Source organism: Rhodoferax sp. RT4P68, assembly GCF_056521305.1.
The window spans coordinates 225844-281082 of record NZ_JBWMBB010000005.1 but is presented as its reverse complement, the minus strand read 5'-3'; the positions used below and the strand labels follow the sequence as shown (position 1 = coordinate 281082).

At 68.9% G+C, this 55239-nt stretch carries 55 protein-coding genes (2 of these 55 cut by a window edge); 31 read left to right on the top strand and 24 right to left on the bottom strand.

What is annotated here, in order from left to right; genetic code table 11:
• From secD to AC099J_RS13255, 3 genes are all read left to right on the top strand, one after another.
• Positions 1–481, top strand: partial view of a protein translocase subunit SecD gene (gene secD, locus AC099J_RS13265; RefSeq protein ID WP_479615726.1) — the final stretch only. The gene continues 1403 nt to the left of window position 1, outside the view; only the last 481 of its 1884 coding nucleotides appear in the window; its start codon lies off the left edge, out of view; its stop codon occupies positions 479–481.
• Between the two features lie 107 nt (positions 482–588).
• On the top strand, positions 589–1545 hold the full coding sequence (secF, locus tag AC099J_RS13260) for a protein translocase subunit SecF (protein ID WP_479615725.1): 957 nt from the start codon (positions 589–591) through the stop codon (positions 1543–1545).
• 12 nt (positions 1546–1557) lie between these two features.
• Positions 1558–4155 carry a DUF1631 family protein gene (locus AC099J_RS13255; protein WP_479615724.1) on the top strand — a complete coding sequence of 866 codons (2598 nt, stop codon included), beginning with the start codon at positions 1558–1560 and terminating at the stop codon, positions 4153–4155.
• A gap of 7 nt (positions 4156–4162) precedes the next feature.
• Here AC099J_RS13255 and AC099J_RS13250 read toward each other — a convergent pair whose 3' ends face one another.
• The 3 genes from AC099J_RS13250 to AC099J_RS13240 form a co-directional block, all read right to left on the bottom strand.
• The gene (locus AC099J_RS13250) at positions 4163–4657 is read right to left on the bottom strand and encodes a Smg family protein (RefSeq protein ID WP_479615723.1); all 495 of its coding nucleotides are present in this window, start codon (positions 4655–4657) and stop codon (positions 4163–4165) included.
• A 64-nt stretch (positions 4658–4721) separates the two neighbouring features.
• The gene (gene dprA, locus AC099J_RS13245) at positions 4722–5879 is read right to left on the bottom strand and encodes a DNA-processing protein DprA (protein ID WP_479615722.1); all 1158 of its coding nucleotides are present in this window, start codon (positions 5877–5879) and stop codon (positions 4722–4724) included.
• A gap of 34 nt (positions 5880–5913) precedes the next feature.
• Positions 5914–7104: a LysM peptidoglycan-binding domain-containing protein gene (locus tag AC099J_RS13240; RefSeq protein WP_479615721.1), complete on the bottom strand. Its 1191-nt coding sequence runs from the start codon at positions 7102–7104 to the stop codon at positions 5914–5916.
• 198 nt (positions 7105–7302) lie between these two features.
• On the opposite strand from AC099J_RS13240, the gene def reads away from it, so the two are divergent.
• The 6 genes from def to AC099J_RS13210 all read left to right on the top strand — a co-directional run bounded on the left by def (position 7303) and on the right by AC099J_RS13210 (position 11720).
• Positions 7303–7824, top strand: coding sequence for a peptide deformylase (gene def / locus AC099J_RS13235; protein WP_479615720.1), 522 nt, complete (start codon positions 7303–7305; stop codon positions 7822–7824).
• A gap of 18 nt (positions 7825–7842) precedes the next feature.
• Positions 7843–8334, top strand: a complete 492-nt coding sequence (locus AC099J_RS13230; protein ID WP_479615719.1) for a hypothetical protein — start codon at positions 7843–7845, stop codon at positions 8332–8334.
• A 30-nt stretch (positions 8335–8364) separates the two neighbouring features.
• A complete protein-coding gene (gene fmt / locus AC099J_RS13225; protein WP_479615718.1) occupies positions 8365–9327 on the top strand; it encodes a methionyl-tRNA formyltransferase in 963 nt (320 codons plus the stop codon).
• Positions 9327–10067, top strand: a complete 741-nt coding sequence (locus AC099J_RS13220; RefSeq protein WP_479615717.1) for an AzlC family ABC transporter permease — start codon at positions 9327–9329, stop codon at positions 10065–10067. The genes fmt and AC099J_RS13220 overlap by 1 nt, the downstream gene beginning before the upstream one ends.
• A gap of 61 nt (positions 10068–10128) precedes the next feature.
• Positions 10129–10470 (top strand): AzlD domain-containing protein, encoded by a 342-nt coding sequence (locus AC099J_RS13215; protein ID WP_479615716.1) that lies wholly within the window; start codon positions 10129–10131, stop codon positions 10468–10470.
• A gap of 56 nt (positions 10471–10526) precedes the next feature.
• Complete coding sequence (locus tag AC099J_RS13210; RefSeq protein WP_479615715.1) at positions 10527–11720, top strand: phosphoglycerate kinase; 1194 nt, start codon at positions 10527–10529, stop codon at positions 11718–11720.
• 9 nt (positions 11721–11729) lie between these two features.
• On the opposite strand, the gene AC099J_RS13205 is transcribed toward AC099J_RS13210, so the two are convergent.
• Positions 11730–12605 (bottom strand): DUF3014 domain-containing protein, encoded by an 876-nt coding sequence (locus AC099J_RS13205; protein WP_479615714.1) that lies wholly within the window; start codon positions 12603–12605, stop codon positions 11730–11732.
• Positions 12606–12682: 77 nt separating this feature from the next.
• A complete protein-coding gene (locus AC099J_RS13200; RefSeq protein ID WP_479615713.1) occupies positions 12683–13804 on the bottom strand; it encodes a fatty acid desaturase in 1122 nt (373 codons plus the stop codon).
• Positions 13805–13999: 195 nt separating this feature from the next.
• Between AC099J_RS13200 and pyk the strand changes: the two genes are divergently transcribed.
• Positions 14000–15448, top strand: a complete 1449-nt coding sequence (gene pyk, locus AC099J_RS13195; RefSeq protein ID WP_479615712.1) for a pyruvate kinase — start codon at positions 14000–14002, stop codon at positions 15446–15448.
• A 30-nt stretch (positions 15449–15478) separates the two neighbouring features.
• Here the strand turns inward: pyk and AC099J_RS13190 are convergent, their stop codons facing one another.
• Positions 15479–16252 carry a DUF481 domain-containing protein gene (locus tag AC099J_RS13190; RefSeq protein WP_479615711.1) on the bottom strand — a complete coding sequence of 258 codons (774 nt, stop codon included), beginning with the start codon at positions 16250–16252 and terminating at the stop codon, positions 15479–15481.
• Between the two features lie 353 nt (positions 16253–16605).
• Here AC099J_RS13190 and AC099J_RS13185 point away from each other — a divergent pair, with 353 nt between their 5' ends.
• From AC099J_RS13185 to AC099J_RS13165, 5 genes are all read left to right on the top strand, one after another.
• Entirely contained in the window at positions 16606–17493 is an 888-nt protein-coding gene (locus AC099J_RS13185) for a fructose bisphosphate aldolase (RefSeq protein ID WP_479615710.1), read from the top strand.
• Between the two features lie 83 nt (positions 17494–17576).
• Entirely contained in the window at positions 17577–17897 is a 321-nt protein-coding gene (locus AC099J_RS13180; RefSeq protein ID WP_479615709.1) for a type II toxin-antitoxin system VapB family antitoxin, read from the top strand.
• A complete protein-coding gene (gene vapC, locus AC099J_RS13175; RefSeq protein ID WP_479615708.1) occupies positions 17894–18289 on the top strand; it encodes a type II toxin-antitoxin system VapC family toxin in 396 nt (131 codons plus the stop codon). Before AC099J_RS13180 ends, vapC begins: the two co-directional genes overlap by 4 nt.
• Positions 18290–18412: 123 nt before the next feature.
• The gene (locus AC099J_RS13170) at positions 18413–19309 is read left to right on the top strand and encodes a phosphoribosylaminoimidazolesuccinocarboxamide synthase (protein ID WP_479615707.1); all 897 of its coding nucleotides are present in this window, start codon (positions 18413–18415) and stop codon (positions 19307–19309) included.
• A 218-nt stretch (positions 19310–19527) separates the two neighbouring features.
• Entirely contained in the window at positions 19528–21957 is a 2430-nt protein-coding gene (locus AC099J_RS13165; protein WP_479615706.1) for a DUF6351 family protein, read from the top strand.
• Between the two features lie 129 nt (positions 21958–22086).
• On the opposite strand, the gene AC099J_RS13160 is transcribed toward AC099J_RS13165, so the two are convergent.
• Positions 22087–23055, bottom strand: coding sequence for a tetratricopeptide repeat protein (locus AC099J_RS13160; RefSeq protein ID WP_479615705.1), 969 nt, complete (start codon positions 23053–23055; stop codon positions 22087–22089).
• 35 nt (positions 23056–23090) lie between these two features.
• Here AC099J_RS13160 and purE point away from each other — a divergent pair, with 35 nt between their 5' ends.
• From purE to AC099J_RS13140, 4 genes are all read left to right on the top strand, one after another.
• On the top strand, positions 23091–23582 hold the full coding sequence (gene purE / locus AC099J_RS13155) for a 5-(carboxyamino)imidazole ribonucleotide mutase (RefSeq protein WP_479615704.1): 492 nt from the start codon (positions 23091–23093) through the stop codon (positions 23580–23582).
• 104 nt (positions 23583–23686) lie between these two features.
• Entirely contained in the window at positions 23687–24874 is a 1188-nt protein-coding gene (locus tag AC099J_RS13150) for a 5-(carboxyamino)imidazole ribonucleotide synthase (RefSeq protein ID WP_479615918.1), read from the top strand.
• Positions 24874–25917 (top strand): L-threonylcarbamoyladenylate synthase, encoded by a 1044-nt coding sequence (locus tag AC099J_RS13145; protein WP_479615703.1) that lies wholly within the window; start codon positions 24874–24876, stop codon positions 25915–25917. The genes AC099J_RS13150 and AC099J_RS13145 overlap by 1 nt, the downstream gene beginning before the upstream one ends.
• A gap of 55 nt (positions 25918–25972) precedes the next feature.
• Positions 25973–26932 carry an SGNH/GDSL hydrolase family protein gene (locus AC099J_RS13140; RefSeq protein WP_479615702.1) on the top strand — a complete coding sequence of 320 codons (960 nt, stop codon included), beginning with the start codon at positions 25973–25975 and terminating at the stop codon, positions 26930–26932.
• Between the two features lie 72 nt (positions 26933–27004).
• On the opposite strand, the gene AC099J_RS13135 is transcribed toward AC099J_RS13140, so the two are convergent.
• Positions 27005–28168: an SGNH/GDSL hydrolase family protein gene (locus AC099J_RS13135; RefSeq protein ID WP_479615701.1), complete on the bottom strand. Its 1164-nt coding sequence runs from the start codon at positions 28166–28168 to the stop codon at positions 27005–27007.
• A gap of 142 nt (positions 28169–28310) precedes the next feature.
• Positions 28311–29765 (bottom strand): D-alanyl-D-alanine carboxypeptidase/D-alanyl-D-alanine endopeptidase, encoded by a 1455-nt coding sequence (gene dacB, locus AC099J_RS13130; protein WP_479615700.1) that lies wholly within the window; start codon positions 29763–29765, stop codon positions 28311–28313.
• A gap of 74 nt (positions 29766–29839) precedes the next feature.
• Between dacB and tsaB the strand changes: the two genes are divergently transcribed.
• From tsaB to AC099J_RS13115, 3 genes are read left to right on the top strand one after another with little or no spacing between them, the layout of a single operon-like run.
• The gene (gene tsaB, locus AC099J_RS13125) at positions 29840–30562 is read left to right on the top strand and encodes a tRNA (adenosine(37)-N6)-threonylcarbamoyltransferase complex dimerization subunit type 1 TsaB (protein ID WP_479615699.1); all 723 of its coding nucleotides are present in this window, start codon (positions 29840–29842) and stop codon (positions 30560–30562) included.
• Positions 30559–31035 carry a ribosomal protein S18-alanine N-acetyltransferase gene (gene rimI / locus AC099J_RS13120; RefSeq protein WP_479615698.1) on the top strand — a complete coding sequence of 159 codons (477 nt, stop codon included), beginning with the start codon at positions 30559–30561 and terminating at the stop codon, positions 31033–31035. The genes tsaB and rimI overlap by 4 nt, the downstream gene beginning before the upstream one ends.
• Positions 31036–31042: 7 nt before the next feature.
• Positions 31043–32017 (top strand): uracil-DNA glycosylase, encoded by a 975-nt coding sequence (locus AC099J_RS13115; protein ID WP_479615697.1) that lies wholly within the window; start codon positions 31043–31045, stop codon positions 32015–32017.
• A 25-nt stretch (positions 32018–32042) separates the two neighbouring features.
• Here the strand turns inward: AC099J_RS13115 and AC099J_RS13110 are convergent, their stop codons facing one another.
• On the bottom strand, positions 32043–32948 hold the full coding sequence (locus tag AC099J_RS13110) for a DMT family transporter (RefSeq protein WP_479615696.1): 906 nt from the start codon (positions 32946–32948) through the stop codon (positions 32043–32045).
• 68 nt (positions 32949–33016) lie between these two features.
• Between AC099J_RS13110 and pyrF the strand changes: the two genes are divergently transcribed.
• Entirely contained in the window at positions 33017–33859 is an 843-nt protein-coding gene (gene pyrF, locus AC099J_RS13105) for an orotidine-5'-phosphate decarboxylase (RefSeq protein ID WP_479615695.1), read from the top strand.
• 4 nt (positions 33860–33863) lie between these two features.
• On the opposite strand, the gene AC099J_RS13100 is transcribed toward pyrF, so the two are convergent.
• The 5 genes from AC099J_RS13100 to AC099J_RS13080 form a co-directional block, all read right to left on the bottom strand.
• Complete coding sequence (locus tag AC099J_RS13100) at positions 33864–34589, bottom strand: LrgB family protein (RefSeq protein WP_479615694.1); 726 nt, start codon at positions 34587–34589, stop codon at positions 33864–33866.
• 88 nt (positions 34590–34677) lie between these two features.
• The gene (locus AC099J_RS13095; protein WP_479615693.1) at positions 34678–35028 is read right to left on the bottom strand and encodes a CidA/LrgA family protein; all 351 of its coding nucleotides are present in this window, start codon (positions 35026–35028) and stop codon (positions 34678–34680) included.
• A gap of 99 nt (positions 35029–35127) precedes the next feature.
• Positions 35128–36330, bottom strand: a complete 1203-nt coding sequence (locus AC099J_RS13090) for an ATP-binding protein (RefSeq protein ID WP_479615692.1) — start codon at positions 36328–36330, stop codon at positions 35128–35130.
• A 95-nt stretch (positions 36331–36425) separates the two neighbouring features.
• Positions 36426–37913 (bottom strand): FAD-linked oxidase C-terminal domain-containing protein, encoded by a 1488-nt coding sequence (locus tag AC099J_RS13085; protein ID WP_479615691.1) that lies wholly within the window; start codon positions 37911–37913, stop codon positions 36426–36428.
• Between the two features lie 164 nt (positions 37914–38077).
• Positions 38078–38968 (bottom strand): LysR substrate-binding domain-containing protein, encoded by an 891-nt coding sequence (locus tag AC099J_RS13080; RefSeq protein ID WP_479615690.1) that lies wholly within the window; start codon positions 38966–38968, stop codon positions 38078–38080.
• An 87-nt stretch (positions 38969–39055) separates the two neighbouring features.
• Between AC099J_RS13080 and asd the strand changes: the two genes are divergently transcribed.
• Positions 39056–39919: an archaetidylserine decarboxylase gene (asd, locus tag AC099J_RS13075; RefSeq protein ID WP_479615689.1), complete on the top strand. Its 864-nt coding sequence runs from the start codon at positions 39056–39058 to the stop codon at positions 39917–39919.
• Positions 39920–39980: 61 nt separating this feature from the next.
• On the opposite strand, the gene purU is transcribed toward asd, so the two are convergent.
• The 4 genes from purU to AC099J_RS13055 all read right to left on the bottom strand — a co-directional run bounded on the left by purU (position 39981) and on the right by AC099J_RS13055 (position 43425).
• Positions 39981–40832 (bottom strand): formyltetrahydrofolate deformylase, encoded by an 852-nt coding sequence (gene purU, locus AC099J_RS13070; RefSeq protein ID WP_479615688.1) that lies wholly within the window; start codon positions 40830–40832, stop codon positions 39981–39983.
• Between the two features lie 130 nt (positions 40833–40962).
• Positions 40963–41799, bottom strand: a complete 837-nt coding sequence (locus AC099J_RS13065; protein ID WP_479615687.1) for a ChaN family lipoprotein — start codon at positions 41797–41799, stop codon at positions 40963–40965.
• A 53-nt stretch (positions 41800–41852) separates the two neighbouring features.
• Positions 41853–42188 (bottom strand): BTH_I0359 family protein, encoded by a 336-nt coding sequence (locus tag AC099J_RS13060; protein ID WP_479615686.1) that lies wholly within the window; start codon positions 42186–42188, stop codon positions 41853–41855.
• A 118-nt stretch (positions 42189–42306) separates the two neighbouring features.
• Positions 42307–43425, bottom strand: coding sequence for a DUF3108 domain-containing protein (locus AC099J_RS13055; RefSeq protein ID WP_479615685.1), 1119 nt, complete (start codon positions 43423–43425; stop codon positions 42307–42309).
• 110 nt (positions 43426–43535) lie between these two features.
• On the opposite strand from AC099J_RS13055, the gene AC099J_RS13050 reads away from it, so the two are divergent.
• From AC099J_RS13050 to AC099J_RS13020, 7 genes are all read left to right on the top strand, one after another.
• Positions 43536–44489 (top strand): fumarylacetoacetate hydrolase family protein, encoded by a 954-nt coding sequence (locus tag AC099J_RS13050; protein ID WP_479615684.1) that lies wholly within the window; start codon positions 43536–43538, stop codon positions 44487–44489.
• A gap of 126 nt (positions 44490–44615) precedes the next feature.
• The gene (locus AC099J_RS13045) at positions 44616–45101 is read left to right on the top strand and encodes a copper chaperone PCu(A)C (RefSeq protein ID WP_479615683.1); all 486 of its coding nucleotides are present in this window, start codon (positions 44616–44618) and stop codon (positions 45099–45101) included.
• A 96-nt stretch (positions 45102–45197) separates the two neighbouring features.
• Complete coding sequence (locus AC099J_RS13040) at positions 45198–45857, top strand: PhaM family polyhydroxyalkanoate granule multifunctional regulatory protein (protein WP_479615682.1); 660 nt, start codon at positions 45198–45200, stop codon at positions 45855–45857.
• A gap of 163 nt (positions 45858–46020) precedes the next feature.
• Positions 46021–47289 carry an FIST signal transduction protein gene (locus tag AC099J_RS13035; RefSeq protein WP_479615681.1) on the top strand — a complete coding sequence of 423 codons (1269 nt, stop codon included), beginning with the start codon at positions 46021–46023 and terminating at the stop codon, positions 47287–47289.
• A gap of 99 nt (positions 47290–47388) precedes the next feature.
• Positions 47389–48177: a hypothetical protein gene (locus tag AC099J_RS13030; RefSeq protein ID WP_479615680.1), complete on the top strand. Its 789-nt coding sequence runs from the start codon at positions 47389–47391 to the stop codon at positions 48175–48177.
• Positions 48167–50095 carry an MFS transporter gene (locus AC099J_RS13025; protein ID WP_479615679.1) on the top strand — a complete coding sequence of 643 codons (1929 nt, stop codon included), beginning with the start codon at positions 48167–48169 and terminating at the stop codon, positions 50093–50095. The genes AC099J_RS13030 and AC099J_RS13025 overlap by 11 nt, the downstream gene beginning before the upstream one ends.
• Before the next feature lie 133 nt (positions 50096–50228).
• A complete protein-coding gene (locus AC099J_RS13020; protein WP_479615678.1) occupies positions 50229–51344 on the top strand; it encodes a serine endopeptidase in 1116 nt (371 codons plus the stop codon).
• Positions 51345–51351: 7 nt separating this feature from the next.
• Here AC099J_RS13020 and AC099J_RS13015 read toward each other — a convergent pair whose 3' ends face one another.
• The 5 genes in view from AC099J_RS13015 to queA are tightly spaced (at most 36 nt apart) and all read right to left on the bottom strand, a layout consistent with a single transcriptional unit that may run on beyond the window.
• Positions 51352–52500, bottom strand: coding sequence for an AI-2E family transporter (locus AC099J_RS13015; protein ID WP_479615677.1), 1149 nt, complete (start codon positions 52498–52500; stop codon positions 51352–51354).
• 5 nt (positions 52501–52505) lie between these two features.
• The gene (gene tgt, locus AC099J_RS13010) at positions 52506–53678 is read right to left on the bottom strand and encodes a tRNA guanosine(34) transglycosylase Tgt (protein ID WP_479615676.1); all 1173 of its coding nucleotides are present in this window, start codon (positions 53676–53678) and stop codon (positions 52506–52508) included.
• On the bottom strand, positions 53678–54076 hold the full coding sequence (locus AC099J_RS13005) for a PIN domain-containing protein (RefSeq protein ID WP_479615675.1): 399 nt from the start codon (positions 54074–54076) through the stop codon (positions 53678–53680). Before AC099J_RS13005 ends, tgt begins: the two co-directional genes overlap by 1 nt.
• Positions 54073–54288: an AbrB/MazE/SpoVT family DNA-binding domain-containing protein gene (locus tag AC099J_RS13000; RefSeq protein WP_479615674.1), complete on the bottom strand. Its 216-nt coding sequence runs from the start codon at positions 54286–54288 to the stop codon at positions 54073–54075. Before AC099J_RS13000 ends, AC099J_RS13005 begins: the two co-directional genes overlap by 4 nt.
• Positions 54289–54324: 36 nt before the next feature.
• Positions 54325–55239, bottom strand: the 3' portion of a protein-coding gene (queA, locus tag AC099J_RS12995) for a tRNA preQ1(34) S-adenosylmethionine ribosyltransferase-isomerase QueA (RefSeq protein ID WP_479615673.1). 144 nt of this gene lie beyond the right edge of the window; the window shows 915 of its 1059 coding nt (coding positions 145–1059); its start codon lies beyond the right edge, outside the window; the stop codon is at positions 54325–54327.

The window sequence follows — 55239 nt, the reverse complement described above, 5'->3', positions numbered from 1 at the left end:
CGCGCTGTTCGGCGTGTTCTCTTCCATCGCGCTGGCCGTCAACCTGTTGCTCCTGGTCTCTGTGCTGTCCATGTTGCAGGCCACGCTGACGCTGCCGGGCATCGCCGCCATGGCGCTTGCCATCGGCGTGGCGATCGACTCGAATGTGCTGATCAACGAGCGCGTGCGCGAGGAGCTGCGCAACGGCGCCGCGCCGCAGGCGGCGATCCACGCCGGTTACGACCGGGCGTGGGGCACGATTCTGGATTCCAACATCACCACGCTGATCGCCGGCGTCGCGCTGCTGGCCTTCGGTTCGGGGCCCATCCGCGGCTTCGCCGTCGTGCACTGCATCGGCATCGTGACCTCCATGTTCTCGGCCGTGTTCTTCTCGCGCGCGCTGGTCAACCTCTGGTATGGCGGCAAGAAGAAGCTCAAGAGCGTGTCCATCGGCACCGTCTGGCGCCCCAAGACCGACACCATGGCCATGACGGCCGAATAAGCGACCGAGGTCGTCCAAAGTACGCCATGGAATTCTTGCTTCCGGCATCACATGCGCTGCGCGCAGATGTGAGCCTTCTCTGAAAACTCCGCCTAAGGATTGAGATCATGGAGTTTTTCCGCATCCACAAGACGATCCCATTCATGCGCCACGCGCTGGTGCTGAACATCGTCTCGTTCGTCACCTTCGCTCTGGCGGTGTTCTTTCTGTTCCACCGCGGGCTGCACCTGTCGGTGGAGTTCACCGGCGGCACGGTGATGGAGGTCGCCTACGAGCAATCGGCCGATATCGGCAAGGTGCGCGAGACCGTCGGCACGCTGGGCTACTCCGAGGTGCTGGTGCAGGCCTACGGCTCTTCGCGCGATGTGCAGATCCGGCTGCCCGCGCGCAAGGACATGAACGCCACGCAGCAGAGCGCCCAGGTCGTCGATGCGCTGAAGGCGGTCGACCCCGGCGTCACTTTGCGCGGGGTCGAGTTCGTCGGCCCGCAGGTCGGCGAGGAGCTCACCACCAACGGCGTGAAGGCGCTGGCCATGGTGGTGGTCGGCATCATGGTCTATCTGGCGTTCCGCTTCGAGTGGAAGTTCGCCGTGGCCACGGTGGTGGCCAATCTGCATGACGTGGTCATCATCCTGGGCTTCTTCGCCTTCTTCCAGTGGGAGTTCTCGCTGGCTGTGCTGGCCGCCGTGCTGGCCGTGCTGGGCTATTCGGTGAACGAGTCGGTGGTGATCTTCGACCGCGTGCGCGAGAACTTTCGGCGCTACCGGAAGCAAACGACAGGCGAGGCGATCGACAGCGCCATCACGTCGACCATCAGCCGCACCATCATCACACACGGGTCGACGCAGCTGGTCGTGCTGTCGATGTTCTTCTTCGGCGGGCCCACGCTGCACTATTTCTCGTTGGCGCTGACCATCGGCATCTTGTTCGGCATCTACTCGTCCTGCTTCGTCGCAGCGGCCATCGCCATGTGGCTGGGCGTCAAGCGTGAAGATTTGGTCAAGTCCGGCGGCAGCAAGAAGGACGAGGACCCGAATGACCCCAACGCCGGCGCCGTCGTGTAGATTGCGCCCACCATGACCACCGCCGTCCCGACTTCCGCGCACCGGCAGCTGGCCAGCAGGGTCCGCGAGCGTTTCGTGGCCGAGTTGGGGGCTACGCTGCCGCAGTTGGGAGCCGCGCTCAAGGGGCGGTTGACCGAGTTGCTGGAGCAGGTCAGCGCCGCACGCGAGATGCAGGACCGGCGCGATGCCTGGACGCTGTTCCATAGCCGCAGCCGACACTGGGAAGAGGGCACCTCGGCCGCCTGGGGGCGGGCAGCGGTGGCCACCGCTGCGTCCGTGGCGCCGCGCGGCCAGCCGTCGGCTCTGGAGCTGGTCGGCGACGAGGTGGTCGAGAACCAGATCCTGGCCGCGCGCCTTGGTCTGGCCGTGCAGGATGCGGCCGGCAGCGAGTACGCGGACCTGCGCGCGCGGGTGCTGCAACTGGACGGGAACGACGAGCTGGGGCCGCAGGATGTCATGCGGCCCGAGGCGCTGGTGCTCATGCTGATCGAGCAATGGGCCCAGGCCGGCCTGGAGCGGCCCGTCCTGCAGTGGTTGGCGCCGACCTTGCAAAAGGAGTTGGGCGCGCACTTCCAGAAGGCATGCAGTTCCTGCAACGCTGTCCTCAGCAGCTCGGGCGTCGAGCTGTCGACCGACCTGCGCAACCGCGTCAAGCGGACGGAAATTTCCTCCGGTGGACTTGTCGGTGGCAACAGCATGCCCCCGTCGAGCTGGGGCGGTCCGGACTCGGTTTCCGGCGAGATGTCGCCTGGCCGTGATGGGGCACGCACCGGTGACGGGTCTACGGCGCGTGTCCCGTCATCGGGATCTGGCGCTGGCGCTGGCGGGGGGCATGGGGGGTGGACCGGCGGCGGCGACAGGACAGGTGGGGCGGGCGGGACAGGCAGATTTGCAAGCCACGGCCACAGCCCGGGTTCCGGCCACATGTCCGGTGCTGGGCAAGACCGGGGCGAGGCGTCCGGCCAGGGTTTCGGCCAAGGGCGCAGCCCTGGTGCCGGCGAGGCCGGCGGCATGCGCGGGCAGGCCAGCGCGTCGTCGCATGGCGGCCAGCCCACCCGCAGTGCGCCGGAAGAGGCGGCGGCCGCCGCAGCGTCGATGTCCCCGCTGGCGCGAGCCCGACGCCGGGCGCAAGGCGTGCTCGGCCAGTTGCGACGCGTCTTGACAGAGCACACCAGCGTTTTCGAGCCGACGGCCAAGCACGAGATTTCGCCGACGCTGGCCTACGCGATCAGCCGCCGACGCAGCGTGCCCGATGACGAGTTGATCGGCGGCAGCACCGCCGTGGGCCTGGCGACGGACTACAGCCCCGCAGGCGTGCAGCGCGTGGCCGGCGTGCTGCGTGAGCGGTCCAACGAGCTCAAGCGCCAGGCCAGTACCAACAATGAGAAGGCCACGATCGAGATCGTGGCGCTGATGTTCCAGAGCATCCTGGCGGAAGAGCGCATCCCACCATCGGTGCGGGTGTGGTTCGCGCGGCTGCAGTTGCCGGTGCTGCGCGTGGCGTTGGCCGAGCCCGAGTTCTTCGGCACGCTCAGCCATCCGGCGCGCCAGTTGATCGACCGCATGGGCTCGTGCGCCATGGGCTTCGACGCCGCCGCCATCGGTGGCACGGCGCTGGAGGCGGAGATCCGCCGCGTGGTGCAGGTGATCGAGCAATACCCGGAGACCGGACGGCGCGTGTTCCAGCTGGTCTACGACGAGTTCTTGAAGTTCCTGTCCAAGTACCTGACCGAAAAGGGTGCGGCGCAGCGGGTCGTCAGCGTTGCGCAGCAGATCGAGCAGAAGGAGACGCTGGCGATCCAATACACCATCGAGCTGCGCAACATGCTCAAGGACATTCCCGTGCGCGATGAAGTGCGCGATTTCCTGTTCAAGGTGTGGGCCGAGGTGCTGTCGCTCGCCGCCGTGCGCAAAGGCCCGCAGGACGAGGAAACCATCGCCCTCAAGCGCTCGGCCGCCGACCTGGTCTGGGCCGCAAGCGCCAAACCCAATCGGGCCGACCGCGCGCGTGTGATCCAGAGCCTGCCGCAACTGCTGCAGCGCCTGCGCCAGGGCATGACGCTGCTGGGCATGCCGTCTGCCGCGCAGGAGGTGCACATCAAGCGCCTGAGCGACACGCTGGCCGACGCCTTCATGTCCAAGACCGAAGCCATTCCACAGGCCCGCATCGACCAGATGGCGGCGCGGCTGGCGAACCTTGAAGACTTCGTCACCGACGAGAGCATGGGCGACCTGCCGCTGGACGCCGACAGCATCGAGATGATGCTGGGCATCGATGCCTCGTCGATCGACGTGATTCCGGATGCTGGCGCCAAGCCCAGCGAGGCCATGCTGGCCTGGGTCTACGAGCTGCAGCTGGGCCACTGGTTCACGCTGGACCACAACCAGAAGATCAGCCAGGTGCAGTTCGCGTGGCGCAGCGAGCGCAGGCAGCTGCACCTGTTTGCCTCGATGGATGGGCGCAGCTACCTCGTCCAGGCCAAGCGCCTGGCCGTCTATCTGCAGGCCGGCCTGCTGGTGCCGCAGGAAGAAGAGGCGCTGACGCTGCGCGCCACGCGCCAGGCGCTGGAGAAGCTGGACGCAAACCCCGGGCGCCTGCTGGCGACCTGAGCCTCTGTCAGTGGGCGACGCGGGCCGCCGCGTCCTGGCACAGCTCGTCGAGCACCAGCGCGTCGGGCTCGGTGCCAAAGCTCCAGTACACCATCAGCACGATGATCTTCAGGTCGGCCAGCGCCACGGGACCGCCCTGCGCGGCCATGGCGCGGTCCAGCACGATCTCGCGCATGGGCGCCGGCAGCACGCCGGCAGATTCCAGGAAGTGCACGAAGCCCAGGCACTCGGCGCCCAGGTGTTCCTGCTCTGCCACCGCGTAAACGCGCATCGCATCCGAGGTTGTGGCCAGCTCCAGGCTGGGGGAGGCGTCGTCGGCCGCATCGTCGTCCGGCACGGTGCCCTGCGCCGCGTGGTGCAGGCCGCCGAGCCAGTCGAGCGCTGCCTCGATCTCGTCGGCGTCGAAGCCGACGGCACTGAGCTTGCGGCCCAGTTGCGCGGGCTCGGGGCAGGCATCCCCGCGCCAGTAGTTTTCATACACGAAAACAAGCACTTCGAACATGGCTTCAATATAGCGCAGCGGTCTGTCGTGCCAGGCGCTGTGCCGCAAATACGACGATGCAGGTTCAGGCGCCGACGAATCGCTGGAACAGCGCGCCCGGCAGCCGCACGATGTGGCCGTCGAGTTCCAGCGTCAGCAGGCGGGCCTGCAGGTGCGCAGCATCCAGCCCCGTGCGTGCAGCCAGCGCGTCCAGGCCGATCGGGTCGAAGCCGATGTGCTCCAGCAGATCGTCGCCCAACGGCTCTGACGCCGATGTGGTCACAGATCCTGTGGCCGCGAGAGGCCGACCGGTGGGTGCAAACTCCTCGAAGATGTCCTCGGCGGTTTCCACCAGCTTGGCGCCCTGGCGGATCAATGCGTGGCAGCCGCGCGATTGCAGCGAGTGGATCGAGCCGGGGATGGCGAACACCTCTTTGCCCTGCTCGGACGCCAGCCGCGCGGTGATCAGCGAGCCCGAGCGCAGCGCTGCCTCCACCACCAGGGTGCCGCGGGTCAGTCCGGCGATCAACCGGTTGCGGCGCGGAAAATTCGCCGCGATGGGTGGCGTGCCCAGTGTGTATTCGCTGAGGATGACCCCCTGCCGCGCGATCGCATGCGCCAGTGCCAGATGGGCCTTCGGGTAGACCCGGTCCAGGCCTGTGCCGACCACCGCCACCGTGGCCAGCATGCCGGGCTGATCGGCCGCGCCCTTCAGTGCGCCCGTGTGCGCGGCACCGTCCACACCCGCCGCCAGGCCGGAGACGACGGTCCAGCCCGCCGCGCTGCACTGGCGTGCGAACTGCTCGGCGTTGGCCCGGCCCTGCGGCGTGGGGTGGCGGCTGCCGACGATGGCGATGCTGTCGACCACCGGCTCCTGCGTTGCAAACGCCGGCCAGGCATCGAAGCAGCCCATGGCGTGCAGCAGCAGCGGCGGGTCCTCCATCTGCAGCAGGGCAGCGGGATAGTCGGCGTCGCCCAGCACCAGGACGCGGCGCTGCGCAGCGTCATCGGGCGCCTCGTGCAGCCAGCGCCAGGTGGCATCCAGCAAGTCATCGAAGCCTGGGGGCGGTTGCAACAGCGACTGCTGCTGCAACGGCGTCACAACGGACGCCAACGTGGTGGCGTCCTGCGCGAACACCGCCGCCGGGCTGCCGAAGGCCGTCAGCAGCCGGCGTGCCGTGTCGTTGCCGACCTCGGGCGTGCGCAGCAGGCGCAGCCAGTGGCCCAGTTCGCCGCGCTCCATGCGTGCGCTTCCCGGCCCGTGGCGTGCGTGGCGGTCAGCGCGGCGAGACCAGCCTGTCGCCGACCTTGACGCCGTTCTGGATGTCCAGGATCAGCCCGTAGGACACACGCTCGAACGTACGGAACACCATCAGCATGCCGTTGGTCTCGTCGGGCAGCCGCATCATGGGCTTGTCGGGGTCGGTGCGGTCGCGCAGGCGGGCACCGCTGCTCAGCACGGTCAGCACGTGGCCGCGTTCGAGTCCGTCGCGGCTGCCCTTGTTGATCGACACCACCTGGCTCTGCGCGGCGTTGGCGTTGGCCACGCCGCTGCCGTAAATGGACACCACCCGGCCGTCGACGGCCTGGCCCGGCGCACGCGGCACGTAGCTCAGCAGCTCGCGCGGTGGCTCGGGTAGCAGGCGGTCGCCGACGCGGATTTCCTCGCGGGTGGACAGGATGTCGAGCGAGGCCGGCACCACATCGACGACGATCTTGCCGTCCTTGTCGGGCGTCTCGCGCGTGCTCTCACCTTGCAGCAGCACCGCTTTGCCGAGGTAGAAGGCCTCGTAGCCCAGCACTTCGCCAGTCACCGGGTCCTTCAGCGGCACGGCGTTGCGCACCACGCGAAAGTTCGCTGGCGGCTGGCCGGGCGCATCGGCCAGCGGCGCCTCGGGCGAACCACGGCCGTAGGCGCGGTCACCCTTGCTGAGCATGACGCGGTCGTCGCGGGTGGCGACGATGCGCGGCGCGCGCTGCAGTTCGGCCTCGTCGACCACCACGGGTTCTGCCAGGAACGGTTCGATCACGCTGGGGCTCAGCGTCGGCAGTGCGCTGGCCGAGAGGGGCTCGTAGCGCGTGCGCGGCGAAATGCGCACGGTCTGCCCGTCCATGCCGCCGCCGCGCAGGCCGAGCAAGGCGCGCCCGTCCTGCTTCAGCAGGAACAACTGCTGGCCCGGGTAGATCAGGTGGGGGTCGCGGATCTCCTGCAGGTTCATGCCCCACAGCTCGGGCCAGCGCCAGGGCCGGGCCAGGAACAGGCCGGCGATGCCCCACAGCGTGTCGCCGCTCTTCACGGTGTAGCTGTCGGGTGCGCTGGGCGCCAGCTCCGTCAGCGGCACGCCGCGCTGGGCGACCTGCTCCGCGGTGCCGCGCTGGGTCGGGGTGATCGGATGGGTCTGGGCCAGCGCGGGCTCTGCCAGCAGCGAAGCCGTCAGCAGGGCCCCGATCGAGGCGAATCCCATCATGTTGTTCATAGCTCGTTGCACCAGAAACACCCCCAGGTGACGGGGTCGGTTGCGGCGCCGCCGGGCGGGCCGGGGTGCCTGAAAAACAGGCGCAATTTTGCGCCCAAGGCCCTGAGGGGGCAACGATTATTGACTTGCGCGTCCGACCGGCGTTTCAAAAGTGGCGAAAATAGCGACAACCCCGATCCAATCGTTCCCATGGCGCTCCTTCCCATTCTTCAGTTTCCCGATCCGCGCCTGCACACCGTCGCCCGACCTGTGCAGCAGGTCGATGCACGCGTCCAGGCGCTGGTGGCCGACATGCTGGAGACCATGTACGACGCCAAGGGCATCGGCCTTGCGGCCACCCAGATCGACGTGCACGAGCGCGTCATCGTGATCGACGTTTCTGAAGAGCGCGACCAGCCGCTGGTGCTGATCAACCCCGAGATCACCTGGGCCAGTGCCGAGCGTGAAGTGAGCGACGAAGGCTGCTTGTCGGTGCCGGGCGTCTACGACAGCGTAGCGCGCTCGATCAAGGTGAAGGTCAAGGCGATGGATGCCCAGGGCCAGCAGCGCAGCGTCGAGGCGGACGGCCTGCTCGCGGTCTGCATCCAGCACGAGATGGACCACCTGCTGGGCAAGGTGTTCCTGGAATACCTGTCGCCACTCAAGCGCAACCGCATCAAGACCAAGATGCTGAAAGCGCAGCGCGAGAACGCCCGCGAAGCGACGGCCTGACGCGGCATGCAGATCGCCATGTGCTCGCGTGTTCGCAGCCTCGGTGCCATGGCGGTCGTCGCGTTGTCGGCGCTCTTGGCCGGCTGCGCGGGTGTGACCCCGGGCATGACCCGCGCCCAGGTCATCGACGCCTGGGGCCAGCCCACCCGCAGCGTGCCGGTGACCGGCGGCGAGCGGCTGCAGTACTCGCAGCAGCCGGAAGGCCAGGAGGTCTTCATGATCGACCTGGACGCATCCGGCCAGGTGCTGCGCACGCGCCAGGTGATGACGGAGCAGGACTTCGCCCGCATCGCCACCGATGGCAGCTGGACGCGCGCCGATGTCGAGCGCGAATTCGGTCCCACCTTTGACCGCGAGCGCGTGGCCGGGTGGGCCGGCCCCATCCTCACTTACCGCTGGCGCGCGGGCATGATCGACCGCTACTTCTGGGTCTACCTGGACAACGCTGGCGTGGTCCGCCGTGCCCATGAGGGCATGGATTGGCGCAACATGCGCCATACCGCCCAGTGACCCTGCCCCCTTCCTGAAGATTTCCGACCGATGCGCATCGTGTTTGCGGGCACGCCCGTGTTTGCCCGCTCGGCCCTGGCCGCATTGCAGGCGGCTGGCTTTGAAATCCCCCTGGTGCTGACCCAGCCCGACCGGCCGGCCGGCCGCGGCATGAAGCTGCAGGCCTCGCCCGTCAAGCAGTTGGCGCTGGAGCACGGCTGGCCGCTGGCGCAGCCGCGCAGCCTGCGGCTGGACGGCAAGTACCCCGACGACGCCGCCGCCGCGCGTGACGCGCTGCTGGCCGCGCGGGCCGACGCGATGGTGGTGGCCGCCTACGGCCTGATCCTGCCGCAATGGGTGCTCGATGTGCCGCGCCTGGGCTGCCTGAACATCCACGCCAGCCTGCTGCCACGCTGGCGTGGTGCCGCACCGATCCACCGCGCGATCGAGGCCGGCGACACGCAGACCGGCGTCACCATCATGCAGATGGACGCCGGGCTGGACACCGGCGACATGCTGCTGCGCGAGCCGTTGGCCATCGGCGAGGACAGCACCGCGCTGCTGCACGACCGCCTGGCCGACCTGGGCGCGCGCATGGTCGTGCAGGCGCTGCGCCAGGCCGAGGCCGGCACGCTGCGCCCGGTGCCCCAGCCGCAGGACGGCGTGACCTACGCGCACAAGATCGAGAAGACCGAAGCGCGCATCGACTGGTCGCACGATGCCGCTGCCATCGTGCGCCGCATTCGCGCCTTCGACCCGTTTCCCGGCGCCTCCACCGAGGCGAGCGGTGAAACCATCAAATGCTGGGCTGCACAGCAGTGGCCCGGCGCGCCTGGCGCAGCCCCCGGTACCGTGCTGGCGGCCAACGCGGACGGCATCGCCGTGGCCGCGCGTGAGGGCACGGTCGTGCTGACCGAGTTGCAGCGCGCCGGCGGCAAGCGCCTGCCGGCGGCCGACTTCCTGCGCGGTTTTGCCCTGCAGGCCGGCCAGTGCCTGGGCGGCCCGGCCGACTGATGTTCCTCTCCTCCGAGATCCGGCGTCGCCCCGCCTTCCGCGAAGGCTGGACCGACATGGCGCCCGCCGCCGTGGGCATTGGCGCCTGGGGCCTGATGACCGGGGTGGCCATGGTCAAGTCCGGCCTCGGGGTGGTGGAATCGGTCGCCATGACGCTGCTGGTCTATGCCGGCAGTTCGCAGCTGGCCGCGCTGCCGCTGCTGGTGGCCGGCGCGCCGGGCTGGGTGGTGCTGGCCACGGGCTTCTGCGTGAACCTGCGGTTCGTCGTGTTCAGCCTGCACCTGCGGCCCTACCTGCTGTACATGCCGCGTTGGCGCCGGCTGCTGCACGGTTACCTGACGGCTGACCTCAGTTATGCCATGTTCACACGGCGCTATGCCGAGCCCGGCGCCACGGCGGCCGAGCGCGAGTCGCAAGAGGCCTACCTCACCGGTGGCTACTGTGCGACGTGGCTGTCGTGGATGGTGCTGAGCCTGGTCGGCATCGCATTGGCGAACCTGATCCCCAGTGCCTGGGGCCTGGGTTTTGCGGGTGTGCTGAGCCTGGTCGCCATCGTCTGTTCGATGGCGACGACGCGCCTGCGCATCCTGGCGTCGCTGATCGCTGCCGCGACGGCGGTGGCCGCCTACGCGCTGCCGCTCAAGCTCAACATCGTGGCCGGCATCGGCGCGGCGGTGCTGGTCTGCTTCTGGCTGGAAAAGCAGCTCGGCCTGGATGCGGATGCGGAGGATGCCAAGTGAGCCCAGTGCCCAGCCGCCCCCAGCCGACGCACACCGCAGTGCGGGCCACGAGGGCATGGCGATGAACACCGAAGGCACCGACCTGTGGACGCTCGCCGTGATCGTCGGCCTGGCTGGCGTGACGGTGCTGACGCGCTGCTTCTTCTTCATCCTGGACCGGCCGTGGGGCTTGCCGGACTGGGCCCACCGCGCGCTGCACTATGCGCCGGTGGCTGCGCTGACGGCCGTGATCGCGCCCGAGATTGTCATGACCCAGGGCCATCTGGTCACGACCTGGCAGGACGCGCGGCTGTACGCCATGGCGGTCGGCGTGGCCTGGTACTTCTGGCGCGGTGGCGTGCTGGGCACCATGCTGGCGGGCATGGCGGTCTACCTGCCGTTGCACTTGGGGCTGGGCTGGTAGGGGCCTGCGACCTAGAATTCCGCGCACATTTTTGCAACCACTCCAGCCCCATCACCATGAACGTCCTGCGCTTTTCCGACCTCTGTGCCCAAGGCAAGCTTGCTGGCCAACGCGTGTTCATCCGCGCCGACATGAACGTGCCGCAGGACGATGCCGGCGCGATCACCGAGGACACCCGCATCCGCGCTTCCGTGCCCTGCATCCGCATGGCGCTGGATGCCGGCGCCGCTGTCATGGTGACCTCGCACCTGGGCCGCCCGACCGAAGGCGCGCTCACGCCACAGGACTCGCTGGCCCCGGTTGCCAAGCGCCTGGGGGAGCTGCTGGGCCGCGAGGTGCGCCTGGTCGCCGACTGGGTCGACGGCGTGCAGGTCGCCCCTGGCGAGGTGGTGATGCTGGAGAACTGCCGCGGCAACGTCGGCGAGAAGAAGAACAAGCCCGAGTTGGCGAAGAAACTCGCCGCACTGTGCGACGTGTTCGTGAACGACGCCTTCGGCACCGCGCACCGGGCCGAGGGCACGACCTACGGCATCGCCGAATTCGCGCCCGTGGCGTGCGCCGGCCCGCTGCTGGCGGCCGAGATCGACGCCATCGGCAAGGCGCTGGCCAACCCGAAGCGCCCGCTGGTGGCCATCGTCGCCGGCTCCAAGGTCAGCACCAAGCTGACCATCCTGAAATCGCTGTCGAACAACGTGGACGGCTTGATCGTCGGCGGCGGTATCGCCAACACGTTCCTGCTGGCCGCGGGCCTGCCCATCGGCAAGAGCCTGGCCGAGGCCGACCTCGTCGGCGAAGCCAAGGCCGTGATCGAGGCCATGAAGGCGCGCGGCGCCGAGGTGCCGATTCCCGAGGACGTGGTCACCGCCAAGACCTTCTCGGCCGATGCGCCAGCCACCGTCAAAGCCGCTGCGGACGTGGCCGAGGACGACCTGATCCTGGACATCGGCCCCAAGACCGCGGCCCGGCTGGCCGCGCAACTGCAGCAGGCCGGCACCATCGTGTGGAACGGCCCGGTCGGTGTGTTCGAGTTCGACGCCTTCGCCGGTGGCACCGAGGCCATCGCGCGCGCCATCGCGCAGAGCAGCGCGTTCAGCATCGCCGGTGGCGGCGACACGTTGGCCGCCATCGCCAAGTACGGCATCGAAAAAGATGTGGGCTACATCTCGACCGGCGGCGGGGCCTTCCTGGAAGTGCTGGAAGGCAAGACGCTGCCGGCCTTCGAGATCCTGGCCAGGCGCGCTGCGGGCTGATCGCCCGGGCTATTGCGCTCGGGTGACGGCCCCCGTCGCCACGTGGCGGCGCAGGTCGGCCAACAGTGCCTTGGCCCGCCGCTCGTTCGCCGGCCCCATACGGACCAGCATCTTCTGGCCGCTGGACAGGTTCTGCAGCGCTGGATCGGTGAACTCGTAGCGCACCCAGGGGCGTGGATCGGCGAATGGGCCCTTCACCTCGGTCACCTGTACGCGCAGCGGCCCCTGCGGCTCAGGCGCCTGCTGCAGATGGTCCAGCACGGCAACCAGGCGGTCGTTGAAGTAGCCACGCGGATAGCCCAGCTCTTCGTAGGCCTGCTGAAACAGCGGGTACAGCCGCACGTACAGCGCGGCCACGCGGTCCGCCGACACTGACTCGGCCAGGGTCAGCAGCGCGTCATAGCGCTTCGCGTTCGCCGGCGCGATGACCTGGGCCGCGCCTTCGCCCTCCACCTGGAAACGCGCCGCTGTCGCGTGCACCGGCCACAGCCGGGCCGGCGCCTGCGCGCGTGTGAGGTTGTCCACCGTGGCGACGACGCGCGGCACGAAGCCGTCTGTCTGCAGCAGCGCGGACACCGGGCCCCGGCCGAACAGGGCGGCCAGCGCGTCGGTGACGTGGGTATCGGCAGCAGCCAGGGCCGGCAATGCCGGGTCTGGCGGCGGCAGCGCCGCCAATGGGTAGTGCGGGCCCGAAGGCTCGGCGGGTGCCGCCGCGGGCGGGGCAGCAGGGGCCACGGCCACAGGCGGTGCAGTCGGGGTGTCCGGCGTGCGCCACCAGAACCACCAGGCGCCGGCTGCGAGCAGCAGCGCCACCGCGATGGCCACCACGCCGCCGAAAGAGGATGATTCGCGCGGCCGCAGGGCGGCAGGGTCGTGTTCGGGCATGTCGGTCTCCTGTGGTGCGGGTTTGACCGTCCGACTCTGCCCGGGCGCCGGCGTTCCATGCCGGCGTGTCGCGTGCGTCAGTTGGTGGGCACGGCCGCACGCCGGGGGCTGGTGGCGCTGCCTTGGAAATCGGTCCAGCACTGGCGCGAGAAGTCGTAGAGCTTGCAGGCGCGTGCGGTGTCGAAATACCAGCGCCATGAAAAGCGCTGCACGATGATGCGGCCCGGCAGCAGATGCTCCAGCGTCTTTTGCGCCTCCTTCAGCCGGTACAGCGGGATGCTCATGTCCACGTGGTGCGCCGTGTGCTCCATGATGTGGTGGATCAGCGCGCCGATCTGCAGCGGAAAGCACAAGTGCACCGTGGTCGACACGAAGGGTTGCGCCCGTTGCCAGGCTGCTTTCTCGTCATGCCACTGCACGCGCACATGCGTGTGGTGGCCGTAGATCACAAAGCCGATCATGTGGAACCAGAACGCCATCGGCACGACAAAACCCAGCAGCACCGCGAGCCACACGGCCTGGCCCGTCGCGAGAGCACCCGCCACCAGCGCGGCAATCCACAGCGCGGCAAAGCCGGTGACCAGCGTGCAGTCCTTGGTGAAGATCGGCCGCCAGGTCTTGCCCATGGCCTCCTGGTTCGGGAACATCATCTTCTTCCACCAGATCTCCACCATGTAGTAGAGGCCCGGCCCCCAGCCGCTGCGGTACAGGCGCTCCATCGCACGGCGCAGCGGCGGCAGGGCCTCGTACTCGGCCCGGGTCAGCGGTGCCCAGACGAAGTCCACGCCCTTCAGATTCGTGAAGCCGTGGTGCACCACGTTGTGGCCCATGTCCCACAAGCTGAAGGCCGTCAGCGAGGGCAGGAAGGCGATGCGGCCCAGCCACTTGTTCAGCCGGCGGTGCGGTGTCAGGCTCTGGTGGCAGCCGTCGTGGCCGATGATGAACAGGCGGCCGATCACGAAGCCGGCCGCCAACCCGCACAGGGCGCGCAGCCAGATGGGATGCAGCGCCACGGTGCCGGCGATCAGCGCTGTGAACAGCAGCAGGTCGAAGGCCAGCAGGGCCAGCGCGTGCACCGTGCTGCGCTGGGAGATCGGGATCAGCCAGGCGCGGATGGTCTTGCGGTGGGGCAATGGTGTGCCCGTCGGCAAGGGCGCGGGCAGCGTCGTCGGCGGGGCGGGATCGGGAGCAGGCAGCATGGCACGGTGATGAGCGAATCGGTGCCCCCACCGTAACCGCGGGCGGGCGAGGCGTCGCTGATCCCGGTCAACAGATGGCGCGACCGATGGCGCGCCGCCTCGAGTTTCCACGCGGTTACCGCGTGTGAGAATGCGCGGGCTTTCATCGCCCGCGCGGGCGCCGCGCAGGAATGACGCCAGCCCAAGGAGACAAGAATGAGCCAGAACCGACTGCCCCGCCACGCGACCAAGATCGTCGCGACATTGGGGCCAGCCTCCAATACACCGGAGATGCTCGAGCAGATGATCGTGCACAAGGTCAGCGTCGTGCGCCTGAACTTCAGCCACGGCACGGCGCAGGACCACATCGCCCGTGCCGCCATGGTGCGCGAGGCCGCGCGCAAGGCAGGTCGCGAGGTCGCCATCATGGCCGACCTGCAGGGCCCCAAGATCCGCGTCGGCAAGTTCGTCGAAGGCAAGGTGCAACTGGTGCCGGGCGAGAAGTTCGTGTTGGATGCAGTCCGCACCGAGCTGGGCGACATCAACGGCGTCGGTCTGGACTACAAGGACTTGCCGCGTGACGTGAAGGCCGGCGACCGCCTGCTGCTCAACGACGGCCTGATCGTGTTGACGGTGGACGGTGTCAAGGGTGAACAGGTGCACACCACCGTCAAGCTGGGCGGCGAGCTGTCCAACAACAAGGGCATCAACAAGGAAGGTGGCGGCCTGACCGCGCCGGCGTTGACGCTCAAGGACATGGAGGACATCAAGACCGCCATGAGTTTCCAGGCCGACTACGTGGCGGTGAGCTTTCCCAAGAACGCCACCGACATGGAAATGGCGCGCCAGCTGTGCAACGTGGCGGCGGCCGAGTACGGCCACAAGCCCGGCATGATCGCCAAGATCGAGCGGGCCGAGGCCATCCCCCGTCTGGAAGAAATCCTGCGCGCCAGCGACGGCATCATGGTGGCGCGCGGCGACCTGGCGGTGGAGGTCGGCAACGCCGCCGTGCCGGCGCTGCAGAAAAAGATGATCCGCATGGCGCGCGACATGGACAAGGTGGTCATCACTGCTACGCAGATGATGGAGTCCATGATCAGCAACCCAGTGCCCACGCGCGCCGAAGTCAGCGACGTGGCCAATGCCGTGCTGGACGGCACCGACGCCGTGATGCTGTCGGCCGAGACGGCCTCAGGCCGCTACCCGCTGGAGACGGTGCAGGAGATGAGCCGCATCTGCGAGGCTGCCGAGGCCGCCGAAGACAAGCAGCTGGACGCCGACTTCAGCGGCCGCAGCTACAGCCGCATCGACCAGTCCATCGCCATGGGCGCGCTGTTCACGGCGCACCATGTCGGCGCCAAGGCCATCGTGGCCTTGACCGAATCCGGCTCCACCATGCTGTGGATGAGCCGCCACCGTGCCCACATCTCCATGTACGCGCTCACCTCGCGCCTGGCCACGCAGCGCAAGCTGGCGCTCTACCGCAATGTGCGCCCGCTGCTGATGGACGTGCACACCGACCGTGACACGGCGCTGGAGCAGGCGGAGGCCCACCTGAAGAAGCGCGGCATCGTGCAGAGCGGTGATGTCTACGCCATCACCTGCGGCGAGCCCATGGGCGCGCCCGGCGGCACCAACATGCTGAAGATCTGCAAGGTCAGCTGACGCGCGCCGACGCTGCGGCGCGCGGCCGCGTCAGTCGAAGCGGAACGACACGCCGGTGATGAACATCGCGTCCGTCTTCTTCACACCCACGCCCGGGTCGCTGTTGTAGCGGTAGCTCAGCCCGGCCGTCAGGTTCATATCCTTGGTCATGGCCACCGTGATGTTGGTATCGAACGTGGCGCGGTACGCACCCGTGTCGCGCAGATTCGGGAACACCGCGAAGCGCTGGCGCAGGCTGGTGGTGTCGGTCAGCTTGTGGTTCGATTCTTCGGCCAGCACCAGCTCCAGGCGGCCATACGTGTCGCGCAGTTGGCCGTCGACCTGCGCCGGCTGGCTGTAGCGGTCGCGGCTGTAGCCCAGACCCCCGGAGACGTCGAAGGTGGTGCGCTCGTTCCTGACCAGGTGGTAGCCCACACCCGATGCCACGGACATGCGCGTGGAAATGTTGGCCAGCGGGTCGCGCAACGCATCGGCCGTGCCGAAGCCGAACCACACCGGCGTCAGATCGCGCGTGTACTGCGTGCCCAGCGCATAGCGCTCGGTTTCGGTCACACCGTCGTGGCGGGCGTAGTTGGCCTGACCGACGACGGTCCATTTGTCGATGTTGCTGACCCGGGCGGCCTCGGCGCTCACATTCAGTGCGGCCGACTTGCTGTTGCCGGTGGACGCATTGGCGCCTGCGGTCAGCAGGTAGCGCCACTGGTTGTCCGGCTTCAACGTGACCTGGGCCGACGCCAGCAGCGGGGCTGCCAGCAAGGCCGCCGCAGTGGCGGTGGCGCGCAGGGGCAGGGTACTCAAGTGCATGCGAATCATCTTTCTTGGCTGAAAAATTCGATTGGACCCGCTGGTGGTGTGCACTGCAGCATGGGAGTTCACGAATGTGCCGGCGTGCAGCAGCTCGCGCAGGTGTCTCACGCGCGCGGAAGGCCGCGTCCTGCGCGACAACCGCGCGGTGGCCGGCATCCGGGTGGCCGTGGGCTCGATGTGCGCGGATTGCTGACAACTGATGGACGCGCCGGGGACAGGTTCTGTGCGAGTTACGGTCGAGTTACGGCCCAGGCCCGCTCTGCGCGGCCGGCTGGGCAGGGGGGCTCGCCCTACAATTGCCCGATTTTTCTTGCCGCAAAGCGGCTGTGTAACTTCAGAGAGGCGAACCAGTGAATCAGGATCAACTGAATAAGGTCACCACCGGCGGCGGTTTCATCGCTGCGTTGGACCAAAGCGGGGGCAGCACGCCCAAAGCGCTCAAGCTCTACGGCGTCGACGAATCGGCCTACAGCGGCGAAGCAGCGATGTACGACATGGTCCATGCGATGCGTAACCGCATCGTTACCAGCCCCGTGTTCGATGGCCGTCGCGTGCTTGGCGCGATCCTGTTCGAGATGACCATGGACCGCCAGTTCGACGGCATGGACGCGGCCCAGTACCTGTGGGAGAAAAAGCAGGTCGTGCCTTTTCTGAAGGTCGACAAAGGCCTGGCCGACGAAGCCGATGGCGTGCAGCTGATGAAGCCCATGCCCGAGCTCGACGCTTTGGTCGCGCGCGCCGTGAAGAAGGGCGTCTTCGGCACCAAGATGCGCTCGGTCATCAACAGCGCCAACGCCAAGGGCATCGACGCCGTGCTGGACCAGCAGTTCGCGGTCGGCCTGCAGATCCTGAAGGGCGGCCTGATGCCCATCATCGAGCCGGAAGTCAATATCAAGGCCACCGACAAGAAGGAAGCCGAAGCCCTGCTCAAGCAAGCCTTCCTGAAGCGCCTGGACGCGCTGCCGGCGGACGCCAAGGTCATGCTCAAGCTGACCATTCCCTCGGTCGACGGCTTCTACAGCGAACTCGTGAAGCACCCCAAGGTCGTGCGCGTGGTGGCGCTGTCCGGCGGTTACAGCCGCGAAGATTCCAACGCCATGCTGGCCAAGAACCCCGGCGTCATCGCCAGCTTCAGTCGCGCGCTGACCGAAGGCCTGTCGGCGCAGCAGACCGACGCACAGTTCGACGCCGCACTGGACACCGCAATCGAGTCGATCTACCAAGCATCGATCGCCTGACGGCACTCCGACGCCTCGCAAAAGGCCGCTCCACGCGGCCTTTTTTTGGCATACTCGTTCATACACATCAAAGGTGTATGACCATGGAGACCCGTACCAACATCGTGCTCGACGACGCGCTCGTCGAACAGGCCATGGCCCGTGCCGGCGTCAAGACCAAGAAGGCCGCCATCGAGGCCGCGCTGCGCGCCTACGTGCGCAAGCCGGACTACTCTGGCCTGCTGGCACTGGTGGGCACTGGGGTCATTGCAGACGATTACGACCCCAAGGCGCTGTTTCACGCGCAGTCCCATGTGGCCGAGCCGCAGGCGGCCTATCAGGTCAGCCCGGCCCGGCCTGCGAAGTCGACCGCCAAGTCGGCCGTGAGGTTGGCCACCAGGACCAACGCCCAGCGCGCGAAATGATTGCGGACTCGTCGGCCTGGATTGCCATGCTGCGCGGGTTCGACATTCCTGTCGCGCGCCGACTCATGCAGGTATTGCGGCGCGGCGAATCGCTGTACATGCCGGACGTCGTGTACCAGGAGGTGCTGCAAGGCGCCAGCGATGCGCAGCACTTCATGCGCCTGCAGTCGCAGCTGGATCTCGTTCCGCCGTTGGCCTGCGACGATCCCCGCGAAACCGCCCGCCGGGCCGCCATCCTCTACGCGCGGTGCCGCTGGCAGGGCATCACCGTGCGCAGCCCGAACGACTGCCTGGTGGCCGCCTGCGCGATCGAGACTGACGAACCTTTGCTGCATGACGACCGCGATTTCGAGCGCATTGCCGGTGTGGATCCGCGGCTGCATTTCGTGTGATGCCACGTGTTCGCCAGTGCGTCCTCTGAGCTTGGGCAAGGGCTTGCCGCCCTGCAGGCCGACCCCCGCGCGGCTGAGGGACAATTGGTCGCGATCGTTCTCTGACCTCTGCCAGCGCCCACCATGACCTCCGCACTGCACACCTCCAAGCTGACTTCTCTCCCCTTGCTCGCCCGCGGCAAGGTGCGCGACAACTACGCCGTGGGCACCGACCGCATCCTGATGCTGGCCAGCGACCGCATCAGTGCCTTCGACGTGATCATGGGCGAGCCGATTCCCGGCAAGGGCGCGTTGCTGACGCAGATGGCGCTGTACTGGTTCGAGCGGCTCGGCCACCTGTGCCCCAACCACCTGACCGGCGAATCACCCGAGAGCGTGGTGGCACCCGACGAGGTGGACCAGGTGCAGGGCCGCGCCATGCTGGTCAAGCGGCTGAAGCCGATCCCGGTCGAGGCCGTGGTGCGCGGCTATCTGGCCGGCAGCGGCTGGAAGGAGTACCAGGAAGGCCAGGCCGTCTGCGGCGTGCCCTTGCCGGCTGGCCTCACGAACGCCAGCAAGCTGCCCGAGCCGATCTTCACACCCGCCGCCAAGGCCGAAGCCGGCGAGCACGACGAGAACATCACCTACGAGAAGGTGGTCGAAATCGTTGGCCCGGCGCTGGCTGCGCAGATCAAGGACACCAGCATCCGCATCTACCAGGCCGCCTGCGAGATCGCGCTGGCCAAGGGCATCATCATTGCCGACACCAAGTTCGAGTTCGGCTTGGACGAGGCCGGCACGCTGGTGCTGATGGACGAGGTGCTGACGCCCGATTCCTCACGCTTCTGGCCGGCGGAGAGCTGGCAGGAAGGCATCAACCCGCCCAGCTACGACAAGCAGTTCGTGCGTGACTGGCTGGAATCCTTGCGCATCAACGGCAAGCCGTGGGACAAGACGCCGCCAGCGCCGCGCATGCCGCGCGAGGTGATCGAGAAGACGGCCGCCAAGTACCAGGAAGCCTGGCAGCGCCTGAGCGCCTGAGCTGGCGGGCCTCGCCCGGCCGCCCGAAGATGGCCTCGCCGCGCCGGGCAGAAGTTCTCCCTACGTCCCATGGCTGCCAACTCGGCAGCCTTTTTGTTGCATAAATCGATCAGGTTCGATCCGGATGGTGAAGCGCCGGCGAACGGCATAGCCTGCGTGGCCGGTTCGCACCGATGCCCGGCGTTCGCAACCCGCGCGTACGCGCGCAAGGAGACAACATGGGACGGATTCACACGGGGGCCGTTTGCGCGGCCGTGGCTGCCCTGCTGGGTGGCGCAGGTGAGGGCAGGGCGACGGTCGACGCGGGGGCGGCCGGCGATGCAGCGCGACGGGACGCGCAGGCCAGCCGCGGCGACGACGGCAGGGGCCACAACGTGCGCTTGCGCGTGCTGTCCAGCGCGCCGGAAAGCGTCTCTGGCGGCGACGCGCGCATTGCCGTCCAAGCCCCGAGGGGCTTGCGCGACAAGCTGGAGATGCGGCTGAACGGCCGGGTGGTGCGACCTGCGCTGCAGCCCACCGAGGAGGGACTGGAAGGCGTGCTCGGCGGCCTGGCCCTGGGCCGCAACGTGCTGGAGGTGGGCCTGCGCAGCGGCAACGGCAACGGCAACCAGCGCGACCGCCTGGTGTTGACCAACCATCCGATCACCGGCCCGATGTTCACCGGCCCGCAGCAAACGCCGTTCGTCTGCACCACCGTCCAGGGCGCTGTTGCACGCCAGCCGCTGGTGGACAGTGCCAGCCCGCCGGGCCATGCGGTCTTTGACGCGCAGGGCCAGGTCATCGGCTACAGCCGCAATTGCTCCATCGACACCTTCGTCAGCTACCAGTACCGCAACACGGCCGGCGCGTTGCAGCCCCTGCCGGCCGGTGGCGCGCGCCCGGCCGACATGGCCCAGGCCACGTTGGCCGATGGCCGCCAGGTGGACTTCGTCGTGCGCCGTGAGATCGGCAGCATCAACCGCTTCCTCTACAGCATCGCCATGCTGGCACCCCTGCCCGGTGCCGACAACGCGGCCCAGGCCGACACCAGCCGGTGGAACGGCAAGCTGATGTACTGGTTCCAGGGCGGCGTAGCCGTCGGCCATAGCCAGGGCACGGTGCACGGTGGCTCGATGAACCTGGACGTGCTGGGCCAGGGCTGGGCCATCGTGCATTCCAGCGGCAACAACACCGGCACGCACTACAACATGAACCTGGCCGGCGAGACGGCCATGATGACCAAGGAGCGCTTCGTCGAGCGCTACGGCGTGCCGCTCTACACCGTGGGGCTGGGCGGCTCCGGTGGCGCCATCCAGCAGTACCTGATCGCGCAGAACCACCCGGGTGTGCTGGACGGCCTGCTGCCGGTGCAGAGCTACCCCGACATGGTCACGCAGACCATCCACGTCGGCGACTGCGAGCTGCTGGAGCACTACATGGACGCGACCGACCGCGCCAACCCCAAATGGCGCGTTACGAAAAACCGCACGTTGCTGGTCGGCATGAACGCGCAGGAGAACCCGCCCGGCGGCCCGAACACCCGCGTGAACGACCCGCTGGCGCCGCTGAAGACCGCACTGGGCTACAGCACGGCAGTTGGCAGCAGCGAATGCGTGCCGGCCTGGCGCGGCCTCACGCCGCTGACTTTGAACCCGCTGTACGGCCAGGCGCCGAACCAGCAGTTCTACGTGCCGCAGAGCGACATCGCCGCCATCCGCTGGACGCACTACGACGACCTGCGCAACGTCTACGGTGTGGACGCCAGCGGCGCGGCACGCTCCACCTGGGACAACGTGGGCGTGCAGTACGGCCTGAAGGCGCTGCGCGCGGGCCAGATCACGCCCTCGGAGTTCATCCACCTGAACTGGCATGTGGGCGGCTGGAAGCACCCCAGCGACATGGTGCAGGAGGGCTTTCCGTTCTTCGGCACCGGCGCGGCCGAAGTCAACAAGGCGCTGACCATGCCGGGCTATTTCGACCCCTGGAGCCGGCGCAACATGCACCTGGGTACCGACGAGGCGCCGGCCCCGCGCACGGTGGGCGACGGGCGAGCCATGCGCGCGGCCTATACCTCGGGCCATGTGTTCCACGGCAAGCTCGACGTGCCCGCCATCGACCATCGCCAATACATGGAGCGTGAGCTGGACATGCACAACAGTCACCAGTCCTTCGCCGTGCGCGAGCGTGTGCAGGACCGCATGGGCGACAGCGACAACCTGGTCGTGTGGTTCACCGACACCGTGCCCGGCGTGCCCAAGGCCAGCCAGACGCTGGAGGCGCTGGGCGTGATGGACCGCTGGCTGGCCAACATCCGCCAGAACCCGCACCGGGGCATCGTGCGCAACAAGCCGGCCGAGGCGGTGGATGCCTGCTACGACCAGCAGGGCCGGCGCATGTTCGCGGGCGACGGTGTGTGGAATGGCATCCTGGACCGGCGCGCGCCAGGCAACTGCACGCAGGCGTTCCCGTTGTACGGCACCTCGCGCACGGTCGCTGGCGCGCCGCTGGAAGGCGGCATCTACCGCTGCGCGCTGAAATCGGTGGAACGCGCGATCTGGGACGGCAGCTACGGCGACTGGCGGCCCGATGCGAACGAAGCCGCGCTGCTCAAGCGCATCTTCCCGCAGGGCGTGTGCGACTACCGTCGGCCGGACCAGGCCAGGCCGTGAGGCGTGGCGGCTGCTGCAGGGCGGCCGCTTCGCGCACCCCGCGCCGGAGCGGCCGCCTCAAGTCGGCAGCGCAGGTCGGCAGCCTTGGGTGGGCGACCTCAGCGCGGCGGCTGTTGGCCTCTCAAGCGCTCAGTTCAGCGCCATGCTGAGCTTGCGGCGGTAGCTGGAGACCAGCGCCGCCTGCGGGTCTTCCACCATCGCGGCCTTGCCGGTCAGCTCGATGCTGCCGGCAGCCTTGCCACCGGCTTCGGGGCCGGCCTTGGGCTTGGCTGGGCTCAGCAGCTCCAGGATGGCGACATAGGTCTTGCGCGGCGCTTCGTCGCCCCACTTCTTGTCGCGCATGATGATCTCCAGCAGCTCATCCATCGCGCCCACCCATTCGCCATGGGCCAAGAGCACGCGGGCCTTGGCCAGGCGCAAATCGAAATCGCGCTTGTTCTCGGCAATCTTGGCGTCGAACTGCTCCACGCTCCATGCCTGGCGCGGGTCGGTGGCAATGGCCTGCAACGCACTGCGCCAGTTGGACAGCGCCTCGAAGCGCAACTGCACGGGGATCTGCACCAGCGCCGGCTGCAGCGCGGCGCCGGCATCGTCCAGGTGGCCGGCGCTGATCAACAGCTTGATGTAGTCGTAGCGCGCATCGTCGTTGGCCGGGTTGATGGCCAGCGCCTCCTGCAGCTTGATGAGCGCGGCGTCGGTATCGCCCGAAGCCAGCAACTCCTGGGCGGCATCCACATCGTCGGCGCTGGCAAGCTCTTCCTCGGCCGGCACGTGCTTGTCCAGGAACTCGCGAATCTGCGCCTCCGGCACCGCGCCCACGAACCCATCGACCGGCTGACCGCCCGAGAACATCACGCAAAACGGAATGCTCCGCACGCCGAACATCTGGCTCAGCTGCTGGGCGATCTGCGGCACCTTGTCGGCGTCCAGCTTGGCCAGCAGGAAGCGGCCTTCGTAGTCGCGCTCCAGCTTTTCCAACAGCGGGCCGAGCTGTTTGCAGGGCCCACACCACTCGGCCCAGATGTCCAACAGCACAGGCTGGGTGGCGGATGCATCGATGAGGTCGGACTGGAAATTGTCGAGAGTGATGTCAATCATCGGGAGCACCTGGGGGTGAAAAGTAAAATTGCGACATGAGCGCAGTTCAAATCGGAATCGTCATGGGCTCCAGCAGTGACTGGGACACCATGCAACATGCGGTGGGGATTCTCACGCAATTCGCCATCACCCACGAAGCACGGGTGGTCTCGGCCCACCGCATGCCGGACGAGATGTTTGCCTATGCCGAAGCGGCCGCGCCGCGCGGGCTGAAGGCCATCATCGCGGGGGCCGGCGGCGCCGCGCACCTGCCCGGCATGCTGGCGGCCAAGACCACGGTGCCGGTGCTGGGTGTGCCGGTGGCCAGCAAGCACCTGCAGGGCGTGGACTCCCTGCACAGCATCGTGCAGATGCCCAAGGGCATCCCGGTCGCCACGTTTGCGATCGGGGTGGCCGGCGCTGCCAATGCGGCGCTTTTTGCGGTGGCCATGCTGGCCACCGAAGACCCGGCCCTGCGCGCCAAGCTCGAGGCCTTCCGCGCTGAGCAGACGGCTGCGGCGCGTGCCATGCAGTTGCCGCCCGTATGAGCGCCGCGCCGGGCCGCCCCAAGCAAGCTCGCACCGAAGGCGAAGCCGAAGGTACCCCAGTGAGCACCGCCACCGCCGGGCCGTCCCACGGTGCACCGCACGGCATCGTCTCGCCGCTGCCATTGCTGCCCGGCGCCACGCTGGGCGTGATGGGTGGCGGCCAGCTCGGCCGCATGTTCGTGCACGCCGCACAGCGCATGGGCTACTTCACTGCCGTGCTCGATCCGGATACGGCCAGCCCGGCCGGCCGCGTCAGCCACCACCACGTGGCCTGCGACTATCTGGACGCCCAGGGACTGGCCGAACTCGCAGCGTGTTGCGACGCCGTCACCACCGAGTTCGAGAACGTGCCCGCCCCGGCGCTGGCCCTGCTGGCCGAGCGCCTGCCGGTGGCGCCGGCCGCTGCGGCCGTGGCCATTGCCCAGGACCGGGCGAGCGAGAAAGCGCACTTCACGCGGCTGGGCGTGCCCTGTGCGCCGTATGCCGTGATCGAGACCGAGTCCGATCTCGCCCGGGTGCCCGCCACGTTGCTGCCCGGCATCCTCAAGACCAGCCGGCTCGGCTACGACGGCAAGGGGCAGGTGCGCGTGAAGACGCAGGCCGAACTGGCCGCCGCGTGGGACAGCCTGCGGCGCACTGCTTGCGTGCTGGAGCAGATGCTGCCGCTGGCCGCCGAATGCTCGGTCATCGTCGCGCGTGGGCGTGACGGCCAGATGGTGCACTTCCCCGTGCAGCACAACCTGCACCGTGACGGCATCCTCGCCGTGACCACCGTGCACGACGGTGTGCTGCCGGCCCCCGTTACTGACCAGGCCATCGCTGCGGCCAGAGCCATTGCCGAAGGGCTGGCCTACGTCGGCGTGCTGTGCGTCGAATTCTTCGTGTTGCAGGATGGCCGGCTGGTCGTCAACGAGATCGCGCCGCGGCCGCACAACAGCGGCCACTACACCCTGGACGCCTGCGACGTCTCGCAGTTCGAGCTGCAGGTGCGCACGCTGGCGGGCCTGCCGCTGGTGCCGCCGCGCCAGCACAGTCCGGTCGTCATGCTCAATGTGCTCGGCGACCTGTGGTTCGACGCCAATGGTGTGCGCACTGCCACCAGCGCCGAGCCCGTCAGCCCGCCGTGGGCGCAGGTGCTGGCGCTGCCCGGCACGCACCTGCACCTGTACGGCAAGACCAAGGCCAGCCGCGCCCGCAAGATGGGGCACCTGAACATCACCGGCGACACGGTAGAAGGGGTGCGCGCCACGGCGCTGCAGGCGGCTGCGCTGCTGGGCATCGCCGCGTTCTGATGACGGTGCTTGCCGCCGACACCCCGGGCGCCATCGACCGCGCCGCGCAGGCCCTGGCCGACGGCGAGCTGCTGGGCCTGCCGACCGAGACCGTCTACGGCCTGGCGGCCGACGCGGGCAGCGATGCGGCCGTGGCGAAGATCTTTGCCGCCAAGGGCCGGCCCAGTGATCACCCGCTGATCGTGCACGTTGCCCCCGGTGCGCCCGGCGCCGTGCCGCCCGCCGTGGCCGCGTTTGCCGCCGCCGTGCCGGCCTGGGCCGAGGCCCTGATGCGCGCGTTCTGGCCCGGACCGCTGACGTTGATCCTGCCGCGCCGCGCCGATGTGGCCGCCGCCGCGGCCGGCGGGCAGGATTCCATCGGCCTGCGCTGCCCCTCGCATCCGATCGCGCAGGCCGTGCTGCAGGCCGCTGCGCGCAAGGGGGTGCACGGCGTGGCCGCGCCCAGCGCCAACCAGTTCGGCCGCGTCAGCCCCACCACTGCTGCGCACGTGGCATCCGAATTCGGCGACGCCTTGCTGGTGCTCGATGGCGGTGCCTGTGCGGTCGGCATCGAATCGACCATCGTCGACTGCACCCGCGGTGTGCCCGTGCTGCTGCGCCCCGGTGGCATCGACCGGCAGCAGATCGAGCGCGCCTGCGGCCTGCCGCTGCGCAGCAAGGAGGAACTGGACGCGCCCGATCCGCGCGCCTCCGGCACGCTGGAGGCGCACTACGCCCCACGCGCGGGCGTGCGCCTGATGACGGCGAGTGCCCTGCAGACGGCGCTGGATGTGCTGGGAGTCGAGCCGGATGCCGTACTGCTCAGCGCGCCTGCCGACGCGCCCGCCATTGCGGTCTACGCGCGCGCCCTGCTGCGCAGCCCGTCCGGGCGCGTGGTGTTCCGCCGCATGCCCGACGACGCTGCTGCGGCGGCGCAGCAGCTGTTCGCCATGCTGCGCGACCTGGATGCCCTGGGCGTTCGCCTGATCTGGGTCGAAACGCCGCCCGACACGCCCGCCTGGGAAGGTGTGCGCGACCGCCTACAGCGCGCGGCGGCGGCCTGACGAGGCCGCAAGTGCCCCCGCCGTACACTCGACCAACCCCTTTCTGGAGAGACCGATGAGTGGATTTTCCTTGCGGCGCGCCTTGGCCGCTGTTGCTGCCTGCGCATCCCTGGCCCTGCTGGCCGCGTGCGGTTCGAGCAGCACCGAATCGGCGTTGACGCCGAACCGGCTGATTTCTTTCGGCGATGCGTTTTCCGATCTGGGCCAGAACGGCAACAAGTACACCGTGAACGACACGGCAACCAACCACTGGCTGCAGCAACTGGCCGTGCGCTATGGCCGCACGTTCACCGCATCGAACGCCGGGGGCACGGGTTACGGCCAGGCCAGTGCGCGCTTCATTGACACGCCCGACGCCGTCGGCAACGCCGCTACGCTGAGCGTCACGCAGCAGATCGACAGCTTTGTCGCCACCGACACGATCGGCCCGGACGACGTGATCCTGCTCAGCGGCGGCATTGGCGACATCATTGCCGAGACGGCGGCCTTCACGGCTGGCACGCAGACGCGCGACCAGATGATGGCCCGTTTGCGCCTGGTGGGCGAAGCCATGGGCGCGCAGGCGCGCAGGCTGGTGGCGGCCGGTGCCCAGCACGTGGTCGTGATCGGCCCCTACAACCTGGGCGTGACGCCCTGGGGCCAGGCCGATGCCGACCGCACGTCGCTGCTGCGCGAGGCGACCCAGCGCCTGAACGATGGCTTCCTGGTCTCGGCGGTCGACCTGGGCGCGAGCGTGCTGTATGTCGACGCCGCGTACTACTTCAACCTGCTGGCGACCGAGCCTTCGAGCTTCGGCCTGGACAATTCGGTGACACCGGTCTGCACGACCACTGATGCCGGCGCCGGCATCGGCATCGGCGCAGGTCAGCTCAATTCGTCGCTCTGCACGGCCAGCACCATCACGCCGGGCGTCGACTACAACCGGTATATGTTCGCCGATGCCGTGTACCCCACGGCGGTTGCCCACCGCCTGTTCGGCGACTACGCCTACGACCGCATCGGCAACCGCTGGTGATCGGGCGTTGAACGACGAAGAGCCCTGCGGGGCTCTTCGTCGTTTCAGGGCGCGCGTTGTCGCGCGCTCGCGTCAAAGCCAGCCGGCCGTCTTCAGCGCTTGCAACGTCAGCTCGCGCACCAGGCTGTGGCCGTAGGGCGTCGGGTGTACCTCGTCGGCAAACAGAAAGCGCGAGGTGTCGCCGGCGATCAGCGTGCTCGTGTTGCAGATCAGCGAAGGCGCCAGAAACCCGGGGGCGTTCGGGAAGCTGTTGCTGCAGGCTTGGTCGGTCACGTTGCTCAAGCCGTACTTGGCGGGGTTGGCCGCGTGGTCGGTGTTCGCCGTGTACAGGTCGATGGGCAGCACCGTGGCCGACGTGCCCACCAGGCCATTGGCCAGCGCGCCATTGAACGTCAGCGTCATCTGGTCCGCCAGCTGCCTGGAGCCCGGCACGTTCGATTCGGCCCGCGCTGTGGCTGGCGTGTTGCTGATGTTGGGCAGGTTCAGCACCACCACGCGGGTGGCGCCCTTGGCGACGATCTGCGTCTTGATGAGCGCGGCCAGTTCGGCACCAGCCTGGGCCAGTGCGGCGAGCGCAGTGGGCGCGGCAGTTTGCACCGCACCGAGAGCGGCGGCCTGGGCGGCGGCCTGGATCGACTCGGCCGTGGCGCCGGGCTGGGCGGCGGCTTGCGCGGCGGCTTGCGCTGACGCAGTCTCCACCGCCAGCACGACTGTATCGGCCTGCACGAACACATCGTTGGCACCGGCCAGCACCGTCACCAGCTCCTTGCCGCTGAAGCTGCCACCGTTGGCAGCCAGGTGCCGGGCAATCTGGTGGGCCACCGGCGACGTCAGCTGGCCCAGCTGGCCCATGAACTGGGCGTCGGCCGAGGGCAGGGCCAGCAGTGCCGCGTTCCAGGGCCCGATCGGATCGGTCACGCGCGAGCCGCCCTGGCCATAGGCCGTGCACGCCGGCTGGTTGGTCACCGGGCCGGCGAGGTCGGCGAAGAGACCGGTCGCCTGCAAGCCGGTCTGCGCCGCGCACAGCGTCGGCACGTCCAGCCGCATCGCCAGCTGCTCGACCCACACGCCGTCGGTCAGGCCATTGACGGTGTACTTGCCACCACCCAGCGCCGCGATGCCCGGCGTGCGGTAGGTGCCGACATCGCTCAGGCTGTCGCCGAACGAGACCAGCGTGTCGTAGCGGCGGTCGTCATCACCACCACCACAGGCGACGAGCACTACGGCGACTGCCACTGCGGACAGAGTTGTTCTTAGACGTTGCATGCAATACCCCTTTAAAATGAGGAGGCATTGTCCTGGCATGCATTTGCTTTATGCAGCACTGTTACGTATTTCGTTGCTAATGCAGCGTGCATACCACGTTGACTGGTAACTCTCACAGGTCGTTTACGGCCCATTCGAGCAGTGCGTCCAACGCTGGTCGGGCAGCGTTGGCGTTGGCGTGGTTCACGATGCCGATCACCACATACGGCCGGCCGCTGCGGCCCCGGGCATAGCCGGCAACCGAGACGACGTCGCGCAACGAGCCAGTCTTCAGCCAGGCGTTGCCGATGGCGTTCGGTGCCAAGCCGCGCTCGCGCATGCGCAGGGTCGTGCCCTCCAGGCCGGCCAGCGCCAGCGACTGCTGGTAGGTGGCGGCCTCGGCGTGCATGCCCGCCCGCTGCAACATGCGGCCCAGCGCACCGGTGGTGATGCGCTCGTCGCGACTCAGTCCCGAGCCGTTGTCCAGCACCGGCGCCGGCACGTCGCTGCCGACGAAGCGGCGCCACCAGGCGCCGATCGCCTCGCGCCCACCGGCCATGCTGGCCGGCAGCTGCCGCTGCGCTGCCAGCGTCAACAACAGCTGCTGGGCCATCACGTTGTTGCTGAACTTGTTGACGTCGGCGATCACCTCGGCCAGCGGCAAGGAGGGCGATTCCATCAGCGGCCGCGCCCGCGGCGGCACGCGCCCCTCGCGCAGCTGGCCATCGAGCTGGCCACCGCCGGCCTGGAACAGGCCGAGCAGCGCGCGCCCGGCGTAGCGGGCCGGGTCGACATAGGCCACCGCCCAGTCGCGCTCGCCACAGCGCACCGGGTAGCGGCCGGCAAAGCGCACGTGGTCGGGGTCGGAAAAGTCAGCCTGCAGACTGGCGCGCCAATCGCCGCAAGGCTCGGTGGTCAGCGGCACACTGGCGGCCACCGTCAGTCCGGCCAGTGGCGGCTCGCTCAGCACCTGGGCCGTGCCGCCGTCGGGCTGCGGCACGAAGCGCAGGATCACGGCTTTGAAATTCACCAGCAGGCCGTCCGGCGTGGTGTTGTAGGGGCGCAGCGGCTCGTTGTCGAAATCGGCCGGCTTGGCCTGCACCGGCGCGAAGATGCCGTGGTCCAGCACCATGTCACCGCGCACGCGCCGCACGCCGCGCGCCTGCAGTTGCACAAACGCGGCCTGGATGCGCTCCAGCACCAGCTTGGGGTCGCCGCCCCCCTGGATGTACAGGTTGCCGTTCAGCACGCCCTCGGCGATCGGGCCGTCGGCGTAGAAGCGCGTCTTCCAGGTGTGCTGCGCCCCCAGCATGTCCAGCGCCGCCATGGTGGTGACCAGCTTCATGACCGAGGCCGGGTTCATCGCCGCGTCGCTGCGGTGGCGCAGGCGGGCCGCCTCGCCCTGCAGCGGCAGCACCAGCATGGCAACCGCGTCGCGCGGCACGCGTGCACGCGCCAGCGCCGTGGCCACCTCGGCAGGCAGCGGCTGGTCGGCACCGGGCGGGGCGGCGCTGGCCGGCGTGGCGGCCAGGGCGACCAGCAGGCAGGCCAGAAAACGACCGAATGAGAACAGAAATATGGGCGACATTGCGCGCGAGTCTACTGGTGTCAACCCGGGGGGGCTGCGGCGGTCTGCGTGTCCCGCGCGCAATAATCCCGGCAATGCGCAATGGCACGAACGGCACCAGGCTGCTGGCTTTCGACACCAGCACCGAGACCCTCTCGGTGGCGGTCGGCGACGGCACGCGCGTCTGGTCGCATGCCGCGCCGGGCGGGGCCCAGGCCTCGGCCACGCTGGTGCCCGCCATCCTGGCGCTGATGGCGCAGGCCGGTCTGGACCTGGCTGCGCTGGACGCCATCGCCTTCGGCTGCGGCCCCGGCTCCTTCACCGGGCTGCGCACCGCCTGCGCGGTGGCGCAGGGCCTGGCCTTCGGCACCGAGGCCCGGCGCGCCACCGGCGTGCCACTGCTGCCGGTCGACACCTTGCTGGCCCTGGCCGAAGAGGCCCGCCACCAGCACGGCGCCGAGCAGATCGTCGCCACGCTGGATGCGCGCATGGACGAGGTCTACACCGGCCGCTACCGCCACGCGCAGGGGCAGTGGCTGCGCGAGGGCGATTTCGAGTTGCTGGCGCCGCAGGCCGTGCAGGTGCCGCCGGGCTGGGTGCTGGCCGGCAACGCCGCCGCCGTGTACGGGGCGCGCATGGGCGCAGCAGCGCCGGGCGTCAATGCACTGCCGACGGCGCTGGCCATGCTGCGCGTGGCGCCCCAGCTGCTGGCCGAAGGCCTGGCGGTGCCCGCCCACCTGGCGCTGCCGCGCTACATCCGCGACAAAGTCGCCAAGACCACGGCCGAGCGGATGGCCGAGAAGATGGCGGCCTCATGAGCGCGCTGCCCACCGGCGCCGCCGAAGCCCGCTTCGAGCCCATGACGGCCGAGCGCCTGCCCGCCATCGCTGCCGTCGAGCAGCGCTGCTACACCCACCCGTGGACGCTGCGCAACTTTCACGACGCGCTGGCCAGCGGCTACCAGGCCCAGGTGCTGCTGGCCGACGAGGCCATGCTGGGCTATTTCGTCGCCATGAAGGGCGTGGACGAGGTGCACCTGCTGAACATCACCGTGGCACCGGATTACCAACGCCAGGGATGGGCCCGCGTCATGCTCGATGCGCTGGCGCTGTGGTCGCGTGGCCAGCGCGCGCAGTGGCTGTGGCTGGAAGTGCGCGCCAGCAACCTGCGCGCGTTCCAGGTCTATGTCGCCCACGGCTTTCGGCGTGTGGGCCTGCGCAAGGCCTACTACCCCGACACCACCTTCAAGCGCGAAGACGCGATCGTCATGAGCCTGCAGCTCGGATCCTGAGGAACGGATGGCCCTGTCACTCGATGCGCGGCAACGCGCGATGCTGGAAGAGATGCAGGTGCGCGTCTGGTGGCCGCAGCATGTGCCTGCGGCGGCCGAGGCGCCCGCCGCCGAAGCCGCTGCGCATGCGGGGGCGCCGGCCAGCCCGCCTGATGCCGCGCTGACGTCCACGTCTCCGGTCGCTTTGCCCGCCACGGCCACGGCCACGGCCACTGCAGCCCCAGCGCGTGCCACGGCCGGCGCCATCACGCCAGTGCGCCCCGCGCCGGCGCCGACGTCTGCCGCGGTCGCTGCCCAAGCCCTGGCCGTCGGCGCCGCCGACAGCCGCGCCCAGGCCATCGCCGCGATGGATTGGCCGGCCCTGCAAGAGTCGGTGGCCGGCTGCCAGGCCTGCAAGCTCTGCAATTCGCGCAAAAACACTGTGTTCGGCGTCGGCCCGACGCTGGACGACCGCGCCAAGCCCCCACGCGTGGATTGGCTGGTCGTCGGCGAGGCGCCCGGTGAGCAGGAAGACTTGCGCGGCGAGCCCTTTGTCGGCCCTGCCGGGCAGCTGCTGGACAACATGCTGGCCGCCGTCGGCGTCAGCCGCCGTGGCGACCCGGCCGAGCCGCAGCGTGCGGCCTTCATCGTCAACGTGCTCAAGTGCCGCCCTCCGGGCAACCGCAACCCCGAGCTGGAAGAAGTGGCGCAGTGCGAGCCTTACCTGAAGCGCCAGATCGCGCTGCTGCAGCCCAAGATCATCTTCGCCGTCGGCCGCTTCGCCGTGCAATCGCTGCTGGCCGCAAGCGTGCCTGACGTGCACGCCACGCCATTGGGCCGGTTGCGCGGCAAGGTCTACCGCTACGAGGGCGTGCCGGTGGTCGTCAGCTACCACCCGGCCTACCTGTTGCGCAGCCTGCCGGACAAAGCCAAGGCCTGGGCCGATCTGTGCCTGGCCGTGGGGCAACTGGCGGGAACGCCTTCGCCTGCGGCTGCGGATTGAGCCTCAGCGGGCGGCCGAGTGAGGCTCAGGCCTCTTGCGGCTTCGTTTCCGGCGCGGCCCGGTCCGGCCACAGCACCGAGGCAATCGCCAGCACCATCAGCGCCATGGCCGCCCAGTCCTGCCAGTGCAGTGCCTCGCCCAGCCACCAGGCGCCGCTGAACACGCCGAGGATCGGGATCAGCATCACCGACAGCGACGAGGCCACCGGCGGCAGCGCCCGCGCCAGCAGGAACCACACCACCTGCGCCACGCCGAAGATCAGGATGCCGTTGTAGAGAATCGCGCCCCACACCGGCGCCGTCGGCGCTGCCCAGCGCGCGCTCTCGAAGACCGTGCTCAGCACCGTCATGACCAGCATGCTCATGGCCGTCATCCAGAACACGATGGCCGGCGTGGGCACCGGGATGGTGTGGCGCCGCATCTTCTGCGTGCCAATGGCCCAGGTGGCCGCACCGGCCAGCGCCAGCAACACGCCCACCGGCCGGCCCGCCATGTTGCTGAGCTCATGCCAGAGCAACAGCAGCACGCCCAGCGCCGCCGCCGCCACGCCGGCCCAGGCCCGCGCGCGCAAACGATCGCTGAAGAACAGCGCGCCGAACACGGCCGAGAAGATCGGCATCGAATACCCCAAAATCGCCGCGCGCCCGCTGGACAGCGCCTGCACCGCCAGCACCATCAGCGCGTGCCAGACGATCATGTTGGTCACGGCCAGCCAGAACAGCGCGCCCCAGTGGGCGCGTGGCACGCGCAGCGGCGTGCGCAGCACCAGCAGGCCCAGGCCCAGCAGCGGCACTCCGATCCACAGCGAAATCATGCGGAAGGTCAGCGGCGGAAAGCCCGTCACGCCGACCTTCATCACCGGCCAGTTCAGCCCCCAGACCAGCGTCAGGCCCACGAGCATCAGCGCTTGTCGAGTGGTGAGGGCTTGCATGCGCGGCATGGTAGTCGCAGCCCCTGCGCGCTGCTGTCGCCCGCGAGGCCGCTTCGTAGAATCGCCGGATGACTTTCACCGAGATGCTGCAGGACGCGGAGACGCGCAACCAGTCCATGCTGTGCGTGGGCCTGGACCCGGACCCGGCGCGCTTTCCCGCCGGCATGCGGGGCGACGCCGCGCGCATCCACGACTTCTGCGCCGCCATCGTCGACGCCACGGCCGATCTGGCGATCGCCTTCAAGCCGCAGATCGCCTACTTCGCCGCGCACCGGGCCGAAGCCCAGCTCGAACGCCTGATCGCCCACATCCGCCGCGCCGCCCCGCACGTGCCCGTGATCCTGGACGCCAAGCGTGGCGACATCGGCTCCACCGCCGAGCAATACGCCATCGAGGCCTTCGAGCGCTACGGCGCCGACGCCGTCACGCTGTCGCCGTTCATGGGGTTCGATTCGGTCGAGCCGTACCTGCGCCACCACGGCAAGGGCGCCTTCCTGCTGTGCCGCACGAGCAACCCCGGTGGCGACGACTTGCAGAGCCAGCGCCTGGCCTCGGTCGCCGGCACGCCGCTGCTGTACGAGCATGTGGCCACACTGGCCCAAGGGCCGTGGAACCGCAACGGCCAGTTGGGCCTGGTGGTCGGCGCCACCTACCCGGCCGAGCTGGAACGCGTGCGCGCGCTGGCACCCACGCTGCCGCTGCTGATCCCCGGCGTCGGTGCCCAGGGTGGCGACGCGCAGGCCACGGTGCGTGCTGCCTGGCGCGGCGAAGGCGGGCGCACGACGGGGCAGGTCGTCGTCAGCTCTTCACGCGCGATCCTGTACGCGTCGTCGGGCGACGACTACGCGCAGGCGGCACGGGCCGGGGCGCTGCGCACGCGTGATGTGCTGCACGCCGCGCGCGCCGACTGAAGCGCTACACCCACCGAAACACCAGCGGCATCAGCAGCGATGCCAGCACCACCTGCAGCCCGAGCGCCAGCCCGGCGTAGGCACCGGCATCGGCATCCACCTGCATCGCCCGTGCCGCGCCAATGCCGTGCGCGGCAGTGCCCAGCGCGAAGCCGCGCGCACGCCAGCCGGCCGGGTCGCGCGCGATGCGCAGCAGGTCGAACAGGTACTTGCCGCTGAGCGCGCCGATCAGCCCCGTCAGCACCGCGAACACGGCCGCCAGCGCCGGGATGCCACCGATCGCCTGCGCCACGCCCATGGCCACCGGCGCGGTGACGGATTTGGGCGCCAGCGACAGCACGACCTGTTCCGGCAACCCCAGCACACGGCCCAGCACCACGGCCGTGGCGCAGGCCGCAGCGCCACCGGCCAGCGCGGCCAGCAGCAGCCGGCCCCACCGCTGGCGCAACTCGGCGCGGCGCTGCCACAGCGGCCAACCCAATGCCACCACGGCCGGGCCCAGCAGGAAGTGGATGAACTGCGCGCCAGCGAAATACGTGGGGTAGGGCACGCGCGTGACCAGCAGCACCGCTGCAATCGTCAGCACGCTCCACAGCACGGGGTTGGCCCAGGGCGCCTGACCTAGCCGCGCATAGGCGGCCTGCGCCAGCGTATAGACCACCAGCGTGGCCGTCAGGCCGAACAGCGGCGTGGCCGACAGGTAGACCCAGAGTTCTACGAACTGCGACATGTCAGTGGCGCCCGCCCAGCGGCAGCAACCGATGCACCGACTCGGGGGACCGGGATGCGCGACGCGATGTGCGTGGGAGCAGCTTCATTCAGTCCTCCGTCGGCGGCGTGCGGCCGCCGCGCAGGGTCAGCGCCGTCACGATGATGCCGACCCAGGTCGACAACACGATCACGGCCAGCATGCGCGCGCCGTATTCGGCCAGCAGGCCCAGGTGCGTGATGACGCCCACGCCGACCGGCACGAACAGCAGCGACAGGTGGCCCAGCAAAAAGTCTGCACAGGCCGCGACCGGCGTGCGCACCACTTCCCAGCGTAGCGCCACCAGCAGCAACACCATGCCCACCACCGGCCCGGGAAAAGGCAGCGACAGCCCGCGCGCCAGCAGTTCGCCCAGCGATTGCAGCGCCAGCAGCCAGGCCAGCCCACGCAGGGCGGTCATGTGCGTGGCGCCCGGCCGTGCGAAGCGGCGCCAGCGTTCCTGAAGTGGCCAGCGCCAGGTGGCGCGATACGCGTGGGGGTGGTCATGTCGGGGTGTCCCTCAGGGGCTGGTGAACCAGGTGTCCAACGGCACGCCGCCGGTGCCCACGACCAGCGGCCGGGCCTTCGGAAACGCGCTGCGAAACGCGTCGAGTCCGGACGTGTTGCCGCGCTGGCGGCCACTCTTGACCTCCAGTGCGAACGGGGCTTGGGCGTCGGGCAGCACGTAGTCCACTTCTTTGCCAGATTCGTGCCAGTAGTTCAGCGCCGGGTGTGTGCTGCTGTGCGCCAGCCGGCGCGCCAGCAGCTCGGCGCCGACGGCGCTTTCGACGACGCGGCCCCACAGGTCTGGCGTGGCACGCACACGCTCGAAGCCCCAGCCGTCGGCCACTGCCACGGCGCCCATCAGCGCGGTGTTGAATACCTGCAGCTTGGGGCTGGAGGCGCGCTGGCGCACGGCCTGGCCGGCGTACTTCTGCAGACCGCAGACCATGCCCGCGCCTTCCAGCAGTTCCAGGTAGTGCGCCAGCGTGGTCGTATTGCCGGCGTCGGCCAGCTGGCCCATCATCTTCTGGTAGCTCAGCATCTGGCCGCTGTAGCGGCAGGCCAGATCGAACACGCGGCGCAGCAGCGCGGGCTTTTGCACCGGCGCCATCAGCAGCACGTCTTTGCTGATGGTGGTCTCGATGAGCGCGTCGCGCACGTAGGCGGCCCAACGCTCTTCGTCGCTCACCAACGGCGCGGCGCCGGGATAGCCGCCGTAGAAGATGTATTGCTCCAGCGTGAAGTCGAAGGCCTCGCGCATCTCGGTGTAGCGCCAGTGGCCCATGCGGGTGATCTCGAAGCGGCCGGCCATGCTCTCGGTCAGCCCGCGCGCGATCAGCAACGGGGCAGAGCCCAGCACCACGGCGCGCACGTCGCGGCCGGCGGCGGTGTCTTCGTCCCACAGGCGCTTGACCTCTTCGGTCCAGCCGGGCAGCTTCTGCACTTCGTCGAGCACCAGCACGCAGCTGCCGGCCTGCGCGGCCAGGGCACGGGCCGTTTCCCACTGCGCGGCCAGCCAACTGGTGCCCTGTAGGCCGGGGCTGTCGGCGCTGACGCTGTGCTGGGCGATGCCATCGCCCGCCAAGGCCGCCAGCGCCTGGCGCACCAGCGTGGTCTTGCCGACCTGGCGCGGGCCGGCCACGACCTGCAAAAAGCGGCGCTGCTCGCGCAGGCGGGCGGTGAATGCGGGCAGTGCGGCGCGCTGGATCTGGAGGGGCATCTGGAATTTACTCAATCCGCTGAGATAAATTACTCAATAGGTTGAGATATCTTACTCAGTGAATTGAGTAGTTCAGCTGCACGCCTTGCAGACCATCAAAACCGCGGCAGATCCGGGTGCTTGATCTGCCCGCCGCGCACCAGCATCTTTCCGTACTCGGCGCAGCGGTTCAGCGTGGGGATCACCTTGCCCGGGTTCAGCACGCCCTTGGGGTCGAAGGCGTACTTGATGCCCATCATCTGCGCGTTCTCTTCGGCCGAAAACTGCACGCACATGCTGTTGAGTTTTTCCACGCCCACACCGTGCTCGCCGGTCACGGTGCCGCCCATGGCGACGCTGGTCTCCAGGATGTCGGCGCCGAACAGCTCGCAGCGGTGCAGCTGGTCCGGGTCGTTTGCATCGAACAGGATCAGCGGGTGCAGGTTGCCGTCGCCGGCGTGGAACACGTTGGCGCAGCGCAGGCCGTACTTCTTCTCCATCTCGGCAATCGCCAGCAGGATGTCGGCCAGGCGCTTCCTGGGAATGGTGGAGTCCATGCACATGTAGTCGGGGCTGATGCGGCCCGATGCAGGGAACGCGTTCTTGCGCCCGCTCCAAAAGCGCAGGCGCTCGGCTTCGTCCTGGCTCACCGTGATGGCGGTGGCGCCGCAGCGGCGCAGCACCTCGCTCATGCGGCCGATCTCTTCCTCGACTTCTTCCGGCGTGCCGTCGCTCTCGCACAGGAGGATGGCCTCGGCCGTGAGGTCGTAGCCGGCGTGCACGAAGTCTTCGACGGCGGCGGTCATGGGTTTGTCCATCATCTCCAGCCCGGCCGGGATGATGCCGGCTGCGATCACGGCGGCCACCGCGTCGCCGGCTTTGCGCACGTCGTCGAAGCTGGCCATGATGCAGCGCGCCAGCAGGGGCTTGGGCACCAGCTTGACGGTGACCTCGGTGGCCACGGCCAGCATGCCTTCGGAGCCGATGGCAATCGCCAGCAGGTCCAGACCGGGCGCGTCCAGCGCGTCGCCGCCGAAGGTCACGGCCTCGCCGTCGGCCGTGAAGCCGCTGATCTTCAGCACGTTGTGCACGGTCAGGCCGTACTTCAGGCAGTGCACGCCGCCCGAGTTCTCGGCGATGTTGCCGCCGATGGTGCAGGCGATCTGGCTCGACGGGTCGGGGGCGTAGTACAGGCCGTAGGGCGCGGCGGCCTCGCTGATGGCCAGGTTGCGCACGCCGCACTGCACGACGGCGGTGCGGCTCTGCGGGTCCAGCTTCAGGATCTTGTTGAACTTGGCCATCGACAGCGTGACGCCCTGCGCATGCGGCATGGCGCCGCCGGACAAGCCCGTGCCGGCGCCGCGCGCGACCACCGGCACAGAGAGCGCGTGGCAGGTCTTCAGCACGGCCTGCACTTGCTCGTAAGTCTCGGGCAGGGCCACGGCCATGGGCCGTTGGCGGTAGGCCGTGAGGCCGTCGCATTCGTAGGGGGTGGTGTCCTCAGGCTGCGACAGCAGCGCGTGCGCGGGCAGGGTGGCTGCCAGTGCGGCAAGGGTGGCGCTGCGCGCGGTGTCGGGCGCAGCGGTGGGGTGGGTGGGGGGCATCGCGCTCTCCTGGCTGGGCGAGTGCGCACTGTACGGCAGTGCCCGCTGGTGGCGGATGAGGAAAGTTCAGGCCGGCCGTGAAAGCGCTTGTGGGGCGGCGCGCGTCAGCGTCGCGTCGCCTGCTGGTACGGAGCGTGCACCTGGAGGCGACCGGCGCGCCGCGCTCACACGATCGCCTGGCGCAGCCAGTCGGCAAACGCCGTGCATTCCCAGCGGTCCATCGTGCCGGTGTGCCAGCACAGGTAGTGCGCGTGCGGGCTCGGCACGCTGCTGGTGAACGCGGGTGTGGTGCCCAGGCGCACCAGGGCGCCGCTGTCCAGCCAGGGCGTAGCCAGTTTCAGGCGCGCCAGTGCGATGCCCATGCCGGCAGCGGCCGCGTCGCAGATCAGCCCGACGTCGTTGAATTGCGAGCCCTCGGTGGGCTCGGGCCAATCCAGCGAATGGGCGGCGAACCAGGTGCGCCACGGGTCCAGTGCAGAGCGCAGCAGCCGCTCGCCTTCCAGGTCCTGCGGCGCTCCGTACGGGCCGTGCTCGCGCACGTAGGCGGGCGATGCCAGCGGCGTGACTTCGTCGCGCGCCAGGCACACGTGCTCGACATCGGCATAGCGGCCGGTGCCGAAGCGCACCATCAGGTCGGCATCCTCGGCCACCACATCCAGCAGCGGGATGCTGACCTGCAGCGTCAGGTCGATCTCGGGGTAGGCCTCGGTGAACTGGCGCAGCCGCGGGATCAGCAGCGAGCGCGCGAACGTCGGCGTCACCGCCACGCGCAGCTTGCGCTTGCCCGGCGCTGGCTGCGCGCCCGGGAAGCGTTCCAGCCTCGCCAGTGCCTCGCGCACGTTGGCCAGGTATTCGCTGCCCTCTATCGTCAATGAGAAATCGGCGCGGCCGAACAGCTTGGTGCCGATGGTCTGTTCCAGCTGCCGCACGCGGTGGCTGACGGCGCTGGGCGTCACGCACAACTCGTCGGCCGCCAGCGTGACGCTGCGCAGGCGCGCGACCGCCTCGAAGGTCAGCAGGCACTGGATCGGCGGGATGCGGGCGGGCGTGGCCATGTCCGATTGTCATGGCAGCCGCTGGCCTACGGGGCGCGCAGGGGCCACGGCTACACTGAAACGCTCCACTTTGCCGGGTTGCCCAACGTGTCCGATCGCTTTGCCGTCTTGCCGCAGTACCTGTTGCCCAAACACCGGTTGACCCGCTTCGCGGGGTGGGTGGCCTCGCGCCGGCGCGGTGAGCGGACCACGCGGCTGATCCGCTGGTTCGTCGGCAAGTACGGCGTGAACATGGACGAGGCGGCAGAGCCCGACATCGCCGCCTACACCAGCTTCAACGACTTCTTCACGCGCGCGCTCAAGCCGGGCGCGCGCCCCCTGGCGCAGGCCGACCTGGTCTGCCCGGTGGATGGCGCCATCAGCCAGTTCGGCCGCATCGAGGACGGGCAGATCTTCCAGGCCAAGGGGCATGCGTATTCGACTCAGGCGCTGGTGGGTGGCGATGCGGCGCTGGCGGCGCACTTCCAGCACGGCAGCTTTGCCACGCTGTACCTGAGCCCGCGCGACTATCACCGCATCCACATGCCCTGCGACGGGCGCCTCACGCGCATGGTCTATGTGCCGGGCGACCTGTTCTCGGTGAACCCGACGACCGCGCGCGGCGTGCCCGGGCTGTTTGCGCGCAACGAGCGCGTGGTGTGCGTGTTCGAGACCGCCCATGGCCCGTTCGTGCTGACGCTGGTGGGCGCCACCATCGTTGGCAGCATGGCCACCGTGTGGCACGGCGTGGTGAACCCGCAGCGCCTGGGCGAGCTGCGCGAATGGCGCTATGGCGAAGGCGAAGCGGGCGGCGCCGTGGTGCTGAAGCAGGGCGACGAGATGGGCCGCTTTCTGTTGGGTTCGACCGTGGTGATGCTGTTTCCGCAGGGGCCGCTGGCGTTCAACCCGGCCTGGGCACCGGGCCGCGCGATCCGCCTGGGCGAGACCATGGCGAACCAGGCCGAGGGCTGAGCGCCACACCGGCAGCCGACGCGCGCGGCACCGCAGGCGCCACACGCGGGCCACCTGGCCGCTACTTGAAGATCACCGTCTTGTGGCCGTTCAGCAGCACCCGGTGCTCGCTGTGCCACTTGACGGCGCGGGCCAGCACCTGACTCTCCGTGTCGCGGCCCATGGCCGTCAGGTCTTCCACCGTCTTGCTGTGGTCGGCGCGGGCCACGTCCTGCTCGATGATGGGGCCTTCGTCCAGGTCCGCTGTCACGTAATGGGCGGTGGCGCCGATCAGCTTCACGCCGCGGTCATGCGCCTGGTAGTAGGGTTTGGCGCCCTTGAAGCTGGGCAAAAACGAGTGGTGGATGTTGATGGCGCGGCCGGCCAGCTTGCGGCACAGATCGTCCGACAGGATCTGCATGTAGCGCGCTAGGACCACCAGCTCGGCCCCTTCCGATTCGATGACCTCGTAGATGCGCGACTCGGCCTGCGCCTTGGTCGCCGCCGTCACTGGGATGTGGTGAAACGGCACGTTGTAGCTGGCCGCCAGTTGGTAGAAATCACGGTGGTTGGAGATGATGGCGCGGATGTCCACCGGCAGCAGCCCGCTTTTCCAGCGAAACAGCAGGTCGTTCAGGCAATGGCCTTCCTTGCTGACCATGATGACGGTGCGCATGGGCTCGGCCGTGGCGTGCAGGCTCCAACGCATGGCGAAGCCTTCGGCGAAAGCGGCCAGTTGCGCTTGGAGTTCGGCGCGCTCGGCACTGCAGGCAAAGCGCACGCGCATGAAGAACAGGCCGGTGGCGTGGTCGTTGTACTGCGCGGCCTCTTCGATGTTGCCGCCGCGCTCGAGCAGAAAGCCCGAGACGGCATGGACGATGCCGGTGCGGTCGGGGCAAGACAGGGTGAGGATGTAGGCGCTGGTCGTCGTCATAGGCGCGGGATTGTCGCAGCGGTAGTTGGGGGCGCGCTGACGGCGGCGGGCCGGCCCGGGCGCTGGGGTCGGTCCTGCGCTCATTGCCGGTCCCGCTCAAGTGTCATGGCCACGACCGGCCCCACGAGGCTCAGCGCTGCATTTGCCGCCGCAGGTCGGCGCAGTGGTCTTTGACGGGCACGGGTGGCGTGGCCCAGATGCTGTCGAATTCTGGCGTGGATCCACTCGCGCCGGGCGGGCCGCCGGCGAGCAGCCGCACGGCCCGCGTCTGCAGCTCTGGCGGCAGGTACCGCGGCACACCCAAGGTGCGGTCCACATGTGCGCTGCCGGCCAGCAACACCACCACCTGGCCAGGCCGCGCGGCGTCCCGCACGGTACCGGCCATGGCCATGTCGCGGGCGATCTGGATGCGGGCCATGGGGGCAATCTGCGTCTCAGGCAACAGCCCGCAATGGCCGGCGCGGATGGCGTCTTGCTGGGCGCGCAAGGCCGGGGCTGGTAGCCGCGCGTCCAGCGTGCTGTCTTGCATGGCGGGCCGCATCGCGGTGCGCGGCAGGTTGGCACCGAGTACCGGCACGCCCGCGCGCACTGCGGCCATCACCGCCGAACCATACGCAGCCCACGGCCACGCTTCGTCGTTCCAGTGCAATGCGTTGCGCACGGCAGCCTCGTCCGCATCGACGGCCAGGCCCCGCGAGCTGCGGCCCTGATCGGTCATCTCCAATGCCAGGGCAACCAGCTGGCCGCGCGCAGCCAAGGCGGCGACGGTCTGGGCGTGGATGGCCTGGTGTTCCGGCGCATCGTGCTGTTCGCCGAGCAGGATCGCGTCTGCCGGGAGCAGGGTCTGCGGGTCGAAAGTGGGGGAGGGATTGCGCGCTAGGGTGCACGCGGTGAGGAAGAAGGCCGCCAGCAAGACCAGCTGGCGCAGGGGAGCGAGGGGTTGGTTGCGGCGAAGCATCCTCTGCATGATGCCGCTTTGGGGGCTGCGCGCAGGCCCACAAGCCCGCTACGCAACAGGGGTCAATGCATCACGACAGGGTTTTGCGCCAGCACGGCATAGCGCTCCAGCGTGTCTTCGACCTCTTCCTGGGTCGGGGTATGGGCACGCCAGGCGGCGATCTGCTGTTGAAACAGTTCAGCCCAGGAGCCATCGAGGTACACCTCTTTCCCCGAGCGCTTGTCGACGATCTCAAAGCCATGGCGCTCGAGCGCCGGATGGCCACCGACCAGGGGCTTCTTCTCGTCCGTGGCACGCGCGACCAGGCCCACACCGTCCTGCATTTGCACGTCGATATCGCCAGCGTGGGGTTCCATGTGGACCACCACAAACGAATCCGAGTCGTAGAGCATGTTCATCGCAAGGACCCTTTCTCTTTGCATCATCTTGCGCTCCAGGTTGCAACATTTGGGCCGGTTTCAAGGCTTAAACCGGGTAGTCCTGCGACTACTTGCACAAAATCTAAGTTTTATTTCACTACGGCGCTTCGGTGCTCCGAACGATCAAATCCATGAAACTGGCATCGGCTTGGGTGATGCGCACACGCACCGGCAAGTACCCCATGCTGGGCGCCAGCCAGGCCTCGACCTTCTGATCGAACTCACGGCGCGGGTTGCGCGTCAGGCGCAGGGTGTCCGTCTGGCCGGCAGTGGGCAGGTACAGCGTCTCCTGCCCCTGCAGCGTGAACGACCAGGTGTCGGTATCACGCGGGCCAACCACTGGAAACGTGATGGTGCTGCCAGCCGGGTAGCTGGCGGGGTCGCCGGCCACCTGCGAGGCCAGCTGCATCAACACGCTGAGCTGATCCTGCGCGTCGGGCAGCAAGGGCGCGCGGGGCGTGGTGGCGCTGAAGCTGACCTCGCCCTTGTCGCGCTCGAAATGGGCGGCCAGGTTGCGTCGGCGCCACTTGTCGGCAAAGCGCGTCGGGGCCAGACCGCGCCCGGTGATGGCGCCGGTGCTGCTGCGCACGCGTTCGCCATAAAAAAACGCGCTGACACCCAGGCTCAGGTCGTAGGTTTGGCCGTCCTGCAACCACAGCATCTCGCCGAAGGCGTGGTAGGCCTGCTGTTTGTGTTCGCCGGTGACGGTGTAGTGGATCCGCACCGAGCCGGGGATGGCCAGGGCCAGGCTGGACGGCTGAGCGTCCGGCTGCGGCGCTGGCGCGGGGGGGGCGGCGACGGGGGCGGAGGCCGCCGCTTCGGGCGCTGCAGCTTCGGGGGCGGCGGCAACGGTGGTCGGCTCCGGCGCAGCGCTCAGCTCGGCGGGCGTGCCTTGCTCGGCCGGGGGCGGCGTCGCGCTCAGGATGGCCGGATCGGCGACCGGCGCAACCGGCGGGGTGGCAGGGCGCGGCCGGGGGCGTGGCTTGGGGCGCGGCGGGGGGGGTGCCGCTGCCGCGGCGGGCGCTGGCGCCTCGGCCACCGGCGGCGGCTGCAACACGATGGTGCGGGTGGTGAAGGCGCGGGTGCGGGCCTTGTCGGGCGGTGCCAGCGAGGCGGGCAAGGTCTGCAGCAGCGCCAGGTGCGCCAACGTCACGCCCAGCACCAGCAGGGCCAGGCCACGGGTGGTAGGGGGCGTGGCATTGGTTGTATCCTGCACGCCCTCGGCAGCCGATCGGTTCCGTCGCACCCGGCCATTGTCCATGCATGCCGGCCATCGGCGCAGGCCCGCCGCCAAGCCCCTTGCGGCAGCGTTCCGCACAGCACACCATGAAACTCGCCACCTACCTGGACGGCTCGCGCGATGGCCAACTGATCGTCGTCTCGCGCGATCTGGCCACCGCCCACTACGCCAGCCAGATCGCCCACCGCCTGCAGCAGGCGCTGGACGACTGGAACTTCATCGCCCCCCAGCTCCAGGATGTCTACGACGCCCTGAACGCCAGCCGCGCGCGCCACGCCTTTCCGTTCGATCCGCGCCAGTGCATGGCGCCGCTGCCGCGCGCCTATGCATGGGCACAGGCCGATGTGTACGACGGCGGCTTCGCGGCCGACACGGACGCACAGGCGGCTGCTGGGCTGGTGTGTGGCGCAGGCGCCTTCGCCGGCCCGTGCGACCCGCTGCGCTGCCCCTCGGAACAGATGGCCGCCGATTTCGGCGCCGGCCTGGCCGTGGTCACCGCCGACATCGCCGCCCGCGCCAGCCCCGAGCAGGCATTGGACGGCGTGCGGTTGCTGATGCTGGTCAACGACACCCGGCTGCGCGCCGCCGGCCTGCAGGAGGTGCAGCGCCGCCTGGCCACCGCCTGCAGCCCCGTCGCGGTGACGCCGGACGAACTCGGCGGCGCCTGGAACCAGGGCCGGCTGCAACGCACGCTGCAGACGCACTGGAACGGGCGTCGTGTGGGCATGGCCGATGCAGGCGCCGACATGCGCCTGCACTTCGGCGAGGTGATTGCCCAGCTCTGCGCCACGCGGCCGTTGGGCGTGGGCAGCGTCGTCGGCGCCGGCCCGGTGCGCAACCGCCCGGTGGACGGCAAAGGCGGGCCGCAATGGCCCAAGGGCTGCCACAGCCTCTTGGACAAGCGCGCCATCGAGACGCTGCAGGACGGCCAGGCCAGCACGGGATATCTGCGCGTGGGCGACAGCGTGCGGGTGGAGATGAAGGGGGACGATGGGCTGAGCGTCTTTGGCGCCATCGACCAGGAAGTGGTGGCTGCCTAGGTACTTGGCGCCTGCCTGCGTCCAACATCTACCAACGCCAGATGCTGTCCATGCTGGGCCAAGGCTGAACTTCGGACAGATCGACCGGAAAATGGCGTGACGCTTCTCTTTTCTTCAGGACCATCCATGCAACGCCGCCACTGCCTCCTCTTCGCCGCCGTCCTCACGCTGACATCCGTCCCCGCCCACGCCCAGCCCGCCGTCGACGTGGAGGGCGCCTGGGTCCGCGCTTCGGTTCCGGGCCAGAGCGGCACCGGCGCCTTCATGAAGATCACGTCCCGCGCCGGCGCGCGGTTGGTCGGCGCGGCTAGCCCCGTGGCCGGCGTGGTCGAGGTGCACGAGATGCGCATGGATGGCGACGTGATGCGCATGCGCGCCATCCCCGGGCTGGACCTGCCCGCCGGCACCGCCGTGGAGCTCAAACCGGGCGGCTACCACGTCATGCTGCTGGACCTGAAGTCGGCGCTGGCCAAGGGCAGCACCGTGCCGCTCACGCTGACCTTCGCCGACGCCAAGGGCACGCAGAGCCAGCTCGCGCTGCAGGTGCCGGTGGCGGCCGTGGCGCCGGGCGCGCCGGCTGCGCAGGCCGCGCACGGTGCACACAAGCACTGAACGACTCAGGCGCGCCGCCTTGCATTAAGCTGTGACGGGGCCGGTCTGCCACCGACCTTCACCGCCAGTTAACGACCACAAAGACGAGGAGACCTCATGAGCGACGACACATCCGCATCCGGCTTCGGCAAGTTCGTGCCCGGCTTCGATTTTCTGCAAAGCCTGGCCAAAGGCGCCGCGCAGAGCATTCCGCAAATCCCCAGCCTGGGCAGCTGGGTGGCGCCCACGCTCAGCGTCGAAGAGCTGGACAAGCGCATCACCGAGCTCAAGGCCGTGCAGTTCTGGCTCGACCAGAACGCCATGGCGCTGAAGGCGACCGTGCAGGCGCTGGAGGTGCAGAAGATGACCCTGGCCACACTCAAGGGCATGAACGTCAGCATGAGCGAAGTGGCCAAGGCGTTCACGCCCAAGGCGGTCGAGCCCAGCGAAGCACCTGCGCCACGCCCCGCTGCCCGGCCAGCGCCTTCACCCAGCGAGTCGCCACGTGCCGAATCGGCCGATGTGGGCGACGCGGACGAGGGGTCTGACAGGAAGAGCATGCCCGGCGTGGTCGACCCCATGCAGTGGTGGGGCGCGCTGACCCAGCAGTTCCAGCAGATCGCCAGCACCGCGATGAAGGATGCTGCCGCCCGCAGTGCGCACATGCCTGGCGCCTTGGCCGTGACCGCACGCAAGAGCGCTGCCAAGGCCCCGGCCAAGCCGGCCGCCAAGGCGCCGGTGGCCAAGAAGGCCGCAGCGCGCAAGCGGGCGCGGTGAGCCTCGCCAAGCCGCCCATGGAAGCTTCGCTCCGCCGCCGCGGCCTGAGCGCAACGCCGGGCCGCACCTAGCGAGCGCGCCCGCCGTGCGCAGCCTGCAAGCGGCGCGGCGCGCTTGACCCTGGCCACATCCAGGCTGTGGCTGATCGTGGCAGGATGGACCCATGAAACTCTTTCCCTACGGACACGCCACGCATCCGCAGTGGCGCATGGCGGCCGGGCTGGTGCTGGCCCAGCTGCGCGCGCAGATGGCGCTGCCGGACTACGCCGCCTCGCCCGGCCTGGGGCTGCTCTACATCACCGACCACTACGCCAGCGCGGCGCAGGACATCCTGGACCACCTGAGTGCCGAGCTGCCCGAGGTGACCGATTGGTCCGGCACCGTCGGCGTGGGCATCGCTGCCAACAACGTGGAGTACTTCGACGAGCCGGCGCTGGCCGTCATGCTGTGCGGCGTGCCCGCGCACGACTACCGCGTATTCTCCGGCGTGGCGCCGTTGGGGATGGGCTTTCAGGCGCACACGGCGCTGGTCCATGCCGACGCCAACACGCCCGATGTGACCGAGCTGATCGCCGAGATGGCCGGCCGCACCGACACCGGCTACCTGTTCGGCGGCCTGGCCTCCAGCCGGTCGGACGTGGTGCAGTTCGCCATCGGCGGCAACGGCAACATCAAGGGCCACGGCGCGGCGCGCGGCGTGTTTCGTGGCGGCCTGTCGGGCGTGGCTTTCACGCAGGACGTGGCCCTGGTCTCGCGCGTCACGCAGGGCTGCCAGCCGATCGCGGCCGAGCGCAGCGTCACCAAAAGCGAAGGCAACGTGGTGACGGAGCTGGACGGCCAGCCGGCGCTGCAGGTGCTGCTGGCCGACCTCGGCGTCACCCTGGACGAACCGCGTGAAGCGCTGGCCCGCGTGCGCGCCACGCTCGCCGGCCTGCGCGCGGCGCCGGGCATGGCCGGCAGCGACGGCGTGCGCCGGCCCGGCAGCTTCGGCCCGGACGTGCGGGTGCGCCACATCGTCGGGCTGGGCCCGTCGCGCCAGGGTGTTGCGATTGCCGAGGCGGTGGAGGTCGGCACACGCCTGGCCTTCTGCCAGCGCAACCCGGTGGCGGCGCGGGCCGACCTGGTGCGCGTGTGCGCCGAGATCCGCGAAGAGCTGGAGCCCGAAGAGATGGCGGTGGACGCCGCCCACGCGCTGGCCGCCAACGTCGCCGCCTCGGCCCCGCACCCGGCGCGCCGCATGGCCGGTGCCGTCTATGTGAGCTGCGCCGGGCGCGGGGGCCCGCACTTCGGCGGCCCCAGCGCCGAGATGCAGATCGTGCGCCATGCGCTGGGCGACGTGCCGCTGGTCGGCTTCTTTGCCGGCGGCGAAATCGCGCGGCACCACCTGTATGGCTACACCGGCGTGCTGACGGTGTTCACCGCCGCCGACTGATCAGCGCCGCAGCGCCGTGCATGCGGCGAACTCCCCGCCGCGGCCGCCCGCGAGGTCCGTGGGCACCGTGCGGCACTCTTGTTCGCAGGAGCCTCGCGCATGCCTACCCGTCCCTCTTTCTTGTCCCGGTCCGAATGGGGCTTGCTGCTGGTCAGCCTCGTGCTGACCGCGCTGGCACTGTGGGGTCCCACGCTGGTGCTGCCGTTGGCGCCGCATGACTTCGCCGACCGGCGCCAACTGGCCGGCATGCCCAATGCGCTCGACGTGCTCAGCAACCTGGGGTTCGGGGTGCTCGCGGCTTGGGGGCTGTTCGTATTGCGCAGTGCGTGGGCTGGGTTGCAGGCGACGACGCGAGGGCTTGCCGCACTGTTCTTCGTCGGGCTGGCGCTGACGGCGCTGGGCTCGTCTGTCTACCACTGGCAGCCCGACGATGCCGGCCTGGCGCTGGACCGGCTCGGCATGGGGGTGGCCTTTGCCGGCGTGCTGGGGCTGGGCGCGGCCGGGCGCATCAGTGACCGGGCGGGTGGGGCGCTGGCGACCGTGCTGTTGCTGGCCACGCCGCTGGCGGTTGCGGCCTCGCTGGTGCAGGACGAGGTGCGGCCCTGGGCCGTGCTGCAGGGCGGCGGCATGCTGCTGGTGTTGGCCTTCTCCGTGCTGCCGCCGCGCCCTGGCGTGCCGGTGGTTCGGCTCGGGGCTGTGATCGGGCTTTACGCCCTGGCCAAGCTGTGTGAGCTGGGCGACCACGCCATCTTCGACGCCACGACCGGCGTGATCTCAGGCCACAGTCTCAAGCACCTGATCGCGGCTGGCGCTGCCTGGCCGGTGCTGGCCGCGCTGCGCCAGCCGGTAGCATCCGCGCCATTCACCGATCTCCGCCATGACCACTGACCCGTCCGCCCACCCGAACCAGTTCGCCCTGCTGCGCCAGCGGCGTTTCGCGCCATTTTTCTGGACCCAATTCTCCGGTGCGGCCAACGACAACCTGTTCAAGTTCGCGTTCACCGTGATGGTGACCTACCAGCTCAGCCTGTCGTGGCTGCCGCCGTCGATGGCGGGGCTGGTGATCGGCGCGCTGTTCATCCTGCCGTTCCTGCTGTTCTCGGCCACCAGCGGCCAGTTGACGGACAAACTGCCCAAGACGCAGGTGATCCGCTTCGTGAAGAACCTGGAGATCGCCATCATGGCGTTGGCAGCCTGGGGCTTTCTGAGCACGGCCCCTGCGGTGCAGGTGCCGGTGCTGCTCCTATGCACCTTCCTGATGGGGCTGCATTCCACCTTGTTCGGCCCGGTCAAGTTCGCCTACCTGCCGCAGGTGCTGAGCGAGCGCGAGCTGACGGGCGGCAACGGCATGGTCGAGATGGGCACGTTCGTGGCCATCCTGCTGGGCAACATCGTCGGCGGGCTGTTGATCGCGCTGCCCGGTGTCGGTCGGCCCAGCGTGGCCGTGGCCTGCCTGGCGTTGGCGGTGCTGGGCCGGCTCGCAGCGCAGGGCATTCCGCCGCTGCCGGCCACCGACCCGGGTCTTCGCATCAACTGGAATCCCATCAGCGAGACCTGGCGCAACCTGAAGCTGGCGCATGGCAACCTGGTGGTGTTCCGCTCGCTGCTGGGCATCAGCTGGATGTGGTTCTTCGGCGCCGTGTTCCTGAGCCAGTTTCCCAGCCTGGCCAAGGAGGTGCTGCACGGCGACGAGCAGGTCGCCTCGCTGCTGCTGGTGGTGTTCTCCATCGGCATCGCGATTGGCTCGCTGCTGTGCGAGGTGTTGAGCCGGCGCCATGTGGAGATCGGCCTGGTGCCGCTGGGCGCGATCGGCATGAGCGTGTTCTCCATCGACTTGTACTTCGCGCTGCGCAGCCTGCCGGACGCGGCCGTCATGGGCTTGGGAGCGTTCCTGGCGCAGGGCGCGCATTGGCGTGTGATGGCCGATCTGGCGTTGCTAGCGCTGTTCGCCGGCTTGTACAGCGTGCCCATGTACGCGCTGATCCAGTTGCGCAGCCCGGCCACGCACCGCGCCCGCATCATCGCGGCCAACAACATCCTGAACGCGCTGTTCATGATCGCCAGCAGCCTGATCGCCGGGTCGCTGTTGGCGGCCGGGTTCACGGTGCCGCAGATCTTCCTGTTCACCGGCCTGGCCAACCTGGTGGTGGCGGCCTACATCTTCCTGCTGGTGCCCGAATACCTGCTGCGCTTCATCGCCTGGGTGCTGTCGCACTTCGTCTACCGCTTTCGCGTGCAGGGCGACGCGCACATTCCGACCACCGGCCCGGCCGTGCTGGTGTGCAACCACGTCAGCTTCGTCGACGCGATCTTGCTGATGGCGGCCAGCCCGCGGCCGATCCGCTTCGTGATGGACCACCGCATCTTCCGCGTGCCGGTGCTGGGCTGGCTGTTCCGGCTGGCCAAGGCGATCCCGGTCGCGCCGCACAAGGAAGACCCGGTCGCCTATGCCGGCGCCTTCGAGGCCGCAGCCCAGGTGCTGCGGGGCGGCGATCTGCTGGGCATCTTTCCCGAGGGCGGCATCACGCGCGATGGGCAGCTGATGCCATTCAAGGGCGGCATCGCCAAGATTCTGGAACGCGCCCGCGCCGACGGCCTTGTCGTGCCGGTGGTGCCGATGGCGTTGACCAATCTGTGGGGCTCGTATTTCAGCCGCATCGAGGCTGGCGGCGCCATGGTGCGGCCGTTCCGGCGCGGTGCGTTCACCCGCGTGGGGCTGAACGTGGGGCCGACGCTGGCGGCCGAGGCGGCGACGCCCGAGGCGCTGCAGCGTGAGGTGGCTGTGTTGCTGCAAAAAGGCATCTGATCGAGAAACGCCGGGTGCATTCAGTGGTTCTGTGGCCTGACATTCGGCGACCATCGGATCCGTCTTCAACTGGATGGCGTGCGCGGCTCTTGGCGCCGCGCCGGTCGTTCTGCAACCCTGGTAGAGACAGTTCATGAGCAACGCCTTGCGTCTTTCCGAAAAGTGGTTTCGCCGCGGCCTGTGGCTGGTGGCCTTCGTGTTCGCGAGCTTCCTGATCGGACTCGGCGGCAGCATCGTCGGCGATCTGCCGCAGGTCGAGCGCAGCCTGCAGGCAGACGACTTCATCGACCGCGCTGCCGCAGAGCCGCTGCGCGCCCAGCTGCGCGAGGGCGAGCTTGCGCAGCAGCGATCGAATGCCGAGCGCGAGCAGGCCGAGCTGGCGCTGCAGGTCGCGCAGCAGGCCACCGCCGCCGCACGCGAGACCTTCACGAATTGGTTGGCGACCCGGCGCGCCACCGCGCAGCCCGACCAGGACGCCGAGCTGATCATGCGAACCCAGGCGCTGGACGCGTTGAAGGCCAGGGAAGGCGAAGCCCAGCGGCGCATCGACGCGCAACGGCAGGCGACGCTGGATGCCGAGCAGTCGCTGGACCGCGTGCGCGAGCAACTCAGCGAACTGGAAGCCGTGGCGCACGATCGCCTGCAGGCCGAGAACCGGCGGATCGAACTGCGCGTGTTCGGCTACCGCCTGGCGCTCACGTTGCCGTTGCTGGTGGTGGCGGGCTGGCTGTTCGCCAAGAAGCGCAAGAGCACCTACTGGCCCTTTGTCTGGGGCTTCATCTTCTTCGCGCTGTTCGCCTTCTTCGTCGAGCTGGTGCCGTATTTGCCGAGCTACGGCGGCTATGTGCGCTACGTCGTAGGCATCGCGCTGACCGTGCTGGTCGGCCGCTACGCCATCGTCGCGCTGAACCGGTATCTCGCGCGCCAGAAGCTGGCCGAAGACCAGCCCGACGTGGTCCGCCGCCACGAGTTGAGCTACGACGTGGCGCTGACGCGGCTGGCCAAAGGCGTGTGCCCCGGCTGCGAGCGGCAGGTGGACTTGAAGGCCGCCGGGCTGGACTTCTGCCCGCATTGCGGCATCGGCCTGTTCGACCGTTGCGGGCACTGCGCGACGCGCAAGAGCACGTTCTCGAAGTTCTGTTTTTCTTGCGGCACGCCGGCGGGGCGGGAGCCGGTCGATGTCTCGGCGGCGGCTGGCGCGGCCGCGCTACCGGTCGCCCCACGGACACCCGGCGCCCCTGCCGCCTGACGCGGCGTTAGCCGGGTGGCTGTGGCTGCGGCTGCGGCTGCGGCTGCGGCTGCGGCTGCGGCGATGGTGCTGGTGCTGATGCCGGTGCCGGTGCCGGGAGCTGCTCCGCGCGGATGCTCAGCACCCATTCGCGCCAGATGGCCACCAGCAGCGCCATCAGCACCGGCCCGACGAACAGGCCGACGAAGCCCATCGTTTTGACGCCGCCGACCAGGCCGAAGAATGTCGGCAGAAAGGGCAGCTTGACCGGCCCGCCCACCAGGCGCGGGCGCAGCGTCTTGTCGACGATGAACAGTTCCACCGAACCCCAGACGAACAGGCCGACCCCGGCCGCCAGGTGCCCGGCACCGACCAGGTACAGCGACACCAGCGTGAACGCCAGCGGCGCCCCCCCGGGGATCAGCGCCATGAAGCCGGTGACGACACCCAGCAGCACCGGCGAGGGCACTCCCACGACCCAGTAGGCGATGCCCAGCACCAGGCCCTCGCCCAGGGCGATCAGGCCCATGCCGGTGACGGTGGCGCTGACTGTGGCCGGCACTACGCGCGAGAAGCGCTGCCAGCGCAGCGGCAGCGCGCGCTCACCCACGGCGTCCAGCTGCGTGACCATGCGCGCGCCGTCCTTGTAGACGAAGAACAGGGTGATCAGCATGAACAGGATCGTGAGTGCCAGCCCCAGCAGGGTGCCGGTGGTGGTCAGCGCCAGCCGGTAGATGTTGCCGATGTGCTGGCCGCTCAGCAGTTGTACCCATTCACCCAGCGCCCCGGGCTCGCCGAGGTGCTCGCGCCAGTACACGGCCATGCGCGCGCCGGCCAGCGGAAATTCCTGCACCCAGCGCGGCACAGGCGCCCCCAGGCGATTGGCCTCCAACAGCCAGCGGACGAAGCTGCCGGCCTCCTGCAGTGCGAAGTGCAGCGCCAGCGACAGCGGCACGATCAGCCCCAGCACCACGACGACGGTGGCCAGGCTGGCGGCCAGCGCCGTGCGGCCGCCGCAGCGCTGCACCAGCCGTTCGTACAGCGGCCAGCTGGCAAAGCCGATGATCAGCGCCGCCAACACCGGCACGACGAAGCCGCGGAAGAAATAGACGCCCGCCGCGAGCAGGAGCAGCAGCAGGACGCGGGCGATGAGGGGGGCTTGCAGGACGGGGCGCATGGGCCTTACACGCCGCGCGCGCGGTCCGCCTTGAAGCGCTGGCGGAATTCGGCAAACTGGCCCGCATCCAGCGCCTCGCGCACCTCGCGCATCAGGTTCAGGTAGTAGTGCAGGTTGTGAATGCTGGTCAGCATCGGCCCGAGCATCTCGCCGCAGCGGTCCAGGTGGTGCAGATAGGCGCGCGAGAAGCCGGCGCGGCCGCCCGCGTCCCAGGCGACGCCATCCACGCCGGCGCAGGCATGGCAGGTGCAGGTGGTGTCCAGCGGGCGCTCGTCGCTGCGGTGCTTGGCGTTGCGGATCTTGAGGTCACCAAAGCGCGTGAACAGCGTGCCGTTGCGCGCGTTGCGCGTGGGCATCACGCAGTCGAACATGTCCACGCCCTGGGCCACGCCCTCGACCAGATCTGCCGGCGTGCCCACGCCCATCAGGTAGCGCGGCTTGTGCGCCGGCAGCCGGTGCGGCGTGTGCGCCATGATGCGCAGCATCTCCTCCTTGGGCTCGCCCACGCTCACGCCGCCGATGGCGTAGCCGGGAAAGTCCATGGCCACCAGTTGCTCCAGCGACTCTTGCCGCAGGTGTTCGAACATGCCGCCCTGCACGATGCCGAAGAGGGCATTGGGGTTCTGCAGCCGCGCGAACTCGGTGCGGCAGCGCTCGGCCCAGCGCAGGCTGAGTTCCATCGAGACACGGGCCTCGGCCTCGGTCGTGATGTGGCCGTTGGTGTCGTAAGGCGTGCACTCGTCGAACTGCATCACGATGTCGCTGTTCAGATCGGTCTGGATCTGCATGCTGACCTCGGGCGTCAGCAGCAGCTTGTCGCCATTGACGGGCGAGGCGAATTTGACGCCCTCTTCGCTGATCTTGCGCATCGCCCCCAGGCTCCAGACCTGAAAGCCGCCCGAGTCCGTGAGCATGGGCTTGTTCCACTGCTCGAAGCGGTGCAGCCCGCCGAACTGGCGGATCACGTCCAGCCCCGGCCGCATCCACAGGTGGAAGGTGTTGCCCAGGATGATCTGCGCGCCCATCTCGTCGAGCGAACGCGGCATCACGCCCTTGACGGTGCCGTAGGTGCCCACGGGCATGAAGATGGGCGTCTGCACCACGCCGTGGTTCAGCGTCAGCGTGCCGCGGCGGGCGTGGCTGGTGGGGTCGGTGGTGAGGAGTTGGAAGTGAAGCATCAGGTCTTGGAGAAATAGCGCACGCCCGGCAGGCCTTCGAAGTGGACGTCTTGGGTCCACAGCGTTGCTCCGCGCGCTTGGGCGCAGGCGTAGATCAGGCTGTCAGCAAACGGCAGACCATTGGAGGCTGCGGCCAGAGCGAGTGGTAGCGTGAGGTCCATCACATCGCCGCATTGCATCAATGCGGCCGCTTCGGTGGCAGCGTCCTCCCCAAGTTCGCGGCGAATCTTCTTGTACACCTCGTAGACCGTCACCACCGGCACGATCAGCAGTTCGACCGCGAGGATGGGTGCACGGAACAGCTCCAGTCGGTCCGAACGGGCAAAGAACTCCAGCCAGCAGGAACTGTCGAGCACTAGCGGGCCAAGGGGCGCGCCGCGCTTGGCTGTCGTGCTCAAAAGCGCTCCGGGTCGTCGTCGATGTCAGTGTTGCGCAAGCCGGCCGCGATGCCGATGTAGTCGGCCGCCGGCTTGATCGGCACGAGACGGATCACGTTGCCGAAATCCAGCACGGCCATCTTGGTGCCGGGACGGATGCTGTGGTGCTCTCGCACCGACTGCGGAATGACCACTTGGTACTTGGGCGACACGGTGACGATGTTGCTTTTCATATCGATGATTTTATCGTAGTACGATCACTTGATCGATCACGATTCGAGGGGTTCAGGCGAGCGGCGCTGCAGCAGCATCGCATCCCCATAGCTGAAGAACCGGTAGCCCGCACGGACCGCGTGGGCATACAGCGCCATCACATGCTCGTAGCCCGCAAAGGCACTGACCAGCATCATCAGCGTGCTCTTGGGCAGGTGGAAGTTGGTGACCAGCACATCGACATGCTGGAACGCGAAGCCCGGTGTGATGAAGATGCGCGTGTCGCCGGTTGCTTCGCCGCTCTTGGCCCAGGATTCGAGTGTGCGCACCGTCGTCGTGCCCACGGCGACCACGCGGCCACCTCTGGCCTTGCAATCGGCAATCGCCTGCTGCGTGGCGGCGGGCACCTCGTAGCGCTCGGCGTGCATGGTGTGCTCGGCGATGTTCTCGGTCTTCACGGGCTGGAAGGTGCCGGCGCCCACGTGCAGCGTGACGTTGGCGCGCTGCACGCCGCGCGCCTCCAGTTGCGCCAGCAGAGCCTCGTCGAAATGCAGCGCGGCCGTGGGCGCGGCCACAGCGCCGGGCACGCGGGCGAACACGGTCTGGTAACGGCTCTCGTCTTCCAGCGAATCCGTGTGCGTGATGTAGGGCGGCAGCGGCACGTGGCCGCAGCGGGCCATCAGCGCGTAGGGGTCTTCGCCCGCGTCGCTCTCGAACGCGAAGCGGAACAGCGGGCCGTCGTCCTCGGGCCAGCGGCCGAGCAGGGTGGCGCGAAAGCCCCCCACCATCTGCAGCGTGGTGCCCACGGTCGGCTTCTTGCTGACCTTCATGTGGCACACCACTTCCTGGCCCTGCAACACCCGCTCGACCAGCAGCTCCAGCTTGCCGCCCGTGGGTTTCTCGCCGAACAGGCGCGCCTTGACGACCTGCGTGTCGTTGAACACCAGTAGATCTCCCGCACGCAGCAGCGT

What these genes read in the sequence shown, in the direction of transcription:
- AC099J_RS13200 (WP_479615713.1), bottom strand. Translation starts at nt 13,804, where the DNA reads ATGCTGCCTGCTCCCGATCCCGCCCCGCCGACGACGCTGCCCGCGCCC.
- AC099J_RS13045 (WP_479615683.1), top strand. Translation starts at nt 44,616, where the DNA reads ATGCAACGCCGCCACTGCCTCCTCTTCGCCGCCGTCCTCACGCTGACA.
- secF (WP_479615725.1), top strand. Translation starts at nt 589, where the DNA reads ATGGAGTTTTTCCGCATCCACAAGACGATCCCATTCATGCGCCACGCG.
- AC099J_RS13090 (WP_479615692.1), bottom strand. Translation starts at nt 36,330, where the DNA reads ATGCCCCTCCAGATCCAGCGCGCCGCACTGCCCGCATTCACCGCCCGC.
- AC099J_RS13140 (WP_479615702.1), top strand. Translation starts at nt 25,973, where the DNA reads ATGAGTGGATTTTCCTTGCGGCGCGCCTTGGCCGCTGTTGCTGCCTGC.
- AC099J_RS13050 (WP_479615684.1), top strand. Translation starts at nt 43,536, where the DNA reads ATGAAACTCGCCACCTACCTGGACGGCTCGCGCGATGGCCAACTGATC.
- AC099J_RS13080 (WP_479615690.1), bottom strand. Translation starts at nt 38,968, where the DNA reads ATGGCCACGCCCGCCCGCATCCCGCCGATCCAGTGCCTGCTGACCTTC.
- pyrF (WP_479615695.1), top strand. Translation starts at nt 33,017, where the DNA reads ATGACTTTCACCGAGATGCTGCAGGACGCGGAGACGCGCAACCAGTCC.
- AC099J_RS13165 (WP_479615706.1), top strand. Translation starts at nt 19,528, where the DNA reads ATGGGACGGATTCACACGGGGGCCGTTTGCGCGGCCGTGGCTGCCCTG.
- AC099J_RS13110 (WP_479615696.1), bottom strand. Translation starts at nt 32,948, where the DNA reads ATGCAAGCCCTCACCACTCGACAAGCGCTGATGCTCGTGGGCCTGACG.
- AC099J_RS13020 (WP_479615678.1), top strand. Translation starts at nt 50,229, where the DNA reads ATGAGCAACGCCTTGCGTCTTTCCGAAAAGTGGTTTCGCCGCGGCCTG.
- AC099J_RS13095 (WP_479615693.1), bottom strand. Translation starts at nt 35,028, where the DNA reads ATGACCGCCCTGCGTGGGCTGGCCTGGCTGCTGGCGCTGCAATCGCTG.
- AC099J_RS13230 (WP_479615719.1), top strand. Translation starts at nt 7,843, where the DNA reads ATGTGCTCGCGTGTTCGCAGCCTCGGTGCCATGGCGGTCGTCGCGTTG.
- AC099J_RS13085 (WP_479615691.1), bottom strand. Translation starts at nt 37,913, where the DNA reads ATGCCCCCCACCCACCCCACCGCTGCGCCCGACACCGCGCGCAGCGCC.
- AC099J_RS13145 (WP_479615703.1), top strand. Translation starts at nt 24,874, where the DNA reads ATGACGGTGCTTGCCGCCGACACCCCGGGCGCCATCGACCGCGCCGCG.
- AC099J_RS13040 (WP_479615682.1), top strand. Translation starts at nt 45,198, where the DNA reads ATGAGCGACGACACATCCGCATCCGGCTTCGGCAAGTTCGTGCCCGGC.
- AC099J_RS13065 (WP_479615687.1), bottom strand. Translation starts at nt 41,799, where the DNA reads ATGCAGAGGATGCTTCGCCGCAACCAACCCCTCGCTCCCCTGCGCCAG.
- AC099J_RS13025 (WP_479615679.1), top strand. Translation starts at nt 48,167, where the DNA reads ATGACCACTGACCCGTCCGCCCACCCGAACCAGTTCGCCCTGCTGCGC.
- purU (WP_479615688.1), bottom strand. Translation starts at nt 40,832, where the DNA reads ATGACGACGACCAGCGCCTACATCCTCACCCTGTCTTGCCCCGACCGC.
- AC099J_RS13030 (WP_479615680.1), top strand. Translation starts at nt 47,389, where the DNA reads ATGCCTACCCGTCCCTCTTTCTTGTCCCGGTCCGAATGGGGCTTGCTG.
- tsaB (WP_479615699.1), top strand. Translation starts at nt 29,840, where the DNA reads ATGCGCAATGGCACGAACGGCACCAGGCTGCTGGCTTTCGACACCAGC.
- dacB (WP_479615700.1), bottom strand. Translation starts at nt 29,765, where the DNA reads ATGTCGCCCATATTTCTGTTCTCATTCGGTCGTTTTCTGGCCTGCCTG.
- tgt (WP_479615676.1), bottom strand. Translation starts at nt 53,678, where the DNA reads ATGCTTCACTTCCAACTCCTCACCACCGACCCCACCAGCCACGCCCGC.
- vapC (WP_479615708.1), top strand. Translation starts at nt 17,894, where the DNA reads ATGATTGCGGACTCGTCGGCCTGGATTGCCATGCTGCGCGGGTTCGAC.
- AC099J_RS13220 (WP_479615717.1), top strand. Translation starts at nt 9,327, where the DNA reads ATGTTCCTCTCCTCCGAGATCCGGCGTCGCCCCGCCTTCCGCGAAGGC.
- AC099J_RS13115 (WP_479615697.1), top strand. Translation starts at nt 31,043, where the DNA reads ATGGCCCTGTCACTCGATGCGCGGCAACGCGCGATGCTGGAAGAGATG.
- AC099J_RS13160 (WP_479615705.1), bottom strand. Translation starts at nt 23,055, where the DNA reads ATGATTGACATCACTCTCGACAATTTCCAGTCCGACCTCATCGATGCA.
- AC099J_RS13170 (WP_479615707.1), top strand. Translation starts at nt 18,413, where the DNA reads ATGACCTCCGCACTGCACACCTCCAAGCTGACTTCTCTCCCCTTGCTC.
- rimI (WP_479615698.1), top strand. Translation starts at nt 30,559, where the DNA reads ATGAGCGCGCTGCCCACCGGCGCCGCCGAAGCCCGCTTCGAGCCCATG.
- AC099J_RS13015 (WP_479615677.1), bottom strand. Translation starts at nt 52,500, where the DNA reads ATGCGCCCCGTCCTGCAAGCCCCCCTCATCGCCCGCGTCCTGCTGCTG.
- purE (WP_479615704.1), top strand. Translation starts at nt 23,091, where the DNA reads ATGAGCGCAGTTCAAATCGGAATCGTCATGGGCTCCAGCAGTGACTGG.
- AC099J_RS13180 (WP_479615709.1), top strand. Translation starts at nt 17,577, where the DNA reads ATGGAGACCCGTACCAACATCGTGCTCGACGACGCGCTCGTCGAACAG.
- AC099J_RS13100 (WP_479615694.1), bottom strand. Translation starts at nt 34,589, where the DNA reads ATGTCGCAGTTCGTAGAACTCTGGGTCTACCTGTCGGCCACGCCGCTG.
- AC099J_RS13000 (WP_479615674.1), bottom strand. Translation starts at nt 54,288, where the DNA reads ATGAAAAGCAACATCGTCACCGTGTCGCCCAAGTACCAAGTGGTCATT.
- def (WP_479615720.1), top strand. Translation starts at nt 7,303, where the DNA reads ATGGCGCTCCTTCCCATTCTTCAGTTTCCCGATCCGCGCCTGCACACC.
- pyk (WP_479615712.1), top strand. Translation starts at nt 14,000, where the DNA reads ATGAGCCAGAACCGACTGCCCCGCCACGCGACCAAGATCGTCGCGACA.
- AC099J_RS13240 (WP_479615721.1), bottom strand. Translation starts at nt 7,104, where the DNA reads ATGATGGGATTCGCCTCGATCGGGGCCCTGCTGACGGCTTCGCTGCTG.
- AC099J_RS13210 (WP_479615715.1), top strand. Translation starts at nt 10,527, where the DNA reads ATGAACGTCCTGCGCTTTTCCGACCTCTGTGCCCAAGGCAAGCTTGCT.
- dprA (WP_479615722.1), bottom strand. Translation starts at nt 5,879, where the DNA reads ATGGAGCGCGGCGAACTGGGCCACTGGCTGCGCCTGCTGCGCACGCCC.
- fmt (WP_479615718.1), top strand. Translation starts at nt 8,365, where the DNA reads ATGCGCATCGTGTTTGCGGGCACGCCCGTGTTTGCCCGCTCGGCCCTG.
- AC099J_RS13190 (WP_479615711.1), bottom strand. Translation starts at nt 16,252, where the DNA reads ATGCACTTGAGTACCCTGCCCCTGCGCGCCACCGCCACTGCGGCGGCC.
- AC099J_RS13250 (WP_479615723.1), bottom strand. Translation starts at nt 4,657, where the DNA reads ATGTTCGAAGTGCTTGTTTTCGTGTATGAAAACTACTGGCGCGGGGAT.
- AC099J_RS13060 (WP_479615686.1), bottom strand. Translation starts at nt 42,188, where the DNA reads ATGAACATGCTCTACGACTCGGATTCGTTTGTGGTGGTCCACATGGAA.
- AC099J_RS13035 (WP_479615681.1), top strand. Translation starts at nt 46,021, where the DNA reads ATGAAACTCTTTCCCTACGGACACGCCACGCATCCGCAGTGGCGCATG.
- AC099J_RS13255 (WP_479615724.1), top strand. Translation starts at nt 1,558, where the DNA reads ATGACCACCGCCGTCCCGACTTCCGCGCACCGGCAGCTGGCCAGCAGG.
- AC099J_RS13215 (WP_479615716.1), top strand. Translation starts at nt 10,129, where the DNA reads ATGAACACCGAAGGCACCGACCTGTGGACGCTCGCCGTGATCGTCGGC.
- AC099J_RS13205 (WP_479615714.1), bottom strand. Translation starts at nt 12,605, where the DNA reads ATGCCCGAACACGACCCTGCCGCCCTGCGGCCGCGCGAATCATCCTCT.